This is a genomic window from Acetomicrobium sp., assembly GCF_059026225.1.
This window is the reverse complement of sequence record NZ_JBWQOQ010000001.1, coordinates 1-57,671: the sequence shown is the minus strand read 5'-3', so window position 1 is coordinate 57,671 and position 57,671 is coordinate 1. Positions and strand designations below refer to the sequence as shown.

54 protein-coding genes and 1 tRNA gene are annotated in these 57,671 nt (G+C 46.5%); 33 read left to right on the top strand and 22 right to left on the bottom strand.

Annotation, left to right across the window (positions count from 1 at the left end; translation table 11 throughout):
• Positions 1–76 precede the first annotated feature (76 nt).
• The 4 genes from AC5SXE_RS00275 (at position 77) to AC5SXE_RS00260 (ending at position 4,545) form a co-directional block, all read left to right on the top strand.
• Positions 77–508: a tripartite tricarboxylate transporter TctB family protein gene (locus AC5SXE_RS00275; RefSeq protein ID WP_493916274.1), complete on the top strand. Its 432-nt coding sequence runs from the start codon at positions 77–79 to the stop codon at positions 506–508.
• A 15-nt stretch (positions 509–523) separates the two neighbouring features.
• Entirely contained in the window at positions 524–2,005 is a 1,482-nt protein-coding gene (locus AC5SXE_RS00270; RefSeq protein WP_493916273.1) for a tripartite tricarboxylate transporter permease, read from the top strand.
• 120 nt (positions 2,006–2,125) lie between these two features.
• Positions 2,126–2,818, top strand: a complete 693-nt coding sequence (locus AC5SXE_RS00265; RefSeq protein WP_493916272.1) for an MgtC/SapB family protein — start codon at positions 2,126–2,128, stop codon at positions 2,816–2,818.
• A gap of 473 nt (positions 2,819–3,291) precedes the next feature.
• Positions 3,292–4,545 carry an argininosuccinate synthase gene (locus AC5SXE_RS00260; protein WP_493916271.1) on the top strand — a complete coding sequence of 418 codons (1,254 nt, stop codon included), beginning with the start codon at positions 3,292–3,294 and terminating at the stop codon, positions 4,543–4,545.
• A 90-nt stretch (positions 4,546–4,635) separates the two neighbouring features.
• Here AC5SXE_RS00260 and AC5SXE_RS00255 read toward each other — a convergent pair whose 3' ends face one another.
• A complete protein-coding gene (locus tag AC5SXE_RS00255) occupies positions 4,636–5,913 on the bottom strand; it encodes a B12-binding domain-containing radical SAM protein (RefSeq protein WP_493916270.1) in 1,278 nt (425 codons plus the stop codon).
• A 142-nt stretch (positions 5,914–6,055) separates the two neighbouring features.
• On the bottom strand, positions 6,056–6,715 hold the full coding sequence (gene deoC / locus AC5SXE_RS00250) for a deoxyribose-phosphate aldolase (protein WP_323720769.1): 660 nt from the start codon (positions 6,713–6,715) through the stop codon (positions 6,056–6,058).
• A gap of 414 nt (positions 6,716–7,129) precedes the next feature.
• Here deoC and glyA point away from each other — a divergent pair, with 414 nt between their 5' ends.
• Entirely contained in the window at positions 7,130–8,404 is a 1,275-nt protein-coding gene (gene glyA, locus AC5SXE_RS00245) for a serine hydroxymethyltransferase (RefSeq protein WP_493916269.1), read from the top strand.
• Positions 8,405–8,642: 238 nt separating this feature from the next.
• Here glyA and purE read toward each other — a convergent pair whose 3' ends face one another.
• Positions 8,643–9,185, bottom strand: a complete 543-nt coding sequence (gene purE / locus AC5SXE_RS00240) for a 5-(carboxyamino)imidazole ribonucleotide mutase (protein WP_493916268.1) — start codon at positions 9,183–9,185, stop codon at positions 8,643–8,645.
• Positions 9,161–10,096, bottom strand: coding sequence for a LysR family transcriptional regulator (locus AC5SXE_RS00235; protein WP_493916267.1), 936 nt, complete (start codon positions 10,094–10,096; stop codon positions 9,161–9,163). Before AC5SXE_RS00235 ends, purE begins: the two co-directional genes overlap by 25 nt.
• 138 nt (positions 10,097–10,234) lie before the next feature.
• Between AC5SXE_RS00235 and AC5SXE_RS00230 the strand changes: the two genes are divergently transcribed.
• From AC5SXE_RS00230 to AC5SXE_RS00140, 19 genes are all read left to right on the top strand, one after another.
• Complete coding sequence (locus tag AC5SXE_RS00230) at positions 10,235–11,452, top strand: YgeY family selenium metabolism-linked hydrolase (RefSeq protein WP_493916266.1); 1,218 nt, start codon at positions 10,235–10,237, stop codon at positions 11,450–11,452.
• A 98-nt stretch (positions 11,453–11,550) separates the two neighbouring features.
• A complete protein-coding gene (locus AC5SXE_RS00225) occupies positions 11,551–11,784 on the top strand; it encodes a hypothetical protein (RefSeq protein WP_493916265.1) in 234 nt (77 codons plus the stop codon).
• Positions 11,706–12,791 (top strand): threonine synthase, encoded by a 1,086-nt coding sequence (gene thrC, locus AC5SXE_RS00220; protein WP_493916309.1) that lies wholly within the window; start codon positions 11,706–11,708, stop codon positions 12,789–12,791. Before AC5SXE_RS00225 ends, thrC begins: the two co-directional genes overlap by 79 nt.
• Positions 12,792–12,826: 35 nt before the next feature.
• Complete coding sequence (locus AC5SXE_RS00215) at positions 12,827–14,302, top strand: pyridoxal-phosphate dependent enzyme (RefSeq protein ID WP_493916264.1); 1,476 nt, start codon at positions 12,827–12,829, stop codon at positions 14,300–14,302.
• Between the two features lie 124 nt (positions 14,303–14,426).
• The gene (locus AC5SXE_RS00210) at positions 14,427–15,632 is read left to right on the top strand and encodes a YgeY family selenium metabolism-linked hydrolase (protein ID WP_493916263.1); all 1,206 of its coding nucleotides are present in this window, start codon (positions 14,427–14,429) and stop codon (positions 15,630–15,632) included.
• An 18-nt stretch (positions 15,633–15,650) separates the two neighbouring features.
• Positions 15,651–16,634 (top strand): ornithine carbamoyltransferase, encoded by a 984-nt coding sequence (locus tag AC5SXE_RS00205; protein ID WP_303883932.1) that lies wholly within the window; start codon positions 15,651–15,653, stop codon positions 16,632–16,634.
• Positions 16,635–16,668: 34 nt separating this feature from the next.
• The gene (locus AC5SXE_RS00200) at positions 16,669–17,760 is read left to right on the top strand and encodes a 4Fe-4S binding protein (RefSeq protein ID WP_303883930.1); all 1,092 of its coding nucleotides are present in this window, start codon (positions 16,669–16,671) and stop codon (positions 17,758–17,760) included.
• A gap of 71 nt (positions 17,761–17,831) precedes the next feature.
• Positions 17,832–20,120, top strand: coding sequence for a xanthine dehydrogenase family protein molybdopterin-binding subunit (locus tag AC5SXE_RS00195; RefSeq protein WP_310846629.1), 2,289 nt, complete (start codon positions 17,832–17,834; stop codon positions 20,118–20,120).
• Positions 20,117–20,992 carry an FAD binding domain-containing protein gene (locus tag AC5SXE_RS00190; protein WP_310846626.1) on the top strand — a complete coding sequence of 292 codons (876 nt, stop codon included), beginning with the start codon at positions 20,117–20,119 and terminating at the stop codon, positions 20,990–20,992. The genes AC5SXE_RS00195 and AC5SXE_RS00190 overlap by 4 nt, the downstream gene beginning before the upstream one ends.
• A complete protein-coding gene (locus AC5SXE_RS00185; protein WP_310846621.1) occupies positions 20,985–21,467 on the top strand; it encodes a (2Fe-2S)-binding protein in 483 nt (160 codons plus the stop codon). Before AC5SXE_RS00190 ends, AC5SXE_RS00185 begins: the two co-directional genes overlap by 8 nt.
• An 89-nt stretch (positions 21,468–21,556) precedes the next feature.
• Complete coding sequence (gene ssnA, locus AC5SXE_RS00180) at positions 21,557–22,894, top strand: putative aminohydrolase SsnA (protein WP_310846618.1); 1,338 nt, start codon at positions 21,557–21,559, stop codon at positions 22,892–22,894.
• A gap of 5 nt (positions 22,895–22,899) precedes the next feature.
• On the top strand, positions 22,900–23,703 hold the full coding sequence (locus AC5SXE_RS00175; RefSeq protein ID WP_303883920.1) for an FAD binding domain-containing protein: 804 nt from the start codon (positions 22,900–22,902) through the stop codon (positions 23,701–23,703).
• Entirely contained in the window at positions 23,703–24,176 is a 474-nt protein-coding gene (locus AC5SXE_RS00170; RefSeq protein ID WP_310846612.1) for a (2Fe-2S)-binding protein, read from the top strand. Before AC5SXE_RS00175 ends, AC5SXE_RS00170 begins: the two co-directional genes overlap by 1 nt.
• The gene (locus tag AC5SXE_RS00165) at positions 24,169–26,496 is read left to right on the top strand and encodes a xanthine dehydrogenase family protein molybdopterin-binding subunit (protein WP_310846609.1); all 2,328 of its coding nucleotides are present in this window, start codon (positions 24,169–24,171) and stop codon (positions 26,494–26,496) included. The genes AC5SXE_RS00170 and AC5SXE_RS00165 overlap by 8 nt, the downstream gene beginning before the upstream one ends.
• A 19-nt stretch (positions 26,497–26,515) precedes the next feature.
• Positions 26,516–27,928 (top strand): uracil-xanthine permease family protein, encoded by a 1,413-nt coding sequence (locus tag AC5SXE_RS00160; RefSeq protein WP_303883915.1) that lies wholly within the window; start codon positions 26,516–26,518, stop codon positions 27,926–27,928.
• Positions 27,929–27,953: 25 nt separating this feature from the next.
• Positions 27,954–30,284: a xanthine dehydrogenase family protein molybdopterin-binding subunit gene (locus tag AC5SXE_RS00155; RefSeq protein WP_310846603.1), complete on the top strand. Its 2,331-nt coding sequence runs from the start codon at positions 27,954–27,956 to the stop codon at positions 30,282–30,284.
• Positions 30,281–31,648 carry an FAD binding domain-containing protein gene (locus AC5SXE_RS00150; protein ID WP_310846600.1) on the top strand — a complete coding sequence of 456 codons (1,368 nt, stop codon included), beginning with the start codon at positions 30,281–30,283 and terminating at the stop codon, positions 31,646–31,648. Before AC5SXE_RS00155 ends, AC5SXE_RS00150 begins: the two co-directional genes overlap by 4 nt.
• Positions 31,649–31,694: 46 nt before the next feature.
• A complete protein-coding gene (locus tag AC5SXE_RS00145) occupies positions 31,695–32,282 on the top strand; it encodes a deaminase (protein WP_332635723.1) in 588 nt (195 codons plus the stop codon).
• A gap of 271 nt (positions 32,283–32,553) precedes the next feature.
• Complete coding sequence (locus AC5SXE_RS00140; RefSeq protein ID WP_303883910.1) at positions 32,554–33,855, top strand: NCS2 family permease; 1,302 nt, start codon at positions 32,554–32,556, stop codon at positions 33,853–33,855.
• A gap of 6 nt (positions 33,856–33,861) precedes the next feature.
• On the opposite strand, the gene purD is transcribed toward AC5SXE_RS00140, so the two are convergent.
• From purD to purC, 7 genes are all read right to left on the bottom strand, one after another.
• Positions 33,862–35,130 (bottom strand): phosphoribosylamine--glycine ligase, encoded by a 1,269-nt coding sequence (gene purD / locus AC5SXE_RS00135; protein ID WP_310846594.1) that lies wholly within the window; start codon positions 35,128–35,130, stop codon positions 33,862–33,864.
• Positions 35,131–35,154: 24 nt separating this feature from the next.
• Complete coding sequence (gene purH / locus AC5SXE_RS00130; protein WP_310846591.1) at positions 35,155–36,687, bottom strand: bifunctional phosphoribosylaminoimidazolecarboxamide formyltransferase/IMP cyclohydrolase; 1,533 nt, start codon at positions 36,685–36,687, stop codon at positions 35,155–35,157.
• Positions 36,671–37,267 carry a phosphoribosylglycinamide formyltransferase gene (purN, locus tag AC5SXE_RS00125; protein WP_310847135.1) on the bottom strand — a complete coding sequence of 199 codons (597 nt, stop codon included), beginning with the start codon at positions 37,265–37,267 and terminating at the stop codon, positions 36,671–36,673. Before purN ends, purH begins: the two co-directional genes overlap by 17 nt.
• Positions 37,268–37,272: 5 nt before the next feature.
• Entirely contained in the window at positions 37,273–38,268 is a 996-nt protein-coding gene (purM, locus tag AC5SXE_RS00120) for a phosphoribosylformylglycinamidine cyclo-ligase (RefSeq protein WP_303883902.1), read from the bottom strand.
• Positions 38,269–38,273: 5 nt separating this feature from the next.
• Positions 38,274–39,623, bottom strand: a complete 1,350-nt coding sequence (gene purF / locus AC5SXE_RS00115; protein WP_493916262.1) for an amidophosphoribosyltransferase — start codon at positions 39,621–39,623, stop codon at positions 38,274–38,276.
• A 63-nt stretch (positions 39,624–39,686) separates the two neighbouring features.
• On the bottom strand, positions 39,687–41,771 hold the full coding sequence (gene purL, locus AC5SXE_RS00110) for a phosphoribosylformylglycinamidine synthase subunit PurL (protein WP_493916261.1): 2,085 nt from the start codon (positions 41,769–41,771) through the stop codon (positions 39,687–39,689).
• 13 nt (positions 41,772–41,784) lie between these two features.
• Entirely contained in the window at positions 41,785–42,492 is a 708-nt protein-coding gene (gene purC, locus AC5SXE_RS00105; protein ID WP_310846582.1) for a phosphoribosylaminoimidazolesuccinocarboxamide synthase, read from the bottom strand.
• A 297-nt stretch (positions 42,493–42,789) separates the two neighbouring features.
• Here purC and AC5SXE_RS00100 point away from each other — a divergent pair, with 297 nt between their 5' ends.
• On the top strand, positions 42,790–44,445 hold the full coding sequence (locus AC5SXE_RS00100; protein WP_310846579.1) for a phosphoenolpyruvate carboxykinase (ATP): 1,656 nt from the start codon (positions 42,790–42,792) through the stop codon (positions 44,443–44,445).
• Positions 44,446–44,483: 38 nt separating this feature from the next.
• Here AC5SXE_RS00100 and AC5SXE_RS00095 read toward each other — a convergent pair whose 3' ends face one another.
• Entirely contained in the window at positions 44,484–45,200 is a 717-nt protein-coding gene (locus tag AC5SXE_RS00095; RefSeq protein WP_303883048.1) for an SIMPL domain-containing protein, read from the bottom strand.
• Positions 45,201–45,446: 246 nt separating this feature from the next.
• Between AC5SXE_RS00095 and AC5SXE_RS00090 the strand changes: the two genes are divergently transcribed.
• The 7 genes from AC5SXE_RS00090 to AC5SXE_RS00060 all read left to right on the top strand — a co-directional run bounded on the left by AC5SXE_RS00090 (position 45,447) and on the right by AC5SXE_RS00060 (position 52,584).
• Entirely contained in the window at positions 45,447–46,610 is a 1,164-nt protein-coding gene (locus AC5SXE_RS00090; protein WP_493916260.1) for an iron-containing alcohol dehydrogenase, read from the top strand.
• A gap of 50 nt (positions 46,611–46,660) precedes the next feature.
• A complete protein-coding gene (locus AC5SXE_RS00085) occupies positions 46,661–47,926 on the top strand; it encodes a glycerate kinase type-2 family protein (protein ID WP_493916259.1) in 1,266 nt (421 codons plus the stop codon).
• A gap of 796 nt (positions 47,927–48,722) precedes the next feature.
• Entirely contained in the window at positions 48,723–49,421 is a 699-nt protein-coding gene (locus AC5SXE_RS00080) for a DUF5058 family protein (RefSeq protein ID WP_303881627.1), read from the top strand.
• 32 nt (positions 49,422–49,453) lie between these two features.
• Positions 49,454–50,131 carry a hypothetical protein gene (locus tag AC5SXE_RS00075; protein WP_303881625.1) on the top strand — a complete coding sequence of 226 codons (678 nt, stop codon included), beginning with the start codon at positions 49,454–49,456 and terminating at the stop codon, positions 50,129–50,131.
• A 140-nt stretch (positions 50,132–50,271) separates the two neighbouring features.
• Positions 50,272–51,240, top strand: a complete 969-nt coding sequence (locus AC5SXE_RS00070) for a hypothetical protein (RefSeq protein ID WP_493916258.1) — start codon at positions 50,272–50,274, stop codon at positions 51,238–51,240.
• Between the two features lie 74 nt (positions 51,241–51,314).
• Positions 51,315–52,325, top strand: a complete 1,011-nt coding sequence (locus tag AC5SXE_RS00065) for an aspartate aminotransferase family protein (RefSeq protein ID WP_493916257.1) — start codon at positions 51,315–51,317, stop codon at positions 52,323–52,325.
• Positions 52,303–52,584, top strand: a complete 282-nt coding sequence (locus AC5SXE_RS00060; protein WP_493916256.1) for an aminotransferase class III-fold pyridoxal phosphate-dependent enzyme — start codon at positions 52,303–52,305, stop codon at positions 52,582–52,584. The genes AC5SXE_RS00065 and AC5SXE_RS00060 overlap by 23 nt, the downstream gene beginning before the upstream one ends.
• 186 nt (positions 52,585–52,770) lie before the next feature.
• On the opposite strand, the gene AC5SXE_RS00055 is transcribed toward AC5SXE_RS00060, so the two are convergent.
• The 7 genes from AC5SXE_RS00055 to AC5SXE_RS00025 form a co-directional block, all read right to left on the bottom strand.
• Positions 52,771–52,956, bottom strand: coding sequence for a hypothetical protein (locus tag AC5SXE_RS00055; RefSeq protein WP_493916255.1), 186 nt, complete (start codon positions 52,954–52,956; stop codon positions 52,771–52,773).
• On the bottom strand, positions 52,928–53,581 hold the full coding sequence (gene dctP, locus AC5SXE_RS00050; RefSeq protein ID WP_493916254.1) for a TRAP transporter substrate-binding protein DctP: 654 nt from the start codon (positions 53,579–53,581) through the stop codon (positions 52,928–52,930). The genes AC5SXE_RS00055 and dctP overlap by 29 nt, the downstream gene beginning before the upstream one ends.
• 23 nt (positions 53,582–53,604) lie before the next feature.
• On the bottom strand, positions 53,605–53,808 hold the full coding sequence (locus AC5SXE_RS00045; RefSeq protein ID WP_493916253.1) for a hypothetical protein: 204 nt from the start codon (positions 53,806–53,808) through the stop codon (positions 53,605–53,607).
• A gap of 136 nt (positions 53,809–53,944) precedes the next feature.
• A complete protein-coding gene (locus tag AC5SXE_RS00040; protein WP_493916252.1) occupies positions 53,945–54,340 on the bottom strand; it encodes a TRAP transporter large permease subunit in 396 nt (131 codons plus the stop codon).
• Between the two features lie 110 nt (positions 54,341–54,450).
• Complete coding sequence (locus AC5SXE_RS00035) at positions 54,451–55,251, bottom strand: TRAP transporter large permease (RefSeq protein ID WP_493916251.1); 801 nt, start codon at positions 55,249–55,251, stop codon at positions 54,451–54,453.
• Positions 55,252–55,281: 30 nt separating this feature from the next.
• Positions 55,282–55,500: a hypothetical protein gene (locus AC5SXE_RS00030; protein ID WP_493916250.1), complete on the bottom strand. Its 219-nt coding sequence runs from the start codon at positions 55,498–55,500 to the stop codon at positions 55,282–55,284.
• Positions 55,501–55,594: 94 nt separating this feature from the next.
• A complete protein-coding gene (locus tag AC5SXE_RS00025) occupies positions 55,595–55,810 on the bottom strand; it encodes a TRAP transporter small permease subunit (protein WP_493916249.1) in 216 nt (71 codons plus the stop codon).
• A 354-nt stretch (positions 55,811–56,164) separates the two neighbouring features.
• Between AC5SXE_RS00025 and AC5SXE_RS00020 the strand changes: the two genes are divergently transcribed.
• Positions 56,165–56,238, top strand: a tRNA-Val gene (locus AC5SXE_RS00020).
• Positions 56,239–56,430: 192 nt separating this feature from the next.
• On the opposite strand, the gene AC5SXE_RS00015 is transcribed toward AC5SXE_RS00020, so the two are convergent.
• From AC5SXE_RS00015 to AC5SXE_RS00005, 3 genes are all read right to left on the bottom strand, one after another.
• On the bottom strand, positions 56,431–56,706 hold the full coding sequence (locus AC5SXE_RS00015) for an NrpR regulatory domain-containing protein (protein ID WP_493916248.1): 276 nt from the start codon (positions 56,704–56,706) through the stop codon (positions 56,431–56,433).
• Between the two features lie 83 nt (positions 56,707–56,789).
• Positions 56,790–56,981 carry an NrpR regulatory domain-containing protein gene (locus AC5SXE_RS00010; protein WP_493916247.1) on the bottom strand — a complete coding sequence of 64 codons (192 nt, stop codon included), beginning with the start codon at positions 56,979–56,981 and terminating at the stop codon, positions 56,790–56,792.
• Positions 56,950–57,267 carry a winged-helix domain-containing protein gene (locus tag AC5SXE_RS00005; RefSeq protein WP_493916246.1) on the bottom strand — a complete coding sequence of 106 codons (318 nt, stop codon included), beginning with the start codon at positions 57,265–57,267 and terminating at the stop codon, positions 56,950–56,952. Before AC5SXE_RS00005 ends, AC5SXE_RS00010 begins: the two co-directional genes overlap by 32 nt.
• Positions 57,268–57,671 lie beyond the last annotated feature (404 nt).

Below are 57,671 nucleotides of genomic sequence, written 5' to 3'. Positions count from 1 at the left end.
GGAGAGGGTATAAATTACCCTCTCCCTTTTGCAAAAAGCTCATTTGCATCCTAGAAGGGAGAAAAGAGACGATAATATGAAAAAATACAGTAATATTTTAAATATTTTTCTTATCGTTTTTTGCTTTTTGTATTTTTATTTAGCAAAACAATTGCCTCATAAAGTGGCAGTATATCCTTTCCTCATAACGGCTATATTAGGAGTATTGACTTTAGTGCATATTATTCAAACTTTCATGAAAAAGGAAGAGGGAAAGAGCGAAGGTATTTTTGAGAATTTTCAAGGAAAACAGTTTTTATTTGTTATCACGTCATGCTTTGCTTATGTATTTGTGGTAAATGTTTTAGGTTTTTTTACGGCTACTTTCATATATCTCATGATTACTCTCGTTGGATTGAGGGTTAACAAATATATTGCGCTTATTACAACTATGGGTTTTTGCATTGCAGTCTACTTCATATTTTGTTCTTTTCTAAAAGTACCCCTTCCAAAGGGATTTATAATTTAAATTGGAGGCGGGGAAATGAACGATGTTGTATATGGAGTTATAAAAGCTTTAAGTATAACCAACTTATTTGCAGCATTTGCCAGCGTAGCTCTTGGAACTATAATAGGTGCATTGCCCGGTCTTACTGCAGCAATGGGAGTGGCATTGTTGATACCTATTACCTTTGGCATGTCCCCCAGCACGGGTCTTATCACCCTTGCGGGAGTATATTGCGGTGCGATTTTCGGCGGATCAATTTCTGCAATTTTGATAAATACCCCTGGTACCCCCGCGGCAGCAGCTACGGTCATAGAAGGATATCAACTTACTCTTAAGGGCAAGGCCGGCAAAGCTCTAGGTACGGCGGTTATCGCTTCTTTCATAGGAGGTATCCTTAGCAGTATACCTCTTTATTTGTTTTCACCTCCCCTTGCAAAATTGGCCTTGAAATTTGGGCCTGCTGAGTATTTTTGGTTGTCAATTTTTGGGCTGACCATAATAGCTGGAGTAAGCTCGAAATCTATCATAAAGGGTTTGATATCAGGTGCATTAGGTCTCATGCTTTCAACCATAGGCATGGATCCCATGTTGGGAGTGCCCAGATTTACTTTTGGTTCCCCTTATTTGATTTCAGGTTTGCCTATTACTGCTACTTTGATTGGTTTGTTTTCAATGTCACAAGTGCTTATATTGGCTGAAGAAAAGATAGTATCAGGCAGAAAGTTTGTAGATTTTGAGGACAAAGTAATGTTAAGCAAAGATGAACTCAAAAAAATAATGCCGACATGTCTGAGATCCACAGTTATAGGCTCGATTACAGGGATACTTCCGGGAGCAGGTGCAACTATAGGATCTTTTATAGGGTATAACGAGGCGAAGAGATTTTCTAAAAATAAAGACGAATTCGGAAAAGGTGCAATGGAGGGAGTCGCAGGTGCGGAAGCGGCCAACAACGCTGTTACAGGAGGATCCTTGATACCAACTTTGACGTTGGGCATACCCGGAGAAAGTGTTACCGCGGTTTTGTTAGGCGGACTAATTATACAGGGATTACAACCGGGACCTGATTTGTTTACCGTGCACGGAAAAATCACATATACATTTTTTGCTGGGTTTATAGTAGTTAATATCTTCATGCTGATACTCGGTTTATTTGGTTCCAAGATCTTTGCTCGAATATCACTGGTTCCAGATAATATTTTAATCCCTCTAATATTTTCGCTTTGTACTGTGGGTTCTTATGCCATTAATAATCAATTAGCCGATGTTTGGATCATGTTTGCATTTGGCATATTTGGATATTTCGTAAGGAAATTGGATTTAAATCCTGCCGCTATAGTTTTAGCTCTCATACTTGGCCCTATAGGTGAAACGGGATTCAGAAGGGCGCTTATTCTGAGTCATGGCAGTATTGGCATATTATTTTCGAGCGTAATTAGCAAGGTACTGATACTTTTATCGATATTTTCACTCTTCTCTCCCTTTTTAATGGAGAGGATGCAAAGATCTCGAGACTAAAAAAGTAATCTCCTCTCTCGGGGAAGTGAAATAACACTTTAGTATTCTTCTTATTTGAAGTAACTAAAGTGTTATTTTCAAATATATCGTAGTAATAGATCAGAGAAAAAGGCGATTTGGATGATAACGCAAAATGAAATTATAATGCGATTGGTATTGGCAGCCATAGTAGGAGGCCTAATAGGATTAGAAAGAGAAGTTAAAAACAGACCTGCAGGCCTGAGGACTCATATTTTGGTTACGGTAGGTTCTGCTTTAGTTATGCTTGTTTCAATTGATGCTTTCAAAAGTGGAGACCCTGCAAGACTTGCGGCTCAGGTAGTTAGCGGCATCGGTTTTTTGGGCGCAGGAACTATTTTAAGAGAAGGCAATGCAGTAAAGGGTCTTACAACGGCTGCTTGCATTTGGACATGCAGTTGCATAGGCTTGGGGATAGGGATAGGCTATTATTATGGAAGCATGATTACGGCAGGAATAGTTTTGTTCTCACTTGTGTCCTTAGGTTTCCTCGAGAAACAAATTGAACTTTCAAAAACAGAAGTATTAAGATTAGTTTGTAAAGAAAGGACAGGATTAATAGGAGATATAGGAACTTTGCTCGGAAGGCATGATGTTTCAATCAAAAACATCAATATAATAAATGAGGAAGTAAATGGCGAAGAAGAGATGATATTAGAAATATCCGTAATAATACCTAGAGAAGAACGGATTAGTTCAATTTGTGAGGAATTGAACAGTGTTGAAGGTGTAGAAAGCGTGAGTGCAAAAGGAAACATTAAAAAGGGGTTTAAAAATATTAGATTAGGCATGTAGTTTGAGAATAACTATGGATGTATCATGTGCGGGTAAAAGTTTTTGCCTTGCCCCTATTGACAAAAGTTCAAAGACCTGGTTAAATAACCTAAAGTTCAAAGAGGAGTGTATGTTAAATGGCCTTTGCATCTCTTCGAATAAGACGAGCTAGACGTATAAGACCTGATTCCACTCGTTCGTTCCATATAAGGGCGACGAGGGGGAAAGTAGGTCTGTGCTCGTCGACAGAGAGGGGATGCGATAGCTGAGAGCGTTCCTCGAGTGAAGCCGGACCGAAGAGAGCCCCTGAGCCAGCTCCGAAGAAAGGTTAAGCCAAGTAGGAGCTCGGGTGGCCTCCGAGAAAGGGCCGGCAAGAGGGCAGGGCCAAAAAGGTCCTAGCCAAAAAGGGTGGCACCGCGGGTGAATTAAAGCTCGTCCCTTAAGGGACGAGCTTTTTTTATTTATGAACATATTTTCGAGAGGGAGGAATTATGATGTACAAAGGTAAGGTAGTTTTAGCTTATAGCGGGGGACTTGACACTTCAGTTGCCATAAAATGGCTAATGGACCAGGGCTATGACGTGATCACTTTCACCGCTGATGTTGGGCAAGTTGTCGATTTGGAGGCATGCAAGGAGAGGGCATTGTTAACCGGTGCCTGTAATGCCTACGTCATGGATTTAAAAGAAGAATTTGTACAAGACTATGTGTGGCCGGCTTTAAAGGCTAACGCCATGTATCAGGGAACATATCCGTTAACGTCGGCGCTTTCTAGGCCTCTGATTTCAAAGTATCTCGCTAAGATTGCGGAGATCGAAGGTGCCGTTGCCGTAGCCCATGGTTGTACCGGCAAGGGCCAAGACCAAGTGCGCATAGAGGTATGTACTAAGGCATTAAAACCCGACTTAAAGATGATGGCGCCAGTTAGGGATTGGCATTTTTCTCGCGATGAAGAAATAGATTATGCTAAAGAACACGGCATTCCGATCACGGTGACGAAGAAAAGTCCTTACAGCATTGATGATAATTTATGGGGAAGGGCCATCGAGTGCGGTCCTTTGGAGGATCCCTGGACTGAACCGCCATCTGATGCCTTTACGCTTACGGTAGATCCTTGGAAGGCGCCCTATGGAGTCGAGTACATAGAGATCACCTTCGAGAAAGGGATTCCTGTGGCACTAAACGGCGAAGAGATGGATGGCGTAACTTTAATCGCAAAATTGAACCAAATTGCAGGCAAGTACGGTGTAGGGCGCATAGATATGATCGAAGACAGGCTGGTTGGCTTTAAAAGCAGGGAGGTCTATGAATGTCCAGCACCGGTTGTGTTGCTGCAGGCTAAAAAGGCTCTAGAGAAAATGACATTGTCTAAAGATGTAATAGCTACCAAAGCCGATTTGGAGTTGAAATACGCTGAACTGGCTTACGTTGGACATTGGTTTTCGCCTCTAAGGGAAGCTCTGGATGCCTTCTTTAACCAAGTGCAGAAGTTCGTAAACGGTGTCGTAAGGGTCAGGCTTTACAAAGGTCAAAGCGTGGTTGTTGGCCTTAAATCTCCTAATTCCTTATATGCAAAGGATCTTGCAACTTACTCAGTCGAAGATACCTTTGACCATTCGTCGGCGGTAGGTTTCATAAACATTTGGGGGTTACCCATAGTTACCTGGAAGCAGGTGCATGATCCCAAAAGTGTCGGATATGAAAGCGAGATCACCCTTAGTAAGGAAACCGTTAAATCCCAGGTTTGAAACCTGGTTAAGTAGCCGTGTTTGAGATAAACGATTAAATATTATTCACATAGCAAGGTAACGTCATGAATTTGCATCGACGTTACCTTGTTATGTGGTATCTCTCGCAAGATCCTTCAGCGATTGAAGCTCTTTTTGCGTAATTTCTGGGGATAAATATCCACAATAAGCTGTGTTGTTATGATATAAAGGTTCTTCTTTTAGCGCAGGAAGGCCCTTGGCACTTTCCTCAAACATAAAAGTCCCTGGGATGGGGGAGTACTCCGCCAATTTTACAGTCGCGCCCAGGGATTTAACGAAGATGATTGCCTTTTTAACGCTTTCATAATCTTGCCCGGGCAATCCTACGAGGATGTATGTTTCTATGTCGCTGTGAGAGTAACCTGCCTTTAACAGATTTTCTACAGCCCATATGTACTGAGGATCATGAACCTTATCGGAGCCGGCTTTTTGTACGGAAGGATCAGTGCTTTCCAGGCTAAGGCGTATGGTCTTAAAGCCCGTTTCGTAAAGGTAGCGCGCACAAGTTTCATCGATTTCCCGCACATGGAGTCCGTTTGGAGTATGGAAACGCAAATGCCCGAAGTTTTCCTTGAGTTTTTCGCACAAAGAATAAAAATGGCTTTCTTTGTCTATTAAGAGCGCATCATCGTAGAAGGCGATATCTTTTACAGTCGCGAAGCCGGATTGAAACGAGATCTCGTCAATTACTTGTTTTAGGGGCCGCTTTTCATATTGAGGCCACAGCTTTTTGGAAGCGCAGTATCTGCAGTTTAAAGGACAACCTATGGATGTAATCGTGACGCCGTATTCCGGATTTTTGTATAAGTCCAGGCTCGGACGAAAATAGGGTATTTCAAGGGGCATCGTTTGGACTCCGTCAGCGCCCATCTTTTGGGCGTGATTTGGGCAAAGCTGGGCGTATATGCCGCCAAGCAGTAAAGGAATTTTTGGAAAGAACTTTTTTACTATATCGATGCACCACTTGACGCCCAGATACCAGTAGGTCATGCCAGAAGTAATCAAGATGATATCAGGGTTTTTTATTTTACTCAGCATTTCTTCGAAAGATTCCTTTGTCATGCCGTAGCGGTAAAATTTGCGAGGAATGTGCTTGTAGGGCAAGGGTTTTTCTATCTCTATCCTCTTAGTTTTATAGCGACCATATGTCTTTGCCTTATCGCGACCCTCGTAGATGCAGTCGATCAAGTCCACGCTATTTCCTCGATGACGCAGGTATTCCAAGATGTAAAGCAACCCCAATGGTTTGGCCCAAAAATCAAAAAAGGCAAAATCAAATACGGGGGGATTAATCCCCAATATTTTTTTATGTCTCAAGTCTTTAAGATAAGCCGTAAAGTCACTCATAGGCTAAGTATATCGCAATCTGAAGGAAGGGGCAGGTAAATTATGTGGGTTGTGAGCTTGAAATTGCAGGGACTCAAGCCGCGTCACCATTAACGGCCGATGCTTTTATTAGCCCCAAAGTCGCTCAAAAATAGCTAAGTTTCTACGCAGGGCATGTAGATATTATTTCAGGTCCGTTGCTCGTTCCTATCCTCGTTGCTCCAGCTTTTATAAAAGCATGAGCGGTTTTAAAATCACGAATGCCTCCGGCAGCTTTGACCCCCATGTCTGCGGGCACATTTGCGCGAAGGAGCTTTATGTCTTCAACGGTAGCGCCACCACTCCCGAAGCCCGTTGAAGTCTTTACGAAGTTGGCTCTGGCCTTGGATGAGAGGCGACAAGCCCTTATCTTTTCTTCCTCAGTGAGATAACAACACTCCAATATGACTTTTACGGTAGCACCGGAAGCAGCAGCTATCACCGCCTCGATATCCTTTAAAACGAGATCATCGTCCCCATCTTTTAGAGCCCCAATGTTTATCACCATGTCTATTTCTTCCGCTCCGTTTTTAAGCGCATTTTTTGCTTCAAGTGCTTTCACTTCGGGAAAGGTTGCCCCAAGAGGAAACCCAACTACCGATGCCACCTTTATGCCCGAACCCTTGAGTAGCATAGCCGCTAGCTGAACTCTGGAGGGATTTACGCAGACAGCAGCAAAGCGATATTGCAATGCCTCTGCACACAGAAGCTCAATATGATTTTTGGTTGCCATCGGTCTTAAATTTGTGTGGTCGATATATTGCGCGATTTCTTTACTGGTCACGTCCATACCTCCTTTTTATTGTCCGTCATGCGTATTGATTATAAATAGAAGTTTGTGCAAAAGGTTTTGGGCAAGTTAGAAATGGGTCTGTTTGCTCAGATTGCATGATGTTACATCTATCACATAAATATATAATAAAATTTAGAAGGGGTGATCGAAATTAACTATCCTAAATTTCCGACTTTTTGAAAATGGCGCCAAGTAACCGCGAGGTGCTGGCTGCTGCAGGATTAAACTCCCTTGAAGGGAAGGCAAATGCGGGATAAATATTTATATTAGATTTTTCTACAGTACAGCAGAAGGTATTATGAATTGTTTCTTAAAGGATAAAGCTCTAAAATAATATGTGAAGCGTACATTGCTCTCCTTGCGAGACTGCATGGTAAAAGAAAGCCTTTATTAAGGAGGAGGAAAATGATCGAAAAGAGTTTAATTTCATCGTTGACCCAAGTTGATCCCCAAATTTGCGGGATGATGGAAGGCGAGTTAGCGAGGCAGCGCGATGGTTTAGAGCTAATTGCATCGGAAAATTTTGTCCCCCTGTCGATCCTTCAAGCCCAAGGTTCTGTGCTCACCAATAAATACGCAGAAGGTTATCCTCACAAAAAGTATTATGGCGGTTGCGAATTTGTAGAAAATATAGAGGAATTGGCCATAAAGCGCGCATGCGAACTTTTTGGCGCCGAACATGCAAACGTTCAGCCGCACTCGGGAACGCAGGCCAACATGGCCGTTTATTTTTCTGTCATGGAACCAGGCGATACGCTTTTGGCCATGAACTTAGACCAGGGTGGCCATCTTTCTCACGGACATCCACTTAATTTTACTGGCAAGTGGTACAAAATAGTGCCTTATGGGGTCAAGCCTGACACTGAAACGATAGATTACGATGCTGTTGAGGCTCTCGCCAAAGAACACAAGCCCAAAGTCATAGTAGCGGGAGCAAGCGCCTATCCCAGGTTTATCGATTTCGAGCGATTCCAAAATATTGCCAGGGAAGTTGACGCCATTTTAATGGTAGATATGGCCCATATTGCAGGTCTTGTTGCCGGTGGTGTCCATCCAAGTCCCGTTCCTTACGCCGATTTTGTTACCACAACCACTCATAAGACCTTGCGGGGGCCGCGCGGAGCCTTGATCTTGTGTAAAGAAAATTACGGTGCCCAACTTGATCGAACGGTTTTCCCGGGCACTCAGGGCGGACCCTTCATGCATGTCATAGCGGCGAAGGCCGTATGTTTTAAGCTTGCAATGCAGACCGAGTTTAAAGAATATGCTAAACAGATCGTCGCTAATGCCAAAGCTTTGGCTAAAGGTCTTAGCGAGCGGGGCTTCAGGCTTGTATCCGGGGGCACTGATAACCACATGATGCTCGTTGATCTGCGGAGCAAAAACATAACGGGCAAGGAAGCAGAAAAAGTCCTGGAAAGCGTGGGCATAACTGTAAATAAAAACATGATCCCCTTTGATCCCGAAAAGGCGATGATTACGAGTGGCATTCGTATAGGAACGCCTGCTCTAACCACTAGAGGAATGAAAGAAAAAGAGATGGATATCGTAGCCGAACTGATCGACAGGGCCTTGTCTCATCCCGATGACGAAGCTGAAAAAGAAAGAGTGCGCAAGGAAGTCAAAGAGTTAGTTCGCTTCTTCCCGCTTTATCCAGAGCTCAGCAATCCCTGGGGTTAAATAAAATTAAGACAAAGGTCCGATGTCTAGATCGGTATCGGACCTTTGTCAGATAAAGCCAAATCATAAGAGGCATCTTTAGAAACATCTTTAGTTGTGAGTTGTGTCGCTAAGAAACTCAAGATTAGTCCTTCTGTATTTTGGGCGCACAGTCACTATTTTATACTTTAGATTTTTCTTCATTATTACCTGATTACCTGTTGTCTGTACAGTTCTATATAAAATTGTTTAGTAAATCCTAATCAAGTCCATGGCGAGTCTTCAAGTAAAAAGCTTCAGGTGGTGCTGTTGGCAGCTCGCCTAAATTTTTTCGTGCCTCTAACACCTTTTTGGAGGATTTGTCACGATATTCGGTAATTTTCTCTCCCCATGATTCGTCGCATGTTGAAAGGATTTGTATAGCCAGCAAAGCGGCGTTAACTGCTTGTCCTATTCCTACGGTTGCAACAGGGACCCCGGAAGGCATTTGTGCGATCGAAAGAAGAGCATCAATTCCCTTTAGCGGTCCAACCTCTAAGGGAAGACCTATTACGGGAAGTGAGGTATTGGCAGCTAAGACCCCAGGAAGAGCTGCAGATAAACCAGCAGCCGCCAGGATTACCTTGATGCCGCGGTCCCTTGCATTTTTGGCGTAGCTCATGACGTCTTCAGGGGTCCTATGTGCCGATGCGATGGTCACCTCGAAGGAAACGCCCAATTCATTTAAGATATCAAAAGCTCCCTTTAAGTATTCTACATCGGAATTTGATCCCATTACTATCCCAATGAGTGGCTTTCCCATTTTCTTTCCTCCTTGGTTTTGGTTAAATGGCTTTTAAGAATTTTTTGAAAGGCCCATGAGGCATAGCTAGGTTCTTCGTATTTGTGGGTCAACATGAGAAAATTAAAGCTCAATTCATCCACTCCTGCAAGAGGAAGTTCCACGAGACTGCCCCGCAAGATGTCTTCTTGTATCGCGAGTTTGCTGGTTAAAGCAAGGCCTACTCGGTGTCTTACCGCCTCTTTGAGCAGGTCAATATTGCCTAGGTCTATGAAGGTTTCTATGTTTATACGATGTCTTTTTAAAAAAGTTACGGCGATATCGTTGATGCTTGATGGCGTCGAAGCAAAGACAAAGCGTGTTCCATCTAACTGGGAAGGATTTATTTTGTCCTTTTTCCTCCAGGGATGTTCTGGCCAGGCGATTAAGGCCATGCGGTCTTCGTATATCCTGGTTATGTTGAGGAAGGGCGACAGAATCGACGTTCCATCTGGAACGAACCCTATGTCGACGGCCTTTGCTTCGACGGCGGACCTTATCTCATGTGCGTCCAACGATTGTAGCGTCAAATCTATTTTGGGGTGCCTTTTATGAAATTCTATCAAGGGCTTCATGAGAAGATATTGTGCCAGATGATGGGTGCTGGCCAAATTTAGGCTTCCTACTTCCAAGCTCTTGGTTGCCTTAAGCTTGTCGGCTATTGAGTCCGTCTTTTCGATGATCTTTTTAGCTATTTCAAAAAAGACCTTCCCGTCGGATGTGATACATATGCGCCTTCCCCTTTTATCAAAAAGCTTTATTTCAAATTCTTCTTCAAGCGCCTTTATCTGTTGGCTCACGGCGGATTGTGTGATGAAAAGCCTTGAAGCCGCGCCAGTAATGGACATTTCATCGCAAACGGCAAGAAAGGTTCGCAGCTGCTGTAGGGTCATTTTTAAAAATCCCCCTTTGTCTGATCATCTAATAAGGTATGCCTAAAGTATATCAGAAATAAATATTAATTGTAACTTAAATAAATTCTAGTATAATAGAAACCAATAATCGATTATCATAGCGGTGAGGTTATTATGTTGAAGCAAGAAACCCTTCAAGAAGTTATGTGCCAAGTCTCACCTCAGACGGTAGTTGAGTTATGCTCCAAATTAGTAAGCATTCCAAGCACCTCAGGCAGGGAAGAAAAAATTGCTCATTTCTTGTCAGACCTCCTAAAAACGCTTGGTTACGATATAGTTACTATGGACGATATGGGGAATGTCGTTGGAAGGCAAATGCTAAATCCCGGGGGAAAGCGTCTGCTTTTTGAGTCTCAAATGGATCACGTCGATGTTCGAGACGCCATAGAATGGTCCTTTTATCCTTACGGAGGGGTAGTAAATAATGGTTATCTTTGCGGCAGAGGTGCCGTCGACGCTAAGGGAAGCTTAGCCGCGATGATCATAGCCGGTTCCGAGCTCAAAAGACATGCCAAATTTTTAGGCCTAAGCGGCGAATTGGCCGTAGCCTGTGTCGTTAACCAGGAAGTAGCCGAAGGAGTGGCCTCCTCCAAGGTGCATGAGCTTTTTGAACCTGACGGAGTGGTCATAGGAGAGGCGTCGAATTTGAACATCAAAAGGGGCCAGCGCGGAAGGGCGGAGCTTATCATCGAGGTTCAAGGTAAAAGTGCCCACACCTCTCTTCCGCTTTCGGGAGTAAACGCCGCAGAAAAGATGGTTTTTCTCCTTTCTTATATTAGGCAACATTTTTTGCCACCGCGCCATTACTTGCTTGGCGACGGGATCATGGTTTTAACCGATTTGACGACCTCGCCTTCTTCTGGAACTAGCGTTTTGCCCGACAGGTGCGTTGCCACCTTCGACAGGAGGCTTTTGAGTGGAGAGACGGAAGGGCAAGTCCTGGAGGAAATTTCGCGCCTGATATCGCTTGCAAGGGACATCGATCCTGATATTAACGCTGACGTAAGAATCTCAGAGGATTACGTGGAATGTTTTACCGGAAAGCGCATCAGGGTCAAACATTTTGCTTCGGGCTGGTTTTTTGAGGAAAGCGAAGAGCTCGTTGAAAAAGCTTTGAGGGGCTTGCGCTCGGCGGGGATGGATCCTTCTTTATCTGAGTCCGGCTTTGGCACGAATGGCTGTTATTATGGAGGAATAAAGGGCATTCCGACCATAAGCTTTGGTCCCTCGGAGGAAAAGCTGGCTCACACCAAAGATGAGCGCCTAGACGTAGATCAGCTCATAAAGGCCACGCAAGGGTATATGTCAATAGCTGCATCTTTTCTTGAAGGATAGCCTTCATTTGCCATTGCATCGATGAGTTCTTTGAATGAGCGGTTAAATCAGATGGTCGTTATCTAGTTCGAAAGGCACCGAAAAAGGAGGTATTGATCGTGGCCCTAGTAAAGAAGTTAAAATGCGTCCTTTGCGGAAAAGAGTTTGACCCTGAAAGTGACACTTTCACCTGCACGGACTGCGGACCTGACGGCACTTTAGACGTTTTATATGATTACGGGGAAATAAAGGGCAAGTTCACTCAGGAAGCTTTATCTCAAAGAAAGGAAAAAAGCATCTCGCGTTATATAGACCTTCTTCCCATAAGCGATCTCTCTTTTTCCCGAACCTAAAGGTCGGATGTTCCCCCCTGTATGAAAGCTCATTTTGGGCAAAAAAACTTGGAGTAAAACAAGTCTTAATAAAAGACGATGGCAGAAACCCCACGGCTTCTTTTAAAGACAGGGCGAGCTTTATAGGGGTAGCGAAGGCAAAAGAGGCGGGCGCAACGTCAATTTCATGTGCTTCTACTGGAAACGCCGCAAGTTCGCTGGCAGGGTGTGCTGCCGTTGGCGGCCTTGATTGCTACATATTTGTCCCGGAAAAAGCTCCCATAAATAAAGTAACTCAACTTTTGATATACGGGGCTAAGGTATTTTTGGTCAAAGAAACTTACGAAGATGCCTTCCGGTTGGCCTCGAAGGCAATTGAAACTTATGGTTGGTATAACAGAAACAGCGCCATAAATCCTTACCTGGTCGAGGGTAAAAAAACGTGCGCGCTTGAATTGGCTGAAGAGCTCTCCTTTGATCTTCCCGACAAAGTCTTTGTTTCCGTGGGCGACGGCTGCATAATAAGCAGCTTTTACAAGGGCTTCTACGACCTGAAACAAATTGGCCTCATAGATGAAATGCCGGAGCTCATAGGAGTTCAAGCCGAAGGCGCAGCTCCCATATATAAGGCATTTATAGGAGGAAAAAATTTTATAGCCAAGGAAAAGACCAATACCTTGGCAGATAGCATCGCCGTAGGAGAACCTCGAAACTGGGCCAAGGCGCTTCGCGCCGTAAGAAACTCAGGAGGTGATATGCTCACTGTTACCGATGAAGAGATATTAGAGGCCATGAGGTTGCTTGCCCGCACCACGGGGGTATTTGGAGAACCCGCAGGCGTCGCCAGTTTTGCCGGACTTTTGAAGTACGCTCAAAGCCATGAGTTGAAAGGCGACGAGAGGATAGCCGTGATCGTCACGGGCAATGGCTTGAAGGATTCAGAGAGCGCAAGAAAAGCTGCCGGCAGTCCTTTCGTCGTCAAGCCGACGCTTGAGGCAGTAAGCTGTATCCTCGATTCAATGAGTTAAACAAAACTAAATATAAACAAAAGGAGAGAGCGAAATTGATAGACCTCACCATTAACGAAGAAGTTTTAAAAAAGGCCGTAGAAAGGGCGAAAGAGAGGGGCATCATTCTTCCTACCTTTGAACAGATGAAGGATCCGACGAAGATTCCACAAGCCATTAAGGAGAAACTTAAGGAAGTAGGTCTTTGGGATGTAAATCCACTTAACCTCTTTCGCATAACCTGGAAGAACGAACCCAAAGAAAAGGGTGGAACTTTCGGGAAAGTCAACTACTTTGTGATGCCGAGCGAAATTACGGGCGTCAAAGCGAAGATCGTGGCTTTGGTCGGCAAGTGGTTTCCTACAGGTGCTCATAAAGTTGGCGCCACTTACGGTTGTCTCGTTCCTCGCCTCGTAACAGGACAATTCGACCCGACCTCTCAAAAAGCGGTATGGCCTTCTACTGGAAATTATTGCAGGGGCGGGGCTTACAACTCTCAACTTTTAGGTTGTGACTCTATCGCCATACTCCCTGAGGGGATGAGCAGGGAAAGGTTTGAATGGCTCAAAAGCGTTGCCGGGGAAATCATAACTACGCCCGGTGGCGAAAGCAACGTCAAAGAGATATTTGACAAATCTTGGGAATTGAAACGCACCAGAGAAGACGTAGTGGTATTTAACCAATTCGAAGAATTTGGAAACTACCTCTGGCATCACGAGGTAACCGGCAGTGCCATGGAAGAAGTATTGGCAGAAATCATGAAGCCTGAAGATAAATACTTTGGCGTCTCCTTGACCTCAGGCTCCGCCGGGACGCTTGGAAGCGGCGATTATCTAAAAAAAGTTTTCCCTCAAAGCAAAATTGCCGTTTGCGAAGCTAAACAATGCCCGACCCTCCTTTACAACGGTTTCGGCGATCACAGGATCGAAGGCATAGGCGACAAGCATGTCCCATGGATACATAACGTTAAAAATACCGATATGGTTGTCGACATAGATGACGAAGCCTGTCTGCGCCTGCTGAGGCTTTTTAACGAAGATGCTGGGAGAGAATACCTAAACTCAGTGGGTGTTCCACGCGAAGTAACGGACAACCTCTCGCTTCTTGGGATATCGGGCATAGCAAATGTCATTGGCGCAGTGAAGATGGCGAAATACTATGATCTCACCGAAAAAGACATAATATTGACAGTCTTCACCGATTCAGCCGAAATGTACCACTCAAGGGTAGAAGAAATGAGAGAAGCAGAGGGTCCTTACGACAAACAACTGGCAGAAAAGGACCTTCACGCCTACATGCTCTCTCAGACCACAGATTGGATGCTCGAGCTTTCTTATTACGACAGGTTCCGCATTCACAACCTCAAGTACTACACCTGGATAGAGCAACAGGGAAAATGTCCGGATGAACTGAATGCTCAATGGTACGATTACGAAAACTACTGGGAAAACATTCCCAAGGTGACGCCTAAAATAGACGAGCTAATCGAAAAGTTTAACGAAAGGACAGGCCTTTTGAAAGAGCTTAAATGAAATCGCCTTAGAGGGGGCTGCAATAACAATCGATGATTGTGTTGTCCATTTTGATTTGTATCATGTCTCTTTCTTCGCGAAGCTATGCTATTTTTAAGTGATTAGTAAAAAAGGGGGGATCGACGTGGAACTGAGAGAAGAGATACTTAGAAAGGCTGAAAGCTACAGGCCTCTTATCAGTAAGTTTTTAAGGGACATCATTGCTCTTCCAAGCCAAAGCTCCAATGAAGGGGCGGTTGTAAATAGGATTGCTCAAGAAATGGAAAAGGTGGGTTTTGACAGGATAGATATTGACCCCATGGGAAACATACTTGGATACGTTGGAAATGGTCCTAAGCTGATTGCCATGGATGGTCACATAGATACGGTCGATGTGGGAGATCCTTCTCTTTGGACCTTCGATCCTTACGAAGGATTCGAGGACGAAGAACGAATTGGCGGAAGAGGGGCTAGTGACCAAAAAGGCGGCATGGCCTCGATGGTCTACGGAGCAAAGATCATGAAGGAGTTAGGATTGCTTGGCGATTGCACTGTGCTCGTAACGGGCACGGTACAAGAAGAAGACTGCGACGGACTTTGCTGGCAGTACATCATCGAAGAGAACAAAATAAGGCCCGAGTTCGTATTGTTGACCGAGCCAACCGCATGCAGGGTTTACAGGGGTCAACGGGGCAGGATGGAGATTAAAGTTGCGACCAAAGGTGTGTCTTGTCACGGTTCGGCTCCAGAAAGGGGAGATAACGCCATTTACAAGATGGCTCCCATCATACTTGAGCTCAGGGCCCTGCACGAAAATCTTGGCTACGATGAATTCTTGGGCCGAGGCAGCCTGACGGTATCGGAAATTTTCTTTACCTCCCCGTCGAGATGTGCCGTTGCCGATAGCTGCGCCATTTCCATTGACAGACGCCTAACTAGAGGAGAAACCTGGGAAGAGGCTTTAAATCAAGTAAGGAGGCTTCCTGGAGTTAAAGCTTCTTCGGCTGATGTGTCTCTTTATTCTTACGCGCGTCCATCGTGGAAAGGATTGGTGTATCCTACGGATTGCTATTTCCCTGCATGGGTGGTGGAGGAAGATCACATAGCTTGCAGGACGCTCGTTGAGGCTCATAGAAAACTTTTCGGCGAAGATCCCCTAGTGGACAAGTGGACTTTTTCGACAAATGGCGTTTCCATCATGGGACGTTACGGCATCCCCTGTGTGGGTTTTGGCCCGGGACACGAGGAGCAGTCTCATGCTCCAAACGAAGTCACCTGGAAGGATGAGTTGGTAAAGGCAGCGGCTCTTTACGCCGCCGTGCCTTACGTTTATTCAAACATGAAAAGCTAGAATGAGGGGGGTAAAAATATGCAAACACAATTTCGAAATAAACATTTTATAACTCTTCAGGAGTGGACTAAGGAAGAAATAGATACGCTTCTAGATGTTTCTTTCGAGCTTAAAAGACATTTCGCCATGGGAGTTCCAACGCCTTACCTTTTATATAAGACCATATTTTTGATGTTCTTTGAGCAGTCAACGCGCACGAGAAACTCCATGGAGGCCGGCATCGCTCAGTTAGGAGGGCATGCCAATTACTTGGACACGAGTACCATGCAGATCGCACACGGCGAATCGGCCAAGGATACGGCCATAATACTTTCCCGCTTCGGCCACGGCATAGCCTGCCGTAATTGTTTTTGGGACATCGGCAACAAATATCTCCGCGAGATGGCTGAGTGGGCCACAGTTCCTGTCATGAACTTACAATGCGACTTATACCACCCGATGCAGGTCTTGGCCGATCTCATGACGATAAAAGAAAAGGTAAAAGACACCCAAGGGCTTAAGGTTTCCGTAATTTGGGCTTACGCTACTACTCATAAAAAGCCGATATCTGTGCCCTTGAGCCAAATTTTACTCTTCCCCAGGTATGGCATGGATGTGACCCTGGCTTATCCGGAAGGCTACGATATGCCCGATTGGGCCATAAAGCAAGCCGAAGAAAACGCCAAAGCAAACGGCGGAAGTCTTAGAATCACGCATAACCAGGAAGAGGCTTACGAAGGAGCACACGTGGTGATCCCCAAAAACTGGGGAGACTGGGTAACCAATCCCGATCCGGAAGTTATCAACCCTCGATTAGAAGCCAACAAACATTGGAAGTGTACCGAAAAGATGATGAGCCTTGCTGACCCCGACGTCATGTACATGCATGCCCTACCGGCAGATCGCAAAAACGAGGTTGAAGATTCGGTCATAGACGGGCCTCACTCCATCGTTTTTGATGAGGCAGAAAATAGGATACACACGGCCAAGGCGGTAATGACCTTGACCATGGGAGGGAAGTAAAGTATTTACTTTGCCCTTAGAGGAGGGGGAAAATATGGCAAACTTGAAAGTAAATATAGCTGGGATGGAATTTGAAAATCCCTTGATCGTCGCTGCGGGACCTCCTTCAAGAAATTACGAGACCATCAAAAGAATGGTTGAAGGCGGAGCAGGCGGCGTCGTCACGAAGACCATATCGGTAAAGGCTGCCGATGTGCCTCGTCCCTGTATGGCTGCCTTTAAGGAAAGCTTCATAAACGCAGAGCTTTGGTCCGAACATTCTCCGGAATACTGGCTTGAGAATGAATATGAAAGGATTTCCGCATTGCCCGTCCCAATAATAGTGGGGATGGGATACACAGCTGAAGAACTTTCCGATCTTATCCCAAAGACGGAGCCTTTTGCCGATGCCTTTGAGATATCAACCCACTACGTTGGCCGCGATATTACGCCGGTATTAAATACTATTACGGCAGCTCGTAGATCTACCAAAAAACCGATTATCGTAAAGGTGAGTCCAGGTGTTCCGGATTTGGCCGAGCTGGGAAGAAGGCTCGAAGAAGTCGGGGTGGATGCTTTGGCTGCCATCAATTCGGTGGGGCCGGCTTTGAGAATAGATTTAAAGACGGGCTTGCCCTACATGGGAAGCAGCGACGGTTACGGTTGGGTCTCTGGACCTGCTATCAAAGGAATAGCGCTTCGCCACGTATTTGAGCTATCGCAGGCCGTTTCCATACCAGTCATAGGGGTAGGAGGGGTCTCAACTGGTGAGGACGTTGTTGAAATGTTTATGGTCGGTGCTTCGGCAGTGCAAATATGCACCCAAGCGATCGTAGAAGGTCCCAAGGCCTTCAAGAGGATCGCGCAAGAAGCGTCAAAGTGGCTGGACGAACATGGCTACTCTTCCCTTGAAGAAATAAAGGGGTTAACCGCCAAAAAGTGGTCGACGAGAAAAGAACCCCTTGTCAAAGTGACACCTAACGTGAACGAGGAAAAATGCACCGGATGTCACCGATGCGAGGAGTCATGTCTGTATTACGCTATAGCCGTAGGACCTTCCGGTAAGGCCGAAGTCACCCCTGATGCCTGTTTTGGATGCGGGCTCTGCTATACGCGTTGTCCCGTCGGTGCCATTACGCTGTCTTGAACACCTGCTTTAGCCCTGTAGGCATAGGCATACGGCCACAGGGCCAAAGCGAGGCTAGAGGGGGAAAAGAGATGTTTAGTACAGTAAATAAACCTGTAGAGAGGATTGATGCCTACGAAAAGGTGACGGGAAGGGCGAAGTACGGAGCTGACCTTCAGTTTGCCGGCATGTTGTACGGTAAGGTGCTCCGGGCAAGGTATCCTTCGGCCAAAATAAAGAAAATAAACGTCGAAAGGGCGCGTTCCCTTCCGGGCGTATGGGCGGTCATGACGGCTGAAGACGTCCCTTGTAACGAAATAGGCGTCATAATCCAAGACCAACAGATCTTGGCAAAGGAGCGTGTTTATTACATAGGTGATGGGATAGCCATGGTGGCAGCTGAATCTATAGAAATCGCTGCCAGGGCCTTAGAGGCCATCGAAGTTGAATACGAAGAGATCCCGGGCGTATTTTGTCCAATCGAGGCTAAAAATGAGAGTCCAATTCATCCAGACCGCAGGGATAACGAGATAATACACCACAAACTGAGGAAGGGCGACGTAAATAAAGGTTTTGCCGACTCAGACGTGATTTTAAATAGGGAATACGATACGCAGTTTGTCGAACACGGCTATCTGGAACCTGAAGCGGTAGTTGCTGTGCCTCACGAGAACGGGAGCTTGGTGACGGTTTACGGTTCAGTGCAAAATATATTTGCCACGAGGGATGCCGTTGCAAGGTGTCTAAAGGCTGGTTTGAGCGAGATAAGGATCGTTCAAAACCACATAGGAGGCAGTTTCGGCGGAAAAGACGAGGTCGTATCTTCCATGGCTTGCAGGGCTGCCATTTTGGCTTTAAAGACAAACAGGCCTGTGAAGATGGTAAACACCAGAGAAGAGTCCATTGTAGAAAGCTACAAAAGGCATCCCTATAAGATGAAATACAAGATCGGAGCCACGAAAGACGGAAGGCTTTTGGCCATGGAAATTGAAGTAGTAGCAGATGGTGGAGCTTATGCCTGCCAAACCCCCTTCGTTCCCTGGAGGTCTGTCGTTCAGGCGACCGGACCCTACGAAGTACCTCACGTTAAAACCGATACCTATGGTTATTACACCAATAACGTCTACACGGGAGCCATGCGCGGTTACGGCTCTCCCCAGGTGATATTTGCAAACGAGTCTCTAATGGATGAGCTTGCCCAGGAGCTGGGGTTAAGTCCCCTTGAGATTCGCATGAAAAACATCTTGAGGAACGGTTCTGTAACGGCAAGCGGCCAAAAATTGGATCGCCACGAAGTGAGCCTGGCTGAGGTCATAGAAAAGGCGGCTAAGGCCATTGATTTCGAGGAAAAATATAAAAGATACAGCAAACCACAAAGCGGAGATACCCGAAGGGGCATAGGCATGGCCATAAGTTACAGAGGCTGCAGCCTGGGCGCTGAGGCAGTGGACGCTGCCGGTGCTGTTTTGTCGATTCAAAAGGATGGAAGCGTTTACCTTTACAGTGGTTTGGCTGAAAACGGTCAGGGATTGAAGACCGTCTTCTGTCAAATTGCTGCCGAAGAGCTTGGAGTGGGCATGAAGCACGTAACTTTTTTAGAAGCCAATACCTTGATTTCCCCCGACAGTGGCTCCACCGTGGCATCTCGTTCCACCTTGGTGGGAGGAAACGCCGTCTTAAATGCCGCCAGAAGGGCAAAAGATGCCTTATCAAAGTTTGTAGCCGATCAGTTTGGTTTATCCTCAAGTGATCTCGTCTTTGAAGACGACTATTTATTTACCTTGGACGGCAAGAAATTGATTTCCTTTGCAGAAGCTGCCAACAAGGCTTTCTGGGCGGGCGTTCAGCTGTCCCATGTGGGCTGGTATGTAGCGCCAAGCATTCACTGGGACGAGGAGGCGGGAAAGGGAAATCCCTATTTTACATACGTCTACGCCTGTCAGATGGCAGAGGTCGAAGTTGATATGGGAACGGGAGAGGTGACGGTGTTGAACATGGCAGCCGCCCATGACGTAGGCAGGGCGATTAACCCGGAGATGTTGAAGGGCCAAATATACGGAGGAGTGATGATGGGACTGGGATATGGCATCTTGGAAGAAGTGGAAATTGACGAAGGCTATATCTTAAACTTGAATTTCGATAATTATTTGATGCCGACTTCCAAGGATATGCCTACGATCATTCCTATCATCGTCGAAAATCCCGATCCGGACGGACCGTACGGTGCAAAGTCCATAGGTGAACCTACGCTTGAACTTGGAGCTGCTGCCATAGCCAACGCCATAGCACAGGCAACGGGCAAGAGGATCAGATCCTTGCCCTTGAACTTAGAGAGGGTGCTTTTGGGCTATCCCTTAAAGAAGGGGCGTGGCAAGAAATGATTGACTACGAATTTATAAAGGCGCGTTCTTTAAAGGAAGCCCTAGATTTCCTCGGCAATTATGAAGACGTCAAGGCCATTGCCGGCGGGACTGACTTGATTGTCGATATTAGAAAGGAAAATGTCAGGGCTAAGGGATTTAAACGTTTATTGGACATAAGCGGTTTAAAAGAACTTGAATTCATAGAAAAAGAGCGAGACCGTGTAGTATTGGGAGCTTTGTTGACCCATACCTCTTTGATCGAATCTCCCATCATTGAGCAACACTTCCCCTTACTGGCCTCAGCTGCCAAGACCATTGGCTCTCCTCAGATTAGAAACAGGGGCACGATTGGAGGAAATATCAATAATGCTTCTCCAGCTGCCGATTTGCTTCCTCCACTCATCGCCTTAAAGGCACAAGTTAAACTGTGTTCTGTCAGGGGCGAAAGGACCATGTCATTGGAAGAATTTTTGGCTGGTCCCTACAAGACAAATCGCCAAAGTGACGAACTCATGACTGAGGTGCACATTCCACTTGTCAACGAAGACTATCTGGGGAACTTCCAAAAGATAGGAAGAAGGAAAGCCATGAACATAGCCCGCCTAAATTTGGCCATCCTTTTAGGCATAAATGACGGCACTATTTTTGATCCAAGGGTCGTGCCCGGTGCGGCGACGGCCTATCCGATACGTTTTGGAAAGGTGGAAGAAGCCATTTCAGGCAAAGACATAAAAGACATCGATCCGGCCGAGATAGGGGAACTTGCAAGTGAAGAGATGGTCTCCTTTACGGGCGTTCGCTGGTCCACGCCTTACAAGCGTGTGGCTTTAGCGAGCTTGGTCAAAAGGGCATTAGAGTCGATTTTCCAGGAGGCGAAGGTCGATGAGTAAGATCGAAGTTAACATTACCGTAAACGGGGCAAAACATCGCCTTGAGGTAGGACCAAAGGAGAGATTAATCGATACGCTTCGGGAGCGTCTTCACCTTACCGGTACGAAAGAAGGCTGCGGCGTGGGAGAATGTGGCGCTTGCACGGTTATCCTTGACGGCGAGGCGGTACATTCCTGCTTGATTCTGACGGCACAAGTCGATGGAAGCGAGGTTTTAACCGTCGAGGGCTTAGAGGTTGACGGACGTCTTCATCCGCTGCAGGAAGCTTTCATACAACATCACGCCATTCAGTGCGGTTTTTGCACTCCTGGCATGCTCATGTCCGCCAAGGCCTTGCTCGACAAAAACCCAAACCCGACCAGAGAAGAGATAAAAACCGCCATAGAAGGAAATTTGTGCCGTTGCACGGGGTACGAGCAGATCATCGAGGCCATAGAAAGTGCAGCGAATGAGCTTCAAGCTGCTTCACATTAAACATAGAAGCTTCTTAAGCACTTAAATTTGTTTTTGTTTGCCCAAATTAGATAAATTTAGCAGTTAGGAGTCAGAAAGGAGGGATAGAAATGCTGATATTAAAAGGCGGAACAATTGTAACCCTAGGTGAAGACTGCAGGGTAATAGAAGACGGTGCTGTGGTCATCGATGGTGACACTATAGCTGCGGTGGGGAAAAGCGGCGATATCCTTGCAAAATATGGTAATGGGGAAGGCGTAACTGTAAAAGACTTGGGCGGTAGGCTCGTGATGCCGGGTTTGCTAAACGCTCACATGCATTTTTACAGTACCTTTGCTCGAGGCATGTCCATAGCAGGCCCCTCGCCAAAGACGTTTAAGGAGATCTTAGAACGGCTTTGGTGGAGTATGGATAAAGACCTCGCGACTGAAGAAGAACTTTACTACAGCGCCCTGATAGGTGCCATAGAATCTGTTAAATGCGGTACCACCGCCCTGCTGGATCATCACGCTTCATTTGGCATGATCGATGGGAGCTTGGACGTTTTGGAGAAAGCCTTGCGTGACATAGGGCTTAAAGGATCGCTTTGCTTTGAGGTTTCAGACCGTTGGGGCCCAAAGGCGAGGGACACCTCCATCGCTGAAAACGTCAGATTCATAAAAAAGAACAAAAACGATCCCTTTGTGCGGGCAATGTTCGGGCTGCATGCATCTTTCACGCTGGAAGATGAGACCGTAAGGCGCTGCGTGAGAGAGGCAGAAGACCTGGACGTGCCCTTTCACTTTCACTTGGCAGAAGGTCTCGCGGACGTGACCGATGCCAGGGAAAGGGGTTACAAGGGTGTAACGGACAGGTTGTACGAGCTCGGGGTTTTAACTACTGGAAGCCTTGCCATTCACGGGGTGCACATAGACGAGCCCGAAATCGATCTTTTGGCAAAATGTGGCGTAAATGTCGTTCATAATCCGGAGTCCAACATGAACAACGCCGTCGGCGTGCCAAACGTCGTGGGGATGATTGCAAAGGGCGTAAACGTAGGACTAGGTACTGATGGTTATACCCCTTCGATGCTGGAGTCGGCCAAGGTCGCTTACATAATACATAAACACGAACGGCGAGATCCGACCGTAGGTTGGACTGAGACGGCAAAGATGCTTTTCGAGTCAAACGCTTCCATATTTTCCGAACACTTTGGCAAGCCCATGGGAGTTATAAAAGAAGGGGCCGCTGCTGATCTGGTGATTCTTGATTACTTTCCGCCAACGCCCTTGATACCTCAAAACTTTTTGGGACATCTCATATTTGGCATCAGAGATAACGCCGTAAACACCGTCATTGTGGACGGGAAAGTGGTGGTCGAAGATCACGTCTTGGTCACCATGGATGAAAGCCACGTGATGTCTGAAGCCAAAAGGGTAGCAGAAAGCTACTGGAGCAAAAGGAGTTGAAAGCAATGGAGTGGCATTGGCCAAAAGATTTAGAGGAATTGGCAAGACTCCTGAAGGAAGAAGGGGCGCTCATTCATGCAGGCGGCACGGCGATAAGGGAAGAAAGGATTAAATCTGCAGTGCACGTTATCGACATGTCTTGTCTGCCCTTAAATTATGTCAAAAGGCAAGATGGGGTTTGGCATATCGGCGCTACTGCAGTTCTTAACGACATCATAGATGCCTTCGAAGGAGCCCATGGCGATCACTTGCTCGTCAAAGCTTTAAAGAACACTGCAACAACGCCCTTGAGAAACCGCATTACCGTGGGAGGGAGCGTCTTTTTGTCGCCCCTTTGGTCTAATCTGATGGGTCCGCTTTTGGCACTTGAAGCGGAAGTGGAAGTGGTTGGCAAACTAAATGGAACGTACAAATACGAAGACCTCTTGTCCAAAAAGGCTGAGTTTCAAGGAAGCGCAGTAAAGGAAATAAAGTTCTCAGATAAAAATATAATGTATTTCTTTGACAGGTTTGCTCGCACTGCAACGGATTACTCAGCTTTTACCGTAACCATCGTTTTGGCAGTTGAAACAGATGTTGTTAAGGACGCGAAGATTGTCGTCACGGGTTGTAAGAAAATTTATGAGAGATTGAGTCAAGCGGAGACCAAGGTGATAGGGAAAAAACTTAAAGAGCTTACTCCAGAAGACATCCTTGAAGGTGCAAACGTGGAATTTGCCGATAAGCCCGCAGGAAGCGGGGCCTATTTGGCCGAAGTTTCAAAGGTCTTTTTGTGCCGCGGACTTGAGGCCTTGGGGTGTGCGAGGTGATGAAGATGAAGGCAAACTTTAAAATAAACGGAAAAAACTTTGAATTTGAATTTCCTCCTCACGCTAAGCTTCTTGACGTATTGCGAGAAAACGGCTTTACGGAGGTAAAGTGTGGCTGCAGGGAGGGCTTTTGTGGCGCTTGCTCTGTGCTTTTGGATGGAAAACTCGTAAACTCCTGCATGATTTACGCTGCTTCCGCCAAAGACAGAGAAATCACCACGGTCAAGAAGATAGGAACACTTCATGAACCGCATCCCATACAGGAGGCCTTCGTTGAGGCGGGAGCCGTTCAGTGCGGCTACTGCACTCCAGGCATGGTGCTTGCCACTTACACGTTGCTCGAAAGAAACCCGAACCCGACCGATGAGGAGATAAAAGAGGCCCTTGACGGAAATTTCTGCAGGTGCACGGGTTATGTTAAGATCATCGATGCTGTCAAGCTTGCGGCGGAGAAGGTGAAAGAAAATGACTAATTATATTAATGTTGGGAAAAATAAAGAAAAGGTAGACGCTCTTGCGCTAGCGACGGGCGAACCGCTTTTTACAGACGACTTTTTCCTCAAAGATCCTCTTCATATAGCCTTTCTTTATTCACCTCACGCGCATGCAAGGATAAAATCGATAGATACGAGCGAAGCCGAGTCCACGCCCGGCGTGGCTCTGGTTTTGACTTACAAAAATACTCCAAGGGTACTTTATACATCGGCCGGTCAGTCCTATCCTGAACTGTCGCCTTACGATATGTACATGTTTGATGAAAAGGTGAGGTTCGTTGGCGACAGAGTTGCGCTGGTTGCAGCAGAGACATTGGAAATTGCAAAAGAGGCGGTAAAAAAGATAAAAGTGGAATACGAAGTTCTTCCTGCCCTTTTTGACATTGAGAAGGCCGAAAAAGACGGCGCTCCCGTGCTTCATGACGGCGATGAGCACACACTTATATCTTCTGCCATCTACAAACCCGAAAAGAACTTGGTCGCTAGAATATCCTTTATATACGGCGATTCGAAAAAGGGATTTGAGGAATCTGATTTAGTGGAAGAGGCTACCTACTATACCCATAACGCATCGCACTGTGCCCTCGAGACGCACGTAGTTAAGGCCACATTTGATCAATACGGAAGACTCGTACTCATCACTTCTACCCAGGTCCCCTTTCATACAAGGAGGATAGTTTCGAGCGTACTTGGCATTCCCATAAGCAAAATAAGGGTCATAAAACCGCGAATTGGCGGGGGTTTCGGAAGTAAACAGGAAGTGTTGTTTGAGCCCTATGTGGCACTGGTAGCCTGGAGGACAAAAAGACCTGCACAGGTTGTTACGTCTAGGGAAGAATACTTCATATCGGGCAGGACAAGGCACGCCATGCGTTCTAAGATAAAGATTGGCGCTAAAAAAGACGGAACTATCGTTGCAATGGAGATAGACGACCTCATGAATGCCGGCGCTTACGGGCCACACGGACCCACTGTTTTGTCCAACACCGGAGCTAAGGTACTGCCGTTATTCAATAAGATAAACAACGTGTCGTTTTTTGCCGATTGCGTCTACACGAACCTCCCGGTGGGTGGAGCTTACCGTGGATACGGAGCGACTCAAGGGTTTTTTGGGTTAAACCAGCACATAGATCACATCACGAGGTTGCTTGGAATTGATATGGCTAATTTTGTAAAAAAATGGCACATCAAAAGCGGCGAGACCTCTGAAGTGTTCAAGGTCATAGGAGAAGGCAAAACAGGTCACGAACAATTTGTCACATCTTGCAAGCTTTCTGAGTGCATTGATGCGGCAGCACAAGTCATCGGTTGGAAAGAAAAACGCAATGCGAAGCGTAGAGAAGGCGATAAGTTCTACGGCGTCGGCATGGCGGTAGCAACACAGGGGTCGGGTATACCCTTGGTGGATATGGGCGGTGCTCATATGAAGATGAACGAGGATGGCTCCTTTAACCTTCACGTTGGAGCTACTGACATAGGAACCGGTTCCGACACGGTGCTGGCTCAAATCGCAGCAGAAGCCCTTCGCGTTCCCTTTGAAAAAATTATAGTTTATTCTTCGGACACGGACATGACGCCTTACGATGTGGGAGCTTACGCTTCTTCGACGACTTACGTATCTGGCAACGCCGTTAAAAAATGCGCCGAAAAAGTTGCATCTCAGATATTGGATGTCGCTTCCGAAATGTTTGAATGCCCCAAGGAGGAGTTGTCCCTTGGCTTAGAAAAGGTAATTCACGAAAAAAGCGGCCGAATGTTGAGCTTTAAGGACATCGCCTACTATGCCTTTTACACGAAAAACCAGTTTCAAATTGAAGATAGCGCGTCATTTGTGAGCCCCGTTTCGCCCTTCCCTTTTTGTGCCACCTTTGCTGAGGTCGAAGTTGACGTTAAAACAGGGATTGTAAAACCTTTGAAGGTGGTGACGGCTATGGATTGCGGCGTTGCCGTAAATCCGAAGCTTGCTGAAGGGCAGGTAGAAGGAGCCGTGCTAAACAGCATCAGTTTCAGTTTGTGCGAAGAGTATCTCTTTGACGAAAGCGGGAAGGTAAAAAATGCCAGTTTTTGGGATTACAAGGCTTACAAGACTACTGACTTACCCGATATTGTTACCATACTCGTGCCTTCCTTCGAGGACTTTGGTCCCTACGGCGCGAAATCCGTTGGAGAAGTTGCGATTAACACGCCGGGGCCTGCCATAGCAAATGCCATTTATGATGCCGTGGGAGTCAGGATGTATAACCTCCCCATTACACCTGAGCGTCTTTTGAAGGCCTTGAAAGAAAAAGACATAAGTTAACACAATTAAGGGGCGTCCTGTGGGTGCCATTTTTGCTTTAGAAAGGGTGGTGAAAATTATGGCATATGACCCCGAACAACCTGTGTTTGAGCAGGAAATTCAGATGTTAACCAAGCCTATTCTTACAATTGACGAAAAGCCCAAATCCTTTTTTGAGACGTTTTATTACGCCTTGCAACTTACCTTAGTTGATTTCAGTCCCTTTATATGGGCTACCGCTTTCGTGGCCATGGCCGGCTTGCCGGAAAGCGTCACGCCTTCCATGATAAGTTATTGTTTCATAGGGGTTTTCGTAGCCACTATGATACAAACCACACTGGGAAATAGATTGCCCGTCGTTCAATTGCCTTCCGTTCCCATTTTTGTAAATATGGCTTCTATCGCCAAGACATATCCCTTTGGGCTTACCACAGCGTGGGGAGCTGCCTTTGCGGGCGGCATTATAGAAGGAGTTTTCGGCGCATCGAGAGTGCTCACCGTTTTAAGGAAGTTCATGCCGCCAGTCGTTGTCGGGTCAGTAGTCGCAACTATTGGCTTCGTCATAACCCGCATCTCCCTTTCTTGGGTTTTTGCAATAACGGATTCGCTGCACTTGACTCTTGGAATAGTAAGTTTTTTACTTGCCCTTTTCTTGCGTTTTAAGCTCAAAGGTCTCATATCCAGGGGATTCGTTTTAATTTCAATCCTCATCGTCGGGATATTTGGAGGAACTTTGCTTGGTGTATTTGATTGGGGAAGCGTTGCCAGGGCGAGTTGGATTGCCTTACCGAAACTTTTCCCCTTCAAAGGATACGATGGAGCCTCATCTCCTATGATATTCAGTTTCTCCGCCATACTTTTGATATTGACCGGTTATGCCTGTTCCATATTTGAGTCAATCGGCGATTATGCTGCTATATGTACGGCTGCCACCGAACCCTACAAGGTAAAACACATGAACAGAGGAATAGCAGCCGAGGGCTTTTCTTGCGCTTTGTGTTCTCTTTTTGGAGGCCTTCCCGTCACGAGCGCTAGTCAAAATGCGGGCATCATCGCCTCTACGGGCATCGCAAGCAGGATTGTCACACAAACCGCAGCTTTCATCTTTTTGCTTTACGGCCTATCTCCCAAGTTGACTACAATTTTGGCTGCTATCCCGAAATCCGTAATAGGTGGAGCCTTCATCATAAGCGCCGGCTTGATATTGTTGTCAGGCATAAATACGGTAATGTCAGACATCAAGGACAACTTTGGAAATATGATCGTAGCCGGTGTGACTCTTGGAGTATCCGTAATGATGCCTTATTATCTTAACTTAGAGCGAAGCGCTTGGCTTGGGACGTTGCGTCCTTTCACAAAGCTTTATCTCACCAATAACGTCTTTTTGGCAGTTACAGTTGGCATAGTGAGCAACTTGCTCATCAATTATGTGTTTTATAATAAAGAGCAGTAACTGACATATGAGGAGATGTTTACCTTTGGGTGAAAAACTCGAAGCCGAACTTGCTGAGGAAAAATCCAGCGATATCAGGAATGATGGGTCTATCGTGGGAAAATCTGTTGTGAGGGTGGACGCCTGGGATAAGGTCTCAGGAAAGGCCCAATATGTGGATGACATACCTTTCCCAGGCTGTTGGTATGGGGGAACGGTTAGAAGCGATGTGCCCCACGGGAAAATTGTCGGAATAAGGCAGGACCCGTCGTTTGATTGGTCGAAGGTAGTCTTTGTGACGGCAAAAGACCTGCCAGGCCCGAATGAAGTGGCCATGGTAAGACGTGACATGCCCATATTGGCAAAGGAAATCGTAAATTACGTATCAGAACCCATAGCACTTATCGCTGCTCCGAGTAAGGCGCTCCTCAAGGCTGCATTAAAGGCCGTAAAAGTTGAAATAGAACCGATCGAGCCCGTGTTTACTATAGAAGAAGCGCTTTCGGGCGAGAACATCATATGGGGCGAGGACAACGTCCTTGCAAAGTTTGAAGTTAACAAGGGAAACGCAGAAGAAGCCTTTAATGAAGCAGACATCATAATCGAAGAGACCTACAGGACGGGACATCAGGAGCAGCTTTACCTTGAGCCACAGGGGATGGTTGCCCTACCGCGCGACGATGGTGGCATCGAGGTGATAGGTTCCCTTCAATGTCCCTACTATATTCACAGCGCCATGACCCACGCCTTCATGCTTCCACCCGAAAAAGTGGTGATTAAACAAGCCGTCACCGGTGGCGGATTTGGAGGGAAGGAGGATTTCCCTTCCCTCCTTGCCATACATGCAGCCGTCCTGGCCTTGAAGGCCAAGCGGCCCGTAAAGATAATTTATGACAGGGCAGAAGACATGGTTTCAACCACCAAAAGACATCCCTCAAGGATACGGCACAGAACCGGCGTAAAAAAAGATGGCACGATAGTTGCTCAGGACATAGACTTGGTCTTAGATGGCGGTGCCTATACGACGTTGAGCATTGTCGTATTACAGCGATCCTTGCTTCATGCAACGGGTTGTTACAATACCCCGAATGCGCATGTCTCAGCCAAAGTCGTTGCTACTAACACTCCGCCCAACGGTGCCTTCAGGGGCTTTGGGGCGCCACAAAGCATCTTTGCCATGGAACGGCAAATGGATAAAATTGCCAGGACCTTAGGTTTAAGTCCTGTCGAAGTGCGCCGCAAAAACTTGCTAAGGATTGGTGACGCCTTTCCCTTCGGCCAAGCGGTAGAAGACGGAGGAGCAAGGCTTGTCTTCGAACGTGCGCTGGCGATTTCCGAATACGAAAGGAAAAGGGCGGAATATTCGCGCGACCGAGATCCTAAAAGACGTGGCATTGGATTGTCTCTTTTCCTGCACGGCGGTGGTTTTACGGGATCGGGAGAACAAGCGATAGATGGTAAGGTCAAGCTTAAGTTAACAAGCGAGAGAGTTGAACTTTATGTAAGCAGCGTCGATATGGGACAGGGCGCAGCGACGGTATTGACGCAAATTACAGCCCAAGGCCTTCAAATACCCTTTGAGAGGGTTAGATATATGTCTCCCGATACTTCCAAGGCACCTGACAGCGGACCCACGGTAGCTTCTCGTACCACCATGATAGTTGGAAAGATCGTCCTTCAAGGGGCGGAAAAGCTTATAAAGCGCCTTAAAAAATACGTCTCCGATTACTTTGACGTCCCTGTTGAAGAAGTAACTTATAGCAAGGGGGTCTTTCAAAGAAATGGCGTTTCTGTGGTCGAATTTTTTGAGGCAGCCCGAGGTTACGAAAAAAAGCATGGACCGCTGGAGGTTATAGGGGATTATTTGCACCCGGCAGAGCTTTACTGGGATGACGACCGATGTCAGGGCGACGCCTACCAGGGTTACGCCTGGGGCGCTAACGTTTTAGAAGTAGAAGTGGATACGGACACCTGGGAAGTAAGGCCCTTGAGGGATACTGTCGTCGTAGATGTGGGCACGGCCGTAAACCCCCTGCTTGCCGTGGGCCAGGTCGAAGGGGGTAGCCTGCAGGGGTTAGGTTACGGCTACCTTGAGGTCATAGAAGTCGAAGGCGGCAAATACAAAAACGACAGGCTTTCTAATTACATCATACCAACGAGTGTCGATTGTCCCGACTTTTTCGTCGAGCTGACGGAAGTACCCTGCAGCAGGGGAGCCTTCGGTGCCAAGGGTTTGGGCGAAATGCCCTTGAGCGGAGGCGGTCCTGCCGTGGCGGCTGCCATAGAGCATGCCACAGGTCTTTTTTCTAACAAACTTCCCATAACTGGAGAGGTGCTCACCGCACTTGAGCAAAAAGGGGATGAAAGGCGATCATGAGGTTGCAGTTTATCTTAAACGAAAGAGAAGTTGCGGCTGAAGTTTCTCCCTTGGACCGGTTGCTCGATGTATTAAGAGAAGAGCTTGGTCACACGGGGACCAAGGAAGGCTGCGGCGAAGGCGAGTGCGGAGCCTGCTCCGTATTGCTTGATGGAAAACTTGTCAACTCCTGCTTGGTGCCCGCCTTGCAAGCGCGAGGTGCCGATGTGTTAACGATAGAGGGTTTAGACGGTAAAGACGACGAACTTCAAAGGGCTTTCGTCGAGGAAGGAGCCGTGCAGTGCGGTTTTTGCATTCCCGGGATGGTTTTGGCGGCTAGAGCCCTGTTGCAAGACAACCCACATCCCAATCGAGGCGAAATAAAACACGCACTGGCAGGGAATTTATGTCGCTGTACGGGATACGAGCGCATCTTTCGAGCCGTTGAAAGGGCCGCCGCGGCCGGTTACGGTGAACGATTAAAGCTAAAACAACCGCAAAAAAGAGGGCTTCGCTGCGAAAGCGTTCAGTTGCGAGGAAGCGAGCCTTCATGGGTATTCCTGCCCAAAAACCTGAAAGAAGCCTTAGAGATTTTAAGCAATCATCCTGATATCACATTGCTTTCAGGATGCACCGATTTTTATCCTGATCTTAAAAAAGAAAAACCAGAACCTGAAAAAGTGATGGATATTTGGGGCCTGGAGGGCTTAATGGAGATTGAGCTCAAAGGAAACTATCTTGAAATTGGAAGCGGAGTTACCTTCGCAGCGATAATCTCCTCAGAACCGGTCAAAAAGCATTTCCCGGCTCTTGTATCGGCTGGATCAATGATAGGTGGGGTAGCGGTCCAAAACAGGGCCACCATTGGAGGAAATTTGGTCAACGCTTCCGCAGCTGCCGACATTCCCCCTTTGCTTTTTGTACTCGGTGCGACGCTTGTGCTTCAAAGCAAAGATGGGACCCGCGAAGTTCCAGTCACGGAATTTTACAGCGGCTACAGGAAGACCGTTTTAAGACCGAACGAATTGCTTAAAAGCATAAAGATACCCTTGCCCTTGCCTGAAACAAGGCAGTTTTTCTACAAAAGGGGCTCAAGGCTTGCCTTGACCATATCGAGGCTTTCAGTGGCCGGTTTTGCCAGGGTCGATGGCGGGGTCATAACCGATATTCGCATAGCCGTAGGCAGCATGTCACCCATTCCCATGTTTCTTACCGAGGTTCAAAATTACCTCGAGGGCCAAAGGCTGACCGATGAAGTCATAAGGAAAGCCGGTTTGATGGCAAGTCAGGCCGTGTCTCCAAGGACATCTACGGATTATAGAAAACGGGTTACCGGAAGGCTTATATCTCGCTTCCTACTCGAACTAAGAGACAAGCAAGGGTAAGTGACCGGCGTTTTTGCCTTAAAATCGCATTTGAGAAGGGAGTGAAATGATGAACTGCGACGAAAAAACCTTGGTTTGCCGCTTGCTCAACGTGATCGAAAATGACATATTGCCACTTACCAAAGAATGCGTCCCCCAGGGCAACAAAATATTTGGCGGAGCGGTACTTAAAGCCGACGACCTTTCCCTTGTGGTTGCAGCCACCAACCACGAGAGTGAAAATCCGATCTTTCACGGCGAGATATACACGATCCTCAAATTTTTTGAGTTAAAGGATCGACCAAGACCTGATGAATGTCTTTTTCTTTCGACTCATGAGCCTTGCTCCATGTGTTTGTCGGCCATAGCATGGGCTGGATTCCCGAAGATTTATTATTTTTTCAGGTACCAGGACACGAACGATGTATTTAACATTCCTCATGACATCAAAATGCTTAAAGAGGTGTTTGACTGCGAGCGCCCAAGCTCCAAGAACTCATTTTTTGAATCCCATTGCATTTTAGATATGGCGTCAGATATCAAAGACGATGAAATGATCAGGTATCAGATTGACAGGATAGTTGAAGCCTACAATGTCCTTTCAATGGAGTACCAATGCATTAAAGATAGAATAAATAATATTATAAGAAAATAAAATAAGTACGTCCAAAGGTACCAACTATCGTTAGTCCGAAACACGGTAACTTGCAAAAGATAACGGTTATGTTATGCTTTAGTTAGGTTATTAGCTTGCTTAAGTGACGACGGAAATAGGGATAAGATTTGCTTTGGTTTTCGCGAACAATTTTCGTCTCGATAAGGTTTTGTGGATCGTTTTCTTTGACCTATAGGATTGTCACCAGAGATGGTTGCGGTTGAGGTAAAAAAATTTAAGTAAAAAAGTGTCATAGGAGGTGTTAAATGCTATGGGTGAATGGTTAGACAGGCGATTTAACGTAACCGCCAGCGGAAGTAGCATTCGCACCGAAATCATTGCCGGGATAACTACCTTTATGACTATGGCTTACATTATTTTCGTGAATCCTGCAATTTTAAGCGAAGCTGGCATGGATTTTGGCGCGGTCATGACTGCAACCTGTATAGCTTCTGCGGTAGGCACCATTTTAATGGCTTTACTGGCAAATTATCCCTTCGCCTTAGCACCGGGCATGGGGCTTAACGCCTTTTTTGCCTTTACCGTGGTCTTGGGCATGCAGGTGAGTTGGCAAACTGCACTTGCTGCCGTTTTTCTCGATGGAATTATATTCATCATACTTACAATCGGTAAGATAAGACAGGCCATTGTAAATGCAGTTCCCTATACGCTTAAGGTTGCAGTGGGAGCAGGTATAGGCATGTTCATAGCTTTGATTGGTTTGATACAAGCCGAAATTATAGTGGATAACCCGGCTACATTGGTATCTTTGGGCAATTTAAAGTCAGCCGTTCCGATCCTTTCTTTGCTGGGACTGCTTTTCATGGCCGTTCTTAATGCTTACCGGGTCAAGGGATCGCTTCTTTGGGGCATATTGTTAATTACCTTGATTAGCATCCCTCTTGGGGTTACCACGGCTCCGGAGAGCTTATTTTCGGCTCCACCGAGCTTGGCCCCCGTGTTTTTAAAATTCGATCTCAAATCCGCTTTGACCTTTGCGATGTTCCCGGTGGTCATAACTTTCGTCTTCGTCGACATGTTCGATACCATAGGGACGCTCATTGGAGTTTCCACGCGCGCAGGCATGCTGGACGAAAAAGGCGATCTTCCGAAGGCTGGCGAAGCGCTTTTTGCCGATGCCGTGGCTACGGTCGTTGGTGCCTGTCTTGGGACCAGCACTGTAACCACCTACGTAGAAAGCGCTGCAGGCGTCGAAGAGGGTGGAAGGACCGGTTTAACGGGAATTGTAGTAGCCATCTTGTTCTTGCTGGCCCTATTTATATCTCCAATAGCGCGCATCGTACCTCCTGCCGCAACGGCGCCCGCGCTCGTCATGGTTGGCGTTTTCATGATGCAGACCTTGAAGAATCTTAATTACGACGATATCACCGAGATAGCGCCGGCATGCATCACCATATTTGCCATGCCTTTTACTTATTCCATAGCCGAAGGAATTTCTTGGGGAATTATTTCTTATGCTTTAATCAAACTTTTTTCCGGCCGAGGCAAAGAAGTCAGCAAGACCATGTACGTACTGGCCATTCTGTTTTTGCTCAAAGAATTCATGCTTTAATAAATACTAAACAAAGGCCTGCCACGCGATGTCCCTGCGATAATGGGCATCCTTAAAATGGATGGAAGAAACGGCGTGGTAGGCCTTTTCTTTTGCATCTTTTAAGTTATCGGCCAGCCCTACTACCGTAAGGACCCTTCCTCCCTTTGTAAGAAATTTACTTTCTTCTTTTTTTGTGCCCGAATGAAACACGATGACATCATCTTTGTCTTTGAGTCCATCCAGCCCCTCGATTGGATAACCCGTTTCGTATTTTTCGGGATATCCTCCCGAGGCCATCACGACACCGACGGCGCTTCCATTGACGGTTATTTCATCTAATTCATCGAGAGTGCCGCGGCAGCATGACAGGAAAAGTTCGCCCCAATCAACGTTGCATATGGGGAGGACGACTTGTGCTTCAGGATCCCCGAACCGCACATTATACTCGAGCACGTAGGGATCGCCATCGTGTATCATGAGTCCGGCGTATATGGTTCCGGTAAAATTGATATTATCGGCTTTCAATCCTTGTACAGTTGGTCTTATGATTTCATTCTCGATTCTAGCTTTTAGGGCCTCGTTTACTTGGGGTAGGGGAGCGTAAGCTCCCATCCCGCCCGTGTTTGGTCCCTCATCGTTGTCAAAGGCCCTTTTATGATCCTGACTCAAAGGGAGCATCTTATAAGAATTCCCATCGGTTATGGCCATGGCCGTTAGCTCGTAGCCTTTTAAGAAGTCTTCTACTATGACGATTTGTCCCGCTTCGCCCAACTTTCCTTCCACTAACAACTCGTGCGCGGCTTTTAAGGCACTGGACAAGTCCTCAACCACGAAGGCGCCTTTCCCGGAAGCCAATCCATCTGCCTTTATTACAAGGGGCGGTGTGCGCTTTATGAGGGCTGATTCGGCCTCATCGTAACTACTGCATACGTCAAATGCGGCACTCCGTATGTTGTGCCTTTTCATGAATCTTTTCGCAAAAACTTTGCTTCCTTCGAGCATGGCGCCTGACTTACCGGGCCCGTACACCAAAATACCTGCTTTTTTTAAAGCATCAGCGACCCCCGCGACCAGAGGAGCTTCAGGGCCTATCACGACCAGATCGACCCTTTGATTTAAGGTCAAATCCAAAACTTGACTTTCATTCAAGGGGTTTATGGAAAAAACGTCACATACGTCCGAGATGCCACCGTTACCGGGGGCGGCTATCACTTCCGAGACCCTTTTTGATTTTTTAAGCGCGTAAACGAGGGCATGTTCCCTCCCCCCGCTTCCTAAGACTAATACTTTCATCTTTTAAAAGACCTCCCCTGGAGTTCAATGGCGAAAGGTTCTTGCCTTCGTAATCAACATCGGCATTTTATGCTTTATGCAAGCGCTTTTTACCTCTTCATCGCGTTTTGAACCGCCTGGTTGAAGTATGAGAGAAATGTTTGCCCGGGCTGCAAGTTCAATGCTGTCAGGAAAGGGAAAAAAACCGTCTGAGGCCAAAACGGAGCCCTTTGACTTTTCACCTGCGTGTCTTATGGCCCATTCAACGGCGTCAACGCGGCTCGTAAAACCCGATGCTATGGCCACCGTAGCGCCATCCTTTGCCAGGGCTATGGCGTTGCTTTTTGCCAAAGCGGCAGCCTTCCAGGCTACCAAGGCGTCATGTCGTAGATCCAACCTTTTTTCTCCTACCCACTCGCCGCCTTCAAAATCGACTTCAGGGGGCATGACGTCTTTTTGTGCCAAGAAACCAAAGGTGGTTTTGGTCAGTCTCAAATTATCATCGTGGTTTGGGCCGAAGCGAATTAGCCTTAAATTTGGCCTACGGTCCTCGAAGACTTTTAAAGCCTCGGTCGAAAAGGAAGGAGCTACGATTAACTCATAAAATTTAGCGGATACCTCAAGTGCCGTGTCTTCGTCAACCACTCGGGTAAAACCTATTATGCCACCGTAGGCTGACACAGGGTCTGAAGCAAGAGCGCCTTCGTAAGCTGATATCAAGTTTTTTCCCATGGCCATACCGCAAGGTGTCGTATGTTTGATTATTATGCACCCCGGGGAGTCCTTTAAAAGCAATATGCCTTTTACGGCAGCGTCAGCGTCCAGCAAATTATTGTAAGACAACCTGCTTCCTCCCATTTGTTCAAAAGAAATGTCCATTATGGGATGTTCGTAAAGGGCAGCACTTTGATAAGGGTTCTCGCCGTACTTAAGATCTGCGGCCTTTTTTAAGGGGATGGGGTAAGTATGGGGAAAAAGCTCTTCATCTTCCATGGCCTTTTTCAATGTAGAGTGAATTATAGAGTCGTAAAGGGCAGTCTCTGCAAAGGCCTTCAATGCAAGTTTCTGGCGCGTTTCAAGCGACACGTTGCCAAGGCGCGCTAATTCGTCAGTTATGACATCGTAATCTGTCGGGTCGGTGACGATCGTCACGTAACGGAAGTTTTTAGCTGCTGCCCTTATTAACGTCACGCCTCCTATATCTATGTTTTCTATTAAGTCTCCTAAATCCGCTTTTTTCTTCGCAACTTCTTCAAAGGGATATAAGTTGCATACAACTATATCGATCAAGGGAATACCCCATTTTTCCACATCCGCCAGATCCATTTGGAAGTTTCGTCGAGCCAAAATGCCGCCCAAGACCGAAGGATGAAGCGTTTTTACCCTTCCTCCAAGAATGTGTGGGTAGCCCGACAAGTCAGCGATTTCCTTGACAGGTATGCCCTGTTCTTTGAGGTAGCTTGCCGTCCCTGAGGAGGAAACTATCTCATAATCCAATTCATGAAGCTTTTTTGCCAAAATCTCGACTCCATTTTTATTGAATACAGATATTAGCGCTCTCTTAATATGGTCCTTCAATCGTCATTCGCCTCCCTTTCATCTTAAAGCGTCCTGCAAATAGGTTCTTTAAGGTCTGCCAGTAAAGGTCATGTTCAATCGCATGAATTTTTTCTTCCAGGCTTTCAAGGGTGTCCTCGTCACAGATGCGAACTTCCCTTTGACTTAGAATGGGGCCGTGATCCATCTTTTCGTCAACCAGATGTACAGTGACGCCCGTCACTTTTACTCCATATTCAAAGGCGTCTTTTATGGCCTGTGTGCCCGGGAAAGAAGGCAAAAGAGATGGGTGGATGTTTACGATTCTTTTTTCGTATTTGCCCACGAATGTGGGGGAAAGCATCCTCATGAAACCTGCCAGGACGATCCAATCGACGGAGTCACTTTGGAGTTTTTCATTCAAGACCTTTTCTGCCTGCTCTTTTCCTTCTTCGTAGGGAAGTAAGAGCGTTTTAAGGCCCAGACTTTTGGCCATCATTATTCCATAGGCGTCTTTTTTATCGCTTGCTACGAAACAAATTTTAGCTTCTAAGTCACCCTGGGCGCATCTTTGTGCCAAAGCGAGCATGTTAGATCCCCGCCCTGACAGCAAAATCGCCATATTGGTCAACCTTTGATCACCTCGCCAATGACAAAGTGAGGTTCCTTCAGTCCTTTGAGGACGTCTTCAAGCAAGGAAAGTTCCTTTTTGTCTATGACTAAAACGAAGCCTATCCCTAAATTAAATACCTTTCTCATTTCCTCTTCCTCGACTCCTGCCCTTGCTATAAGATCGTAAATTTTTGGGCGCCTCCAGGAGTTGTAGTCCAGGTATAAAGAAAATTCATCGGGGATGACCCGCAAGATGTTGTCCTTTAAGCCACCGCCTGTTATGTGGGCCATAGCTTTTATTTTGACTTTTTCAAGCACAGCCATCACGATTTTGGGATATAGCCTAGTTGGTTCAAGCAAGACTTTTGCAAGGGACTTTCCTTCGTTTAAGGGGTCAGAGTCCAAGGAAAGCCTCAATCCCTCTTCGAGCAAGGCCTTTCTTACCAGGCTGAAGCCATTGCTGTGAAGCCCGCTTGAAGGAAGCCCTACCAGCAGGTCGCCAACAGAGACATCTTCACCCGTTATTACGCGCCCATCTTCTACCACTCCAAGGGCAAAACCGGCTAGATCAAAACCTTCAGCAGGATATGTGCCGGGCATCTCTGCCGTCTCTCCGCCAAGCAGAGCGCAGCCGCTTTCCTTGCAGGCTTTTGCTATGCCGTAGATAACGGGGTAAAATCTTTGGCTGTCCAGCTTCCCACAGGCTATGTAATCGAGAAAAAATAAGGGTTTGGCACCGCAGGTAATGAGGTCATTTACGTTCATGGCCACCAAGTCTTGCCCGAGACCCTCAAGGTCTCCTGCCTTTTTTGCTATTTCGAGCTTGGTTCCAACGCCGTCGCAACAAGCGGCCAAATAAAGACCTTTTCCTAAGTCGTATAAGCCACTGAAACCGCCAACGCCTGAGACCACGCGACTGTCTTGGGCAATAGAGGCGGCCTTTTTGACGAGCTTCACCCAGTCGTCAGCTGCCTTTAATGACACACCTGCTTTTTCGTAGGTCCACTTCATGGGCATCATTCCTCCATATAATTGCCGCTAAAACAGGCCGTGCAAAGTTCGCTTTCAGGAAGGTTGATGGAGCCGATAAGGTCTTCGATATCAAGGAAGCATAAGGAGTCAGCTCCTATGTGTTTTTTTAGAGTTTCCACGTCCATCTTTGCCGCTGCCAGGTCAGAAGACGTTGGGGTATCTATTCCGTAAATGCAGGGAAATTTAACGGGTGGTGAAGCTATACGCAAGTGAATCTCCTTGGCGCCGGCTTCGCGAAGGAAGCGAAGGGCTATCTTCGAGGTAGTGCCTCGTATGATTGAGTCATCAACGACGACTATCTTTTTGTCCCTTATCAGGTTGTCGATGGGGTTTAACTTGATCTGAACGCCAAGTTCTCTGACGCGCCTCGTGGGCTGAATAAAGGTCCTTCCTACGTATCTGTTCCTTACGATGGCCATTTCGTAGGGCAATTTTGAAGCGAAAGCGTAGCCAAGAGCTCCTATTGTGCCGCTATCGGGCAGCCCTAAGACGAGTTCTCCTTGAGGGCAAGGGCAAGTTTTGGCCAGATTTTGACCCAGCTTTAATCTCACGTCGTATACGGAACGGCCGTCTATGTTGCTGTCCGGGCGAGCCAGGTAAACGTATTCAAAGGAACATCTGAAACGTCTGGTTGTATTCACGCCAATATTTAAGCTTTTCATGTTCCCTTCGTTTATAATTATGATTTCACCGGGCATCACGTCGCGCACATAACTGGCTTTGACGATGTCCAGAGCGCAACTTTCGGAAGCCACGTAGAAAATGCCGTCCCTTTTTCCTATCGTCAAGGGTCTAAAACCCCACGGGTCCCTTGCAGCAACTAAGCTGCCTTCGATCAAGGCGACGATGCTAAAGGCACCTCTGAGTTTGCTTAAAGATTTTATTAGTGCGTCGATAGGCGATAAATTTTGTTCGTGAGCCATGAGGTGCAAGATGACTTCCGTGTCTGTGGCGGATTGAAATATGGCGCCCCTGGATTCAAGGTCGCGCTTTAAGCCTTCTGCATTAGTAATGTTGCCGTTGTGGGCTATGGCGACATGACCCTTAAAATAGGAGGCGTGCAGGGGTTGGGCATTTATTAAACTTGACTTTCCCGCCGTGACGTAACGGACATGACCTATGGCGCATGTGGTCTTTTCTTTTGCGAGTTTTTCCTGGTTTAACGCAGCGTGTACCAAGCCCATCCCTTTTTGGATCTGCAGTTGGGCTTCATTGTCTATCCACGCAACGCCTGCCGATTCTTGCCCACGATGTTGAAGGGCATATAAACCCAAGTAGATATCCTCCAAAATCTGCTCTTTTTTTGGAGTGCTAACGCCAAATATTCCGCACATTCTCCTTTGCCTCCATAAATAACACTATGGCTGGTTAAATTAAATCCCGCGAATATGTCCGTTTTATATTAAATGAATACCTTTATTATTTATAACGGTTCCAATCTCCCGAATCGGATAACCTTTCCATATCTTTAAAAAATCCTCTGTCTTGGCCTCGGGAACCGAATATAAGGCTCGCGGGCCTCCTTCGCCAAACAAAAGCTTTTCGTCGGCCCCTTTAATCTTACATCCAAGCTCTGCCTTAGCAGTCATCCTCATCAAGGTTATAATTAACCCTCCGTGGCCTACGCATCTTCCGCTTGAGGCGGCTTGCAAAACAGCCGTTTTTATGGCACGCTCGCAAAATGCGCGTTCGGCGTCAAAATCAAGGGGTTCAACGGGTCCTGTCAGTTTTCCTTCAAAGATTCGCTGGTAAGCGCTTGCCTGCAGCTGGCCGTCTTTTCCTGCTAAGAACAGTTTGTCCGATACATCGGGATCGTTGCTTTTTAAAAATGTCTTGCCATCAAAGGCACCAACGGCGCATACTGCCGGCGTGGGCAAAATCGCACACTTTGGTGACTCGTTATAAAGACTGACGTTTCCTGAAACAATGGGACAGTCAAGCTCCCTGCATGCTGCGGCCATGCCTTTTACTACTTCAGATATGCTCCAAAAGTTTTCGGGGATTTCGGGAGAAGGAAAATTAAGGCAATCGGTCATACCAAGTGGATATGAACCTGCTACGGCCAGTTTTCTTATTGCCCTGGCGACCGTTTCAGCTCCTCCAGTGAAGGGGTCAACGGCGCACCTCCAGGGATCGCTCGCGACGGCAAGTGCCACGAGCTCATCTATTTCTTTTACGCAAAGGATGGCCACGGGATTTCCCGGCCCAAGCATGGTCCTGCTTTGAGCCGTATAGTCGAACTGTTCGTAAATCCATGATTTGTCCTCAAATTGCGGTAAAGAGTACAAGATATTCGCGAGCCTTGAAAGGTCACCCCTTTCAAGCATGATCGTTTCGTCTTTGGGGTATTTGACTTCAACTTTGACGGGCTCGCGCTTGGGCCATTCGATCTTAGGGCTTGAAGTAAGAAGGGATGCGGGAACGTTGGCCACGATTTCGCCTTTATCCTTTAAGACGTATTTATCTTCCGGGATGATTTTTCCTATAATTTCGCACTCAAGGTTCCATTTGTCGGCCAAGGCTTTTACTTCGTCAAAGTTTTCTTCCTCTATTGCGAGTAGCATTCTTTCTTGAGATTCGGAAAGGGCAATCTCAAAGGGCTCCATATCCTTTTCTCTCAAAGGCACGTTATCCAAGTAAATTTCGGCGCCTGCCCCTGCTTTTGCGGCCAATTCGACGGCAGATGATGTTATGCCGGCAGCTCCCATGTCTTGCATGCTGACGATCAAGCCTTTGTCCAATATTTCAAGGGTGCATTCTATGAGCACTTTTCCGGCGAAGGGGTCGCCCACCTGGACCTGAGGCTTACTTTCCTTTACAGCATCGTCAAGCTGAGTCGAGGCAAAAGCAGCTCCTGCAACTCCGTCACGGCCCGTCTTTGAACCCAGCAACACCAAGACGTTTCCGGGTTTGGATGCACCGGAACTAATAACTTTATCTAACTTTACCAACCCTGCGCACATGGCGTTGACCAAGGGGTTTTCTCTGTAACAAGGATCGTAGTAGGTCAAGCCCCCTACGGTTGGAACACTGGTGCAGTTGGCGTAATTTGCGATTCCTTTTATGACTCCCTCTCGCAAGAAGTTAGATCTTTCATCGCTTGGCGGGCCTAAAAAAAGGCAGTCCATGGAGGCTATGGGGCGAGCTCCCACGGCCAGAACGTCCCTGATGATCCCACCCACGCCCGTAGCAGCTCCCTGGACGGGTTCTATGGCAGAAGGGTGGTTGTGACTTTCCATCTTGAAGGCTATGCCAAAACCCGAACCAATATTTACGATTCCGGCATTTTCTCCCGGACCTTGAAGGACGTGCTTGCCTTCCGTTGGAAAAAGGGCCAGCAAATCTTTGGTGGACTTGTAACTGCAGTGCTCAGACCACATCACGGAGAACAGCCTTAATTCGATATCGTTTGGCTCCCTCCCCAAGGCGTCTTTTATCTGCAGATATTCTTCCTCCCTTAAACCGAAGAAGGTTTCTCTCATTTTTGCATCTCCTTTATTCCCGTATTCTGCGCCAGATTTCTTCGTATGCCTCTAAGACGTTTCCTAAGTCTTTCCTGAATCTATCTTTATCCAATCGTTCACTTGACGAGAGATCCCAAAAGCGGCATGTGTCGGGAGAAATTTCGTCAGCTACATAAACATTTCCATCGTCGTCCGTTCCGAACTCCAGTTTGAAATCTACGAGCTTAATGCCGCGTTCTAGCAAGAATTCGGACAATATCTCGTTAACTTTTATGCTAAGTTGCTTCATCCTTTCTACTTGGGCCTTTGAGGCAAAGCTAAATGCCCTGATGTGATCTTCCGTCACCAAGGGATCGCCAAGCTCATCGTTTTTCAGGTAAAACTCCACAAGTGGGGGATCAAGATTTAAGCCTTCCCGGACGCCCAGCCTTTTGCATAAAGATCCCGTGCTTACGTTTCTAACAACCACTTCCAGGGGAATTATCTTGAGCTTTTTCACGAGTTGGTGGTTGTCGTCCAATAACTTTACGAAGTGGGTGGGGATGTTTTTACTTTGCAGAAGCTCGAAAAAGGTGGCGCTTATCAGGTTTGTCAGTCTTCCCTTGCCTTGTAGAGAGTCTTTTTTCTTTGCGTTAAAGGCCGTTAGCGAGTCTTTGTATTCGAATATCGCAAGGGTTGGATCATCGGTCTCGTAGACTTTCTTTGCCTTCCCCTCATAAATAAGCTTAATTTTATTCATATCATCACCTCATATTCCGTACCAGTGTTTACATTTATGGCATAGATAGCTATAAATGTCAATATATTTGGCTCCATAAAGCATAAAAAGCTAAAAGGGATTTACGCTTGATCTGAACGATTTTTTGGCATCGTATTTTTGTGGTAGACTGAACTACTCCCTGTGATAAGATGATAGAATAAGATTATCTTAATTAAAAGCCTGATTTTTGAGAACTTGCTCAATGTCTAATAATTTTATATTACGATGTAACACCGAAAAGTTTACGGTATCTTGGAGGTGAAGGAGTGATATTGCATGGCTACTGTAGGATGTATACAAAATGGATTTGAAAAAAATCAATCCAGGATCCGCACGACTGTTGAAACTCCTTTCTACGGCAACAACGTCATGTCCGTGGCCTCTGTAAAGGAGGCTTACTATCTCGCAAAAGATAGTCCGGGTACGATAGAACTTTCAGGAATGCCGGTATTTGAAGCAGAAAAAATGGGTTTGCCCGAAGGGGCAAAGGTGTTACTTTTTAACGATGGGGCAGTTGTGGGTCGATGTGCCGCTGCCAGGCGAATCGTGGGCGAGCCTAACGTCAAGGTCGACGAATATGCTACGAAACTTCGGGAGGCAGTTTACGGGACTCGATTTCGCAAGTTATATCGCGCTGAGGCTATCGTAGGATTGCATCCCGATTTCATGATCAAGGCCCACTTGCTTGTTCCCGAAGGACACGAAAACATTTTATATAACTGGATACTCAATTTCCAATATCTCGATGACTGTTACAGCAAGATATATCAAGATTCCAGGGTGTATCCGGAAGGAGACATCTTTATTTTCTCTGATCCGGATTGGCAACACCCGGAACATCCGCTTGGCTTGGCCTTTTTTGATCCAAATCATAACTGTGCTGCCATTTTGGGGTTAAGATACTTTGGGGAATTCAAGAAAGGCACTTTAACTTTAGCTTGGGGTACAGCCGCAAGAAACGGATTTCTTTCCTGCCACGGTGGTTTGAAAAGGCTTAAATTGCATGGCGGAAGAAACTTCGTTATGGCAGTCTTTGGACTGTCGGGCTCTGGGAAGTCCACGATTACCCACGCAACACACGGAGGCAAATACGAAATAACCGTCTTGCACGATGACGCCTTCGTCGTCAATCGCAATGAGGGGTACTCCATTGCTTTAGAGCCTACATATTTCGATAAAACGCAAGATTATTCCATGCACAGCGAGGCGAGCAGGTTTATCGTAACGCTTCAAAATAATGGAGCAAGCATAGGTAAAGACGGGAAGCTTTACGCCATAATGCGAGACTTGAGAAATGGAAACGGGAGGGCGATAAGGTCAAGGTTTTGGTCGCCAAACAGGGTAGATATAATGGAAGATCCAATAAACGCCATCTTTTGGCTCATGAGAGATCCAACTATGCCGCCCGTGGTGAAGGTGACGGATCCATGCCTGGGTTCAACTTTGGGTGCTACGCTTGCAACAAGAAGGACGACGGCTGAAAGGCTTGCGCCGGGGGTTGACCCCGATGCCTTGGTTTTTGAACCCTATGCTAATCCTTTCAGGGTATATCCCTTGAGCGTTGATTACGAAGGCTTCAAAACATTTTTAGCCAGCGGCGTTGATTGCTACATCCTTAACACGGGAGATTTCATGGGAAAAGATATTGAGGCAAAGCTTACCCTTCAAATTATAGAAAACATAACGGAGGAGAAGCCGTGTTTTGTGCCCTGGGATAATTTTTCCGATCTTCAGATCATGCATCTTGATGGCTTCATGCCGGATTTAAGTGACAAAGGGTATAAAGAGCAGTTCATCGCGCGCATGAACGATAGAATTAAGTTTATCAAAGAGAAAGAAACCGAAAGGGGCGGTTTTGATAAACTGCCCCGAGAGACGATAGAAGTTTTGGAGAAGATTCTCGAAGAAGCGTCACATCCAAAGGCAAAATAGCAGGTGTGAAAAACCATGTTTTCCACAAGGGCGTTATATCAACGTGACGATAGGAAGAAGTCTATGGTAGTCACAACTCGGACCACTTTGTAATCGGGTGACCCGGCATCCCTGTCGTTGATGGTGAAATACCCCTGGGTTGCCCTTCTTATTGCGCCAACCTGACATCCCGAATCTCTGGCAAACTGTTCCGCAGCTTCTCTCGCGTTTTTGGTCGCCTCGGCGATCATTTCGGGCTTTATGTCATTTAACTTTGTGAAGGAAAACTGCGCGGAGCTGTCCTCGCCGATGGCAATTCCCGATGATACCAGCTCTCCTGCTTTCTCCATAGCGTGTTTTACACCGGCAACGTTATTCGAGCGAAGAGTTATCCTTGTCACTGCGATGTAACGATATTCTCTCCCTTTGCCGGCATCGTAGTAGGGCAGAGATTGTGTGTCGGTAATTTGTGGGGGCATGCTTGAAATTTCTGACTCAGAAAAACCCATTCCAAGTAAAAAATTATATAGCTTAGCTTTGTTGTCATCTATGTCGTTTTGAAGCTCCTCAAGGTCGTTGGCGGAGTTCCTGAAGGATATGTTCCATATCGCGAGGTCTGCCTCCACGATTCGCTCTGACAATCCCTTAACAGTGACGTAACGTTCCGCCATCTTTATTTCCTTTAAAGCGTTGCTTAAAAAGTAGCTCGAGATTATAAGCCCACAGGCCAGACACAGGCCTAAAGCCAAAAAAGCGATGGTCCTTCGGTCCGTCATTTTTAAATACCCCCTTTTTGTTATTATAACTCGTATCAGGCACCGGCAGCGTTATTTTATGCATCTTTTAGGTGACAGCTACGAATGTTTAGTGTGGGTCAACCTAGGTTAAGCTCGCTTTAGGCCGTTTTGGTGGTGTTATAATTTTCATGAAACGTCGAGAAGTTAACGATGTAGCACGAAATTTAGAAAAGAATCGATATCATTAATTTTGCTGCAATCTCTTTATGAAAAAGGTGATGAAAAGTGACGAACATATTAAGGGAATTTAGTTTCGAGCTGCCTACGAGGATCGAATATGGAGTAGGTGTCATAAGTAAGCTTGGCGATGAACTGAGGCTGCTTAAGGCTCAAAAGGTGGCCATCATCACCGATCCGGGCATTATAAAAGCCGGTTTATTGGACAAAATAACTTCTATCTTGAAGGAAGAGAAACTGCTTTATAACGTTTTTGACGGAGTAGATCCAAATCCGAAGGACCGAAACGTCGAAAGGGGTGCTCAAGTCGTAAGAAGCTTTGGAGCCGACGCGATGGTTGCCATCGGTGGGGGAAGCGTTATCGACTGTGCCAAAGCCATTGGCGTTTTGGTTTCCCACGACGGAAAGAGGATAAAGGATTTTGAGGGAAAGACCGCAGTGAAAAAGCAAATCCTGCCTTTCATCGCCATACCGACGACAGCGGGCACGGGAAGTGAGGTAACCTTTTCGGCGGTCATTACCGACACCGAAAACAATTACAAGATGACGGTCAGAAGCCCTTTTATGGCGGCAAAAGTTGCCTTGCTTGACCCAAAACTGACCGTTACCGTTCCTCCTCATATCACCGCTTCCACCGGCATGGACGCATTGACCCACGCGATAGAGGCTTATACAGTTAAGGTATCCGAACCGGTCAGCGACGCCTTGGCTTTATATGCAATTGAGCTTATATCCAATAATTTGGTGAACGCAGTCAAAAATGGAGAAGATATCGAGGCGAGAGCCTGCATGTTGGTGGGAAGTTTGCTTGCAGGAATCGCCTTTAGCCACTCTGATGTCGGTTCTGTCCATTGCATGGCCGAGGCTTTAGGTGGGGTTTACGACGCACCTCACGGTATTTGTAACGCCGTTTTGTTGCCATACGTGATGGAATACAATGTTGAGTTTTGCCTTGAAAAGTACTCCAGGATTGCGCAAGCTATGGGAGAAGTCTTTTATACCATAGAGGAAGGGGCTATGAAAGCCGTTGAAAGAGTGAAGGAACTGGCGGTAGACGTGGGCCTGCCCTCCTTTAAAAGCCTTGGCGTCAAAGAGGAAGATTTGGAAAAGTTGGCCGATATGGCCGCTAAGAACATTTCCACGGAGAGCAACCCCCGTGAAATGACTAAAGAGGATTATTTAACCCTGTTTAGAAGAGCTATGGCGGATTAAAGCCTACCATTTATGGAAATATCATCGATACCTATGCGGAGCTGATGATTGTGAAGAGCTTAAAAGAAGATGCCTTTAGGATAATAGAGGATTCTATTAGCTCGGTACTGCCCGAAAAGGCAGTGGAACAAGAGTTTAAAAAGCTAGATTTGGGTGACAAGATTTATTTGGTCGCCATAGGAAAAGCTGCTTGGAGGATGGCTAGGTCGGCAAAAGATCATCTTAAAGGCAGGATAAAAGGCGGAGTAGTGATAACAAAGTATGGTCATTCGCAGGGCCCGATAGATGGCCTTGAGGTTTGTGAAGCTGGGCATCCTATCCCTGACGAAAATACCATTAAAGCGACGAAAAAGGCCATAGAATTTGTACAAAACCTTTCTAAGGACGATGCTGTGCTGTTTTTGGTTTCTGGAGGGGGGTCTGCCCTTTTTGAACTTCCCGTGGAAGGCGTGAGTTTGGAGGACATAAAAAATGTCACCGATATGCTTTTAAGATGCGGAGCCAATATAGTGGAAATAAACGCCATAAGAAAGCGGCTGTCTCAAGTAAAGGGCGGGAAGTTCGCTCAGCTGGTTTTGCCTGCCAAGGTATATTCGCTCGTTCTTTCAGACGTCCTAGGTGACAGGCTTGATAGCATCGCCTCAGGACCAGCCTATCCGGATTCCACTACAGTGGGAGATGTAGAGAAAATAATAAAAAAGTACGACTTGGAATTGCCGGATAATATACTAGAAAAATTAAAGGAGGAAACTCCAAAAAGGCTGTATAACGTGGAAACGAGGATTATAGGAAGCGTTTCCAAGGTCTGTGAAAGCGCCGAAAAGATAGCTAGAAAACTAGGATACGATAGCTTAATTCTGACCACCACCCTCGATTGCGAGGCAAAAGAAGCGGGTTTATTTTTAGCTTCAATAGCCAGGGAAGAGATGGAAAAAGAAAGGCCCTTAAAAAGACCATGCGCGATAATCCTGGGCGGAGAAACGATTGTTCGTGTGAAAGGAAAAGGAAAAGGAGGCAGAAACCAGGAGCTGGTTTTGTCTGCCGCTAGAGGCATAAGAAATTACCCAGGAGTTGTGATAGTCTCCGTAGGAACGGACGGAACAGACGGCCCAACGGATGCTGCAGGCGGAATCGTGGACGGACAAACGGCCATAATGTTGGAGGAAGCCGGGATCGATATCGACGATGCCTTAGATGACAATGATTCCTATCATGCCTTGCAGGCCGTTGGCAGCTTGATAAAGACGGGGCCTACGGGCACAAACGTAAATGATTTGATCTTTATATTGTGCGGTGGTGCCGAACTGCATAGTTAAGGTCTGTTAAATAAGCCTGTTAAATAAAAATGGTGGGCGACGCAGGTTTCGAACCCGTGGCGTCTTCCCTGTAAGGGAATTGCTCACCCGGTAAGCTTGTTGCCCACCGCGGTTTTGATTATGAACTGCCATCCCGATATTCCCCCGTCCCTTACTGGACCCACTCGAAATAACTAAGCTAGGTTATATCGTCCGGATGATATGGTATTGATGTATATCTCGCCTATAATCAAAAATTAAGCATTAAACGGCTCCACAATTAAGCCCATGTAAGCCCATGCCTTTTATTGCCATCGCAATTATTAGGCCCTTATCCCATGGCTGTTGGTAAGCAGCCGCACTCGTTTGCAACAAAAATTTTAAATGTTGAAAAACTCATATGCTTTGGTATTATTTACTTATGATATAATCTTTCATCGTTGAGTGTGTATTTATGTGAGTTTTATTATAGAAATGAGCAGTATCGTTAATTCAATACAAGTATTATGACTATGATGCTGTTTCATATTACCCTAAAAGAGTCATAATGGACGATATTATGAATATCTTACATGTATCGACGAATGTTGTATACATCTTGTAAAATAAGATTAAAAATGACCAACATATGAATACTCGTCTTGAAATTGTCACCTATAGTGCAATATCGCAATATGGCATGGATTTCATATGATTGCATGCTATTTGAAAGGTGATGCAAGTGTTTAAGGGGATACAATCGAGGAATTTGTAATAGATAATTTAAGGCAAACCATGTTCGTACTAAAAACAATTTAAATTATAAGGAGGTAGAAAGATGAGCGAGGATGTCCTTAGTGTAGCGAACTCGTTAGGAGTTTGGCTTACGGCTGCTCCTGTAGCAATACTGACTGTAATTCAAGCCTATCTATACTACAAGCAAATTTACAAGACTGCAGATATAGTGGATCTGACCCATGATCAGCTTAAGCTCGCTTTTAGAGCAGGCGCTATAACGGCAATTGGACCTTCGATAGCAATCTTCATCATTATGGTTGGCCTGATGTCAGTTATAGGAGCTCCCATGGCTTGGATGCGCCTAGCAGTTATAGGAGCTGCTCCAACAGAGCTTACGGCAGCAACAGTCGGGGCCGATGCTGTAGGAGTTACATTCGGCGGAGAGGGCTACGACCTTTACGCCATGTCGGTCTCTTGGTGGACCATGGCCATCAACGGTTGTGGTTGGCTTCTATTCGTGGGGCTTTTTGCCCATAAGCTGGAAGCTTTTAGGGAGAAGATGGGTGCTGGCGATCCAGCATGGTTGGCAATATTGACATCTGCTGCCATGATAGGCGTTTTTGGTTACTTAAACGGCCGCAACATAATAGCTTTCAATGGTCCACTGACTGCAGCAATTGTTGGTGGTGTGTCGATGGTTATCCTGTTAAAGGTCGCCAAAAAGGCGAGCTGGCTTAAGGAGTACACGTTGGGTATTGCCATGCTAATTGGCATGACTGTGGCGGCCATTTTATTCTAGTAAATTAACGTGGATGGAGAGGAGGTAAGAAAATGTCGGAGAAAAAAATTGACGATGCGTTCCTTCATGAACATTGGACGCGTCCTGTAGTAAGAATAGGAATGATAACCATGCTTAGTGCTTGTATCTTGAGCTTTCTTCCTTTGGTTTACCTATACATTGTATATGGTGTTTATCCGAAACTGTCAACGGCAATAACAGCCTGGGGGCTTATAGCCGCAGTGTTTGGAGCCATGTACTTCGTAGAACCGATCTCTTACTATCCCATCTTGGGATTGGCAGGCACGTACATGTCGATTTTGAGTGGCAACGTATCTAATCTGAGGTTACCCTGTTCCGCAATGGCTCAAGAAGTTTTGGGGGTTAAGGAAGGGACGAGGCAGGCGGAACTAATAGGCACAATGGGAATTATCGGCTCGATCATCGTAAACTTCGTTGCTGTAACCCTTGCAGCCTTTGTGGGTTATTCGTTGATCAAGTTGTTCCCACCAGCCGTGGCCGATGCCTTTAGAAGTTATACTGCCCCTGCAATATTTGGTGCGGTATTCGGCCAGTTTTCGCTACGACAGCCAGAGTTGGCACCTTTTGCACTGGCGATTCCCATAGCGCTCTTGATTTTCAAAGTGCCCGTTTGGATCATCATACTCGCATCGGTCTTTGGAACCATCGGGATCGCAAGAATATTTTATAAAAAAGGCGTAATTAAGTAACATCCTACGCTTGGAGGGATAAATCGTGGGAAGGTTTGACAGATTGAAGGAAAGGGCAAAGGAGCTTCAGGGTCAGTTCGTGGAGTAGAGAACTTGTCGAATATTTTATGCAATATGGTCCGAAAAACGGCCTTTTAGGCATGATAATTACAACATTGTTATGGGCAGCTGTTTCTGCAGCTAGCTTTGAATTCGCACGTATATTTCGTACTTACGATTACAGAACCTTCTTTAAACAGCTACTTGGAGGTGCTTGGCCCCTTTATGAAATATGCTACATAATATTGCTCTTTATAGTTCTTGGGGTATGCGGTGCCGCAGCTGGAAGCATATTAAGAGATACCTTTAACATACCGCCCCTCGTCGGAGGTGGGGCGTTTTTGTTGCTAATTGCCCTTTTGACGTATTCCGGGAGCAGAGTTATTGCGGTTGCTCTGTCCTGGTGGTCTTTCGTCCTCTATGCGGTTTATATAATCTTTCTAATAGTTGGTTATATAAAATTAAGCGGAACGATCTCGGCAAGCTTCGCTATAGGGGCAGAAAAATCAGGTTGGGCTCTTGGCGGGTTCCAGTATGCTTTTTACAATCTAGGATGCCTGCCTGCGATCCTATTTGCATCGCGGTACATCGAGACGAGAAAAGAAGCCATAATATCGGGTATATTTGCAGGATTACTTACAATTCTGCCCGGACTTTTCTGTTACATTGTCTTGCTTGGAGGCTATCCAGATGTGCTGACTGCTGATGTCCCAATATATCTGACACTCAATAAATTAGGATACACATCCCTTCTTATAGCATATATGGTCGTTCTCTTCGGCACTATGATTGAGACCGGGACAGGTTTTATTCATGCAGTCAACGAGCGTCTAAACTCATACATGCTCGACAAAAAGGGCAAAGAGATCTCAAAGAAACTGCGGGGGATCGTCGGCTTCGTCATGGCTTTTCTGGGTCTTTTGATATCTTCTTTCGGCCTGATTTCTCTTATCGCAAAAGGTTACGGCACTATATCATGGGGATTTTTTATCCTACATGGAGTTGCGCTATTTACTATAGGCCTTTATAAAATAGCAAAGGCAGGAAAAGCCAACGTAGTCACAAAGTAACTAATATTACAGTCATTAAATAAAAAATAAGTATATTTTACATATTATATTAATGAGGAGGCTAATTAAGAGACATGTGGGAAAAGGTTAAGCTATATACGGACAAAAAATTGGATGCCAACTTGCAAATTGTCGAACAGGAAGATAAGTACATACCCAAGGCATGTGGCCTCAAATATTACCCCCTTGTCGTAGAAGAAGCCTCGGGCTCAATCGTAAAGGACGTTGACGGAAATGAATTCATAGACTTCTTGACAAGCGCAGCAGTTTACAACATCGGCCATACGCATCCTAAGGTCGTAGCAGCAGCAAGGAAACAAATGGACCGCGTCATTAACTACACCATGGCCTATTTCTATGAAAAACAACCGATAGAGCTTGCAAAGCGGCTCGTGGAAATAACGCCGGGCAAATTTCCCAAAAAGGTGACCTTTGGATTTTCAGGTTCGGACGGAGTCGATTCCGCCATCAAGGCATCGCGTGCTTACACCGGCAGGCATACCATAATGGCCTTTGAGCATTCGTATCACGGGATGACCTACGGAGCCCTATCCGCAACGGGCATAGTGGACGTCAACGCAAAGAAGCGCTTGGGCACGATGGCCGTGAATTTCGTCGAATTCCCTGACCCTTACAGGAACTCCTTTGGAATCGACGGATACGAACGCCCCGACGAGCTCAGCGATAAGGTTCTTACCGCTATCGACAAAACTATCTCCAATTTGAGCGAAAGGCCGGCCTGCATAATAGTAGAGGCCATACAGGGAGACGCTGGAGTCATAATTCCTCCGAAGGCTTTTTTGAAGGGGCTCAAAGAGCTGTCTGAAAGCTATGGCATCGTCTTCGTCGACGAGGAGGTTCAAGTTGGAATGGGAAGGACAGGAAAGTTATGGGCTATCGAGCACTTCGATGTCGAGCCCGACATGCTCGTCACTGCCAAGGCTCTGGGCGGAGGCTTCCCAATATCAACGGCCGTCGGAAGGGCTGAGATAATGGACAGCGTGCCTCAGCCGTTATTTGTGTTCACGCATATCGGTCATGCGGTGAACGCGGTCTGCTGCATTGGCTGCCATAGAGGTCGTTGACGAAGAAAGGCTCCCCGAACAAGCCATACATAAGGGCAAACAAGTGGTGGAACAATTCAAGGATATGGGCAAGCGCTACCCAATAATAGGCGACGTCAGGGGCATGGGCCTCCTCGTTGGCGTTGATATAGTGAAACCTGGCACCAAAGAACCTGACAAGGACACTGCACAAAAAATATGTTGGCGCGCCTGGGAAAAGGGATTGATACTCATTACCTTCGGCAAGCACGGCAACGTCTTGCGCGTCGCTCCCCCTTGAACATCCCCGCAGACCAATTAAACCGAGCCATGGCCATCATAGACGAATCCATAGGCGACGTCTTGCAGGGCAAGGTGTCAAACGAAGTCTTGCAGTTCATGAGAGGTTGGTAAGTAGCGTTTTCGTAAAAATAATCCTCCAAAGAAAGAGGCGGAATTGGTAAGTCCGCCTCTTTCTTAATGTTAATTATTGCTTTGGAATGCCTGATTCCTCATAGATACGGTTCATAAGCTCCGACCCAATCAAAGACTCCATCTTAGGCCATACTATCTTCCTAACGTGGCTGGCTATGCGATTAAGTTGATTCTGATCCAGCATGACGATAGTCCATCCATATTCATTTTTAAGCTTCTGGCGATATTCCTCGTCCACTTGTTCGGCCTTCTCCCATTGAATCCTGGCCTCCTCCTGGGCGGCCTGGGTTAAGATCTTCTGGTTCATCGGGTGAAAGCTTGTCCCAGATGCCCTTGTTAACGGCAAACCACCAGGTCTCGATGTAGTCGTTGTATTGGATCCATACCTTCTGCACGTCTCTGAATTGCCAGGCCTGGAAGGGCGGGCCTCCCATCTGCCCGTCGGCAATCCCCATCTGCAAAGAAGTATAGACGTCCGCATAGGGGATGGGCGTGGCGATGTACCCCATGGCCTCGTACGTCCACTCGCAGGGCTTAATGGGCATGACACGGACCTTCATCCCCTTGGACACGGTTGGATCGTCATATTTATCTGGCAGCTTGCTCAACGAGAGGCCCGACATGCCCACGGGTAGGACATCTAACGCCTTTATGTTGTGCTTTTCCCACAAGCTTTGATTGACCTTAAACGTCCATCCATCCGGCCCGTAGACCTTTTTTGCCTCATCGAACGTCGTAAACAGATATGGGAAATAGTAAGCCAAATTAAGCTGAGGATCAAAGTTAGCGTTAGCCTGCTGCAATGCCATCTCTATCGTGCCTCGCATGAGCATTTCGAAGATCTCTGTCCAATCGCCCAACACGCCGCCGGAATAGACGTCAATTTTTATCCGGCCGTTGGTGCCCTTTCAAAGACCTTGCGGGCGAATTCCCTTGCGCGAATATCGTAATCGCTGCCTTCGGGATGAACCTGGGCCAATCTCCAGTGATATTGAGGTTCTGCGGCGAAAGAAGGTCGTCCTATGAATGGAGAAGCCATCAATACGAGGATGCCTATCAAAAATAGGACAATAAACCTCCTGATATTCATAACAATCCTCCTCTTTAGGATTTTCAAGAAACTCCCTCGCCAAATAATATTCCCATACTCCTACACTCCTTGTTTAACGCCCATCGCCAGGTTATGTCATATGACCACCTCCTCTGGAGGCCAAGTTCACGTTGTATTACTTTACTCCCATGATTAACCGCGGGAGGAACATAGAAAGCCCAGGCCAATAGGTAGTGAGTATTATCACGGGGAGATTACCCAAAAGCATGAAGACCAAAGCTGTTGGAAAATATTGATTGAACGAAACTTTACCTACACGACCCCCTAAATACAGTATCGGTGCAGTAGGAGGTGTTACATTACCCAAACCCAAATTTGTGCCTAATATCGCTGCAAAGTGAACAGGATGTACTCCAATGCGAATCATCAACGGAAGAAGCAATGGCGCAGCTAACATGGTCCCACTCAAATCATCCATAAGCATCCCTATGATTATAAGGAAGACGTTTACCATTAAAAGGATCACTATCTTATTGTCTGAAACGGAAAGGAGAAAATCTGCTATGATCATGGGGCACCTTTTGCATCGTATATAGGCGCCCTAAAATGGTTACGAAAAATAGCATCAATATTATGACGCCGCTTGTGGTGAGGCATTGTATAGGGACGTGAAAAAGGTCTTCATGTTGAGCTCCCTATACACCCAAAAACCGACAACTTATCAGAATAGGTCACGGCTACCAGGACCGCTTCAGTCGGGGTCGTTGCACCTCCGTAAATAGCTCCAAGTATTATTACCGGAAGCAGCAAGCTCCATAAGCTCCTCCTGGTAGCACGGGCGACTTCTTTAACCTTTTCAAACCCGGGAGCCGGCGGTTCAACCTTGACCGTTGGAAAGTTCCTTTTGACCATGAAGTAGTTAATCACAGAGTAGATCGTCGCCAACATGACTCCGGGGATGACCGTGGAAAGGAAACATGCCGTAACGGAATTCTGCGTAACCCATCCGTACAGTATCATTGGAACGCTTGGAGGTATCAGCTGGCCTAGGATGGCCGAGCAGCTTACCATGGCGGTAGAGTAGTATCTCGGGTAGCCCCTTTCCTCCAACTTCGGGATCATGATCGTCCCGATTGCTGCCACAGCCGATGAAGCTGTCCCGGAGATCGCCCCGAAGATAGCACATGCCCAAATCGTAGCTGCCCCAAGCCCGCCTTTCATGCAACCCAAGATGGAATCGGCAAAGGTCGTGAGTCTTTCAGCTATTCCGCTTGAGCTCATTAGCATGCCCGCCATTATGAAGAAGGGGATCGACAATAGGGTTAGTGAGTTAAGTGCCCTAAAGCCTACGGTCATGAGAAAAGAAAAGTCCGGGAAGAAGACAATTCCCATGTACAAAGCAGCAGCCATAAAACAGAAAGGAACTGGAACTCCCATGATTATGGTTATCATTAGGATGAGGATATCAATGATAATATGCATTATCCCTTGTCCTCCTTCGCCTCTATCGTATCAAACAATTCCTCTTCCATATCCATCGTCACTTGCAGACGGCCTTTTGCCTAGCAGCTGCAACAGGTAATCCGCAAATTCGACAGTGGTATACAGTAACATCAGCACGGCTGATACGAATAGGGCCATTTGAGAGTAAATCATGGGTATCCCCAGGGATGGTGAGCGCTCAAGGGTTTTTGAAGACCAGATTACGTAATTCCATGTCCAGTTGGTCATAATCGCTATCATGATTAACGTAAAAAGGGTTCCCCGGCTTTAACGAAGGCCAGCTTCTTGGGGTTCTTGACGATAACGTTGAGCAAGTCCGCCTTTATTTGGCTCCTCTCCCTCGAGCCATTACACAGGCACCTATGAAATACATCCAAAACCCCAACATTGTGGCCATTTCCTCTACCCCATGATAGGGCTGCTTAAAGACATATCTCAATATGACCTGGATCATGACTAATATGACTATGAGAATAGAGGTAACGAACATAATGGTTCGCTCAGTCTTTGCAAGCAAATTCCAGATAATTAGGCCCATAAACTCCTCCCCCTTCTCTCTGGCAGTAGACAAGAAAATGAATTCAATTGATCTACAGGGCAATCCGCTAAAATATAAAAATTATTCCCTGATCTCACCCCCATGCATATTGCAAATGACCTGATCTAGTGTACTGCTTATGATGCACCGCTAGAAATTCTTTACAGGCAAGTATACCAAATTATCCAGGCTATTCATAGATAGTGATTTAAATCATTTAATCAATATATGCACTCATGGAAATATTTATACCTGCTTGTTTTTATAGATCCTACTTGAGTATAGTCGGATGCTTTATAGTGGAAGTCCCACTTGCCATAACACAGGATGGTAGTTTATAATCAAAACCGCGGTGAGCGACCGCTCAGCGGGAGAGCGCTTCCCTCACACGGAAGAGGTCACAGGTTCGAAACCTGTGTCGCCCACCATTTTTATTGGATTTTCGCTTGAGGAACATGCATATCCTGTATATTAAATAGCCCCGATGCTATGGAGAGGGCACCAGTAATTCCCCATTCGACCAGAGGCGCAAAGTAATTGGCACCACCAAAGACAAGCATATACCACGAGTACGATCCTTAATGCTCATTTGGTATTTCTGAGGCATCAGATAGCCCAACTCAAAAAGGCCCGCTAATGTTGTCGTTCTTACAATTTTTGATGGCCTCAACAACTGTTTCGTACATAAAGGACGGAAACGTCTTAATCGCAGCGGTGACATATCCTCTTCCGGTGCGCACCGCAGACATTACGTCGGTAAAACCACCTCTGACGAGAAGCTCGCCGGGGCTAAGCGTGGTCCCCGAATGGGAAATGATATCGGCAAAACCCTTGTACTTATGATCCTGTATCCTAAATAGACCTGTCAGCCGACCGTTTCTACATGCACACCACATCGCCTCAAGACAACATCGTGGTTGGCAGAGCAGAGAAGACAAAGAATTGCCCTATGGCCTTCCGGTGCCCTGTAATTCCATATTCAGCGGATTCTCCCTTCCAAAAACGCAATCAATGGAGAAAGCTGTAAGTGTTTGGAATTTGATGCTTCCTTTAAAATGGACACAGCTTCATCGAAACGCTCTTCCTGCACAGCAGTTATGTTTACAATTGCCTTTCCCTTGTTAGAACATAAATCGAGGTCACTTTTCGTTATGAGTATCTCGGTTTCCATAAAGAAGCAGGCCTATCCTGTCAAAGACGAACAAAGCCCTTGCCTCTTCGCTGCCCTCGGGAGTAAGCAGCACCCCCTTTCTTCCAAAACGGGTAATGAAGCCGTCTTTTTCCAAATTGGAAAGGTGATAACGAACAGTCCTGTCATCGATGCTAAAGCCACGCCTAGCCAATTGATCTTTCAATTCAACGGACGTCAGCGGATCTTCGGAGAAATAGAGGCTTCTAAGTATCTCAACTACCGTTGGAGGGTATTCCTCCACATTGTTTACCATTGGAATCTCCACTACCATAACCTCCTGATATCCCAGTTGCAAAAACTCATAGCTTTGACAGTTCTTATAAGCATTGTTCATTATAGCGTGTAAAAAGGGTTATGTAAGATAGAAAAAAGTGTTTAAGGGCCACCCCTTCCTCCGGGAAGATGAAGCTTGAACAAATACCACAACCAGGAGAGATTACGGATGACCCGGTACCAGGCCATCATTGATACCAATATGTTGTAACATTTGCTTTCCATAGACGGGGGTTTAGCGAAATTGACGGAGCAAGTTCCAGATCAGGTGCTTAAAGCTGCAAGCCTCAGAGCAATTGAAGATGAAACCTTTTGAAGGGGCCAAAAGACAGGGTAAAGAGACGGTCACAGGGAAATGTCGCTTTACGACCAAGGTAGGCAAGTTAGTTTTAGAGG

What these genes read in the sequence shown, in the direction of transcription:
- AC5SXE_RS00010 (WP_493916247.1), bottom strand. Translation starts at nt 56,981, where the DNA reads ATGGAAACCGAGATACTCATAACGAAAAGTGACCTCGATTTATGTTCT.
- AC5SXE_RS00275 (WP_493916274.1), top strand. Translation starts at nt 77, where the DNA reads ATGAAAAAATACAGTAATATTTTAAATATTTTTCTTATCGTTTTTTGC.
- purC (WP_310846582.1), bottom strand. Translation starts at nt 42,492, where the DNA reads ATGAATAAAATTAAGCTTATTTATGAGGGGAAGGCAAAGAAAGTCTAC.
- purL (WP_493916261.1), bottom strand. Translation starts at nt 41,771, where the DNA reads ATGAGAGAAACCTTCTTCGGTTTAAGGGAGGAAGAATATCTGCAGATA.
- AC5SXE_RS00145 (WP_332635723.1), top strand. Translation starts at nt 31,695, where the DNA reads ATGATGAACTGCGACGAAAAAACCTTGGTTTGCCGCTTGCTCAACGTG.
- AC5SXE_RS00095 (WP_303883048.1), bottom strand. Translation starts at nt 45,200, where the DNA reads ATGACGGACCGAAGGACCATCGCTTTTTTGGCTTTAGGCCTGTGTCTG.
- AC5SXE_RS00040 (WP_493916252.1), bottom strand. Translation starts at nt 54,340, where the DNA reads ATGATCATAGCAGATTTTCTCCTTTCCGTTTCAGACAATAAGATAGTG.
- AC5SXE_RS00185 (WP_310846621.1), top strand. Translation starts at nt 20,985, where the DNA reads ATGAGTAAGATCGAAGTTAACATTACCGTAAACGGGGCAAAACATCGC.
- AC5SXE_RS00170 (WP_310846612.1), top strand. Translation starts at nt 23,703, where the DNA reads ATGAAGATGAAGGCAAACTTTAAAATAAACGGAAAAAACTTTGAATTT.
- ssnA (WP_310846618.1), top strand. Translation starts at nt 21,557, where the DNA reads ATGCTGATATTAAAAGGCGGAACAATTGTAACCCTAGGTGAAGACTGC.
- AC5SXE_RS00075 (WP_303881625.1), top strand. Translation starts at nt 49,454, where the DNA reads ATGTCGGAGAAAAAAATTGACGATGCGTTCCTTCATGAACATTGGACG.
- AC5SXE_RS00205 (WP_303883932.1), top strand. Translation starts at nt 15,651, where the DNA reads ATGCAAACACAATTTCGAAATAAACATTTTATAACTCTTCAGGAGTGG.
- AC5SXE_RS00235 (WP_493916267.1), bottom strand. Translation starts at nt 10,096, where the DNA reads ATGACCCTACAGCAGCTGCGAACCTTTCTTGCCGTTTGCGATGAAATG.
- AC5SXE_RS00260 (WP_493916271.1), top strand. Translation starts at nt 3,292, where the DNA reads ATGTACAAAGGTAAGGTAGTTTTAGCTTATAGCGGGGGACTTGACACT.
- purM (WP_303883902.1), bottom strand. Translation starts at nt 38,268, where the DNA reads ATGAAGTGGACCTACGAAAAAGCAGGTGTGTCATTAAAGGCAGCTGAC.
- AC5SXE_RS00255 (WP_493916270.1), bottom strand. Translation starts at nt 5,913, where the DNA reads ATGAGTGACTTTACGGCTTATCTTAAAGACTTGAGACATAAAAAAATA.
- AC5SXE_RS00265 (WP_493916272.1), top strand. Translation starts at nt 2,126, where the DNA reads ATGATAACGCAAAATGAAATTATAATGCGATTGGTATTGGCAGCCATA.
- AC5SXE_RS00140 (WP_303883910.1), top strand. Translation starts at nt 32,554, where the DNA reads ATGGGTGAATGGTTAGACAGGCGATTTAACGTAACCGCCAGCGGAAGT.
- AC5SXE_RS00100 (WP_310846579.1), top strand. Translation starts at nt 42,790, where the DNA reads ATGGCTACTGTAGGATGTATACAAAATGGATTTGAAAAAAATCAATCC.
- AC5SXE_RS00195 (WP_310846629.1), top strand. Translation starts at nt 17,832, where the DNA reads ATGTTTAGTACAGTAAATAAACCTGTAGAGAGGATTGATGCCTACGAA.
- purE (WP_493916268.1), bottom strand. Translation starts at nt 9,185, where the DNA reads ATGGGAAAGCCACTCATTGGGATAGTAATGGGATCAAATTCCGATGTA.
- AC5SXE_RS00025 (WP_493916249.1), bottom strand. Translation starts at nt 55,810, where the DNA reads ATGGGCCTAATTATCTGGAATTTGCTTGCAAAGACTGAGCGAACCATT.
- AC5SXE_RS00175 (WP_303883920.1), top strand. Translation starts at nt 22,900, where the DNA reads ATGGAGTGGCATTGGCCAAAAGATTTAGAGGAATTGGCAAGACTCCTG.
- AC5SXE_RS00030 (WP_493916250.1), bottom strand. Translation starts at nt 55,500, where the DNA reads ATGACCAACTGGACATGGAATTACGTAATCTGGTCTTCAAAAACCCTT.
- AC5SXE_RS00045 (WP_493916253.1), bottom strand. Translation starts at nt 53,808, where the DNA reads ATGAATATCAGGAGGTTTATTGTCCTATTTTTGATAGGCATCCTCGTA.
- AC5SXE_RS00200 (WP_303883930.1), top strand. Translation starts at nt 16,669, where the DNA reads ATGGCAAACTTGAAAGTAAATATAGCTGGGATGGAATTTGAAAATCCC.
- AC5SXE_RS00015 (WP_493916248.1), bottom strand. Translation starts at nt 56,706, where the DNA reads ATGTGGTGTGCATGTAGAAACGGTCGGCTGACAGGTCTATTTAGGATA.
- glyA (WP_493916269.1), top strand. Translation starts at nt 7,130, where the DNA reads ATGATCGAAAAGAGTTTAATTTCATCGTTGACCCAAGTTGATCCCCAA.
- AC5SXE_RS00080 (WP_303881627.1), top strand. Translation starts at nt 48,723, where the DNA reads ATGAGCGAGGATGTCCTTAGTGTAGCGAACTCGTTAGGAGTTTGGCTT.
- AC5SXE_RS00150 (WP_310846600.1), top strand. Translation starts at nt 30,281, where the DNA reads ATGAGGTTGCAGTTTATCTTAAACGAAAGAGAAGTTGCGGCTGAAGTT.
- purF (WP_493916262.1), bottom strand. Translation starts at nt 39,623, where the DNA reads ATGTGCGGAATATTTGGCGTTAGCACTCCAAAAAAAGAGCAGATTTTG.
- AC5SXE_RS00165 (WP_310846609.1), top strand. Translation starts at nt 24,169, where the DNA reads ATGACTAATTATATTAATGTTGGGAAAAATAAAGAAAAGGTAGACGCT.
- AC5SXE_RS00035 (WP_493916251.1), bottom strand. Translation starts at nt 55,251, where the DNA reads ATGCATATTATCATTGATATCCTCATCCTAATGATAACCATAATCATG.
- AC5SXE_RS00065 (WP_493916257.1), top strand. Translation starts at nt 51,315, where the DNA reads ATGTGGGAAAAGGTTAAGCTATATACGGACAAAAAATTGGATGCCAAC.
- AC5SXE_RS00070 (WP_493916258.1), top strand. Translation starts at nt 50,272, where the DNA reads ATGATAATTACAACATTGTTATGGGCAGCTGTTTCTGCAGCTAGCTTT.
- purN (WP_310847135.1), bottom strand. Translation starts at nt 37,267, where the DNA reads ATGGCGATTTTGCTGTCAGGGCGGGGATCTAACATGCTCGCTTTGGCA.
- purD (WP_310846594.1), bottom strand. Translation starts at nt 35,130, where the DNA reads ATGAAAGTATTAGTCTTAGGAAGCGGGGGGAGGGAACATGCCCTCGTT.
- AC5SXE_RS00190 (WP_310846626.1), top strand. Translation starts at nt 20,117, where the DNA reads ATGATTGACTACGAATTTATAAAGGCGCGTTCTTTAAAGGAAGCCCTA.
- AC5SXE_RS00270 (WP_493916273.1), top strand. Translation starts at nt 524, where the DNA reads ATGAACGATGTTGTATATGGAGTTATAAAAGCTTTAAGTATAACCAAC.